Source organism: Acidobacteriota bacterium, assembly GCA_020845575.1.
Classification (GTDB): Bacteria; Acidobacteriota; Vicinamibacteria; order Vicinamibacterales; family Vicinamibacteraceae; genus Luteitalea.
Genome location: JADLFL010000029.1, coordinates 1 through 46,352 on the forward strand (window position 1 = coordinate 1; position 46,352 = coordinate 46,352).

Consider the following 46,352-nt stretch of genomic DNA (forward strand, 5'->3'; position numbering starts at 1 on the left):
AGTTTCCGTGATCAGATCGATCACGGCCCCATTGAAGCCGCTGTCCCACTCACGGCACGACCACGCGCACAGCGTTTCCGTGATCAGATCGATCACGGCCCCATTGAAGCAACCAGTACCGCACCACCACACTCGCGCAGCAGTTGTTTCCGTGATCAGATCGATCACGGCCCCATTGAAGCATCGCCGCCTCGTCCTTAAGGAGCACCGACTCCAGCCGGTTTCCGTGATCAGATCGATCACGGCCCCATTGAAGCGACCGCATCGACGCCGCGCTGAAGGGCGGCGCGTGATGTTTCCGTGATCAGATCGATCACGGCCCCATTGAAGCTTGTCACCGGCCTGCTTCGTGCTGTTGCCGCGAATCGTTTCCGTGATCAGATCGATCACGGCCCCATTGAAGCGTCGAGTGGATGCCCGAGTGGTGTCGAGCCAGTCACGAGGGTTTCCGTGATCAGATCGTTTGCGGGCGCCTTCACACCTGCGCGGTTGCACTCGGCGCCTTGTAGCTCCCTGGCACGGAGCGAAACGAGATCGCGAGCCTGTTCCAACCGTTGATCGCAATGATCGCGAGCGACAGGTTCACCATCTCGGCGTCGCTGAAATGGCGATGCACTCGCTCGTAGAGCTCGTCGGGGATGTCGCTATCGGCTATCAAAGTCAGCGCCTCGCTCCATTCGAGCGCAGCGCGCTCACGCTCGGACTAGAACGGAGTCTCGCGCCAGGCGCTGAGTCCGTAGAGCCGCTGCTCGGTCTCGCCGGCCGCGCGGGCGTCCTTGGTATGCATGTCGATGCAGTACGCGCAGCCGTTGATCTGCGACGCGCGCGTCTTGACGAGCTCCAGCAACGAGTGTTCGAGGCCGCAGCTGCGGACGTACTCTTCCATGCCGAGCATCGACTGGTACGCACCGCTGCCCGCGTGGCGATAATCGAGCCGTGGTGTCACGGTGAACCTCCTGACAGTCGTCATATTGCGCACGGGCACCGGCGCATCCGAGGAGCGCTACGCCGGCGTCGTTCGCGGCAAACCCTTCTTTGCGAAATCGAGGGCCAGCAGCCGTGCGGATTGGGTCTGGCTCGCGTTCCTGGATACCTCGTGAACACTCCCGGGAGGTTCGTGGAACATCTCGGCATGTCGAGCTGAGTGCCCTCCAGCTTGCCTGACGTGCCGTTGCCATACGCATCCCACTGCGACCGCGTCTCGCGATCGATCGACATCGTACCGGGTAAGGGCGGCAGATGTTGAGGACGGTTGCGCACGGTAGCCCCCCGCCAGGCAAGGTCTCCTACAATGGGGCGCGATGGCCATGTCTCGCTACGCTGCCCGCCGCGCCGCGTTCCGCACACTGCACGAAAGCGGGTGCTTCCTGATGCCGAATCCGTGGGATGCCGGGACCGCGCGGATGTTGGCGTCGCTCGGCTTCAAGGCGCGGGCCACGACCAGCTCCGGCTTCGCATGGTCGCAGGGCCAGCCCGACAACACGATGGGCGTGGACACGGTGCTGACGCACTGCCGCGCGATCGTAGAAGCGACCGAGCTTCCGGTCAACGCCGATTTCGAGGATGGTCACGCGCGCGATCTGGTTGATCTCGCCGACAACGTTCGACGATGCATCGACACCGGCGTGGCGGGTTTGTCAATCGAAGACTCTACCCGCGATCCAGTGCATCCGCTGTACGCCTTGGACGAAGCGGTGGCGCGCCTGCGCTCGGCGCGAGCGGCGATCGACGCGTCAGGCGAGGACGTGATGCTCGTCGGGCGCGCCGAATGCTTCCTTACCGGTCACCCCGACCCGCTGCAGGAGTCGCTGAGAAGACTGAAAGCCTACGCAGAGGCGGGCGCCGACTGTCTGTACGCGCCTGGTGTACGTTCGCTCAGCCAGATCGACGCGATCGTCAAAGCCGTCGCACCCAAACCCGTCAACGTGCTGATCGGATGGCCCGCGTCGTTCGCGGTGGATGAGTTGGCCGCGATCGGCGTGCGCCGCATCAGCGTCGGTGGTGCGCTCGCCGGAGCGGCGTGGGGCGGGGCCTTGCGCGCCGCCCGGGCACTGGCGCATGGGCGCTTCGACGGATTTGCCGACAACGCCACGCATCCCGAATTGAACGGGATGTTCAAGGCGTAGGAGAGCGGTACCCACCGCGCGAATCTGACAGCCGAGTTGGTCAACCTGAGCCGCGTATCGGACGAAACCAGCCTCCACGGCAGTCGACCAGTGCTGCGGCAGTCGTCGGCACCTCAACAGAGCGCCCACACTCGAGTAAACATCGTGTCCATATGGTCGACGTCGGTCTCCCAGGAGATTCTGGCCATCGCACGCCAGTACCAAGCGCTGCCAACACTCGACAACCGGGGCGCGGAAGACATTCTCGGGTGCAACGAGGACGGACTGCCACGATAGGCGCGAGGACGCCATCGCGTTCGACGGCGAACAAGCCGCGCTCGCTCGCCAGGGTTTCGCCACACTCGGCAAGGGTCGTCACCCAGCCGGACTCAATTTCGAGGATTGCGCCGTCCATGGCCTCGCCAAGGCCTCAGCAGAACGGATCTTGTTCAAGGGCGAGGATTTCTCAAAGGCGGACGCTCCCATCGTGAACCTCTCGTAAGCGTTCAACTACCTGCGACGCGTCGCTACAGCGCAGACCGCGTTGACGAGCACGGGATTCCTCGGCAGCGACGTCGACAACGAGCCTGCACGTGTCAGGTCGCGGACCGTCCCCACTCGTGGCAACTTCGCGCATCTTCGTGTGCAACCGAATTGCCGATGCCTACTTCAGGTACGTGTCGAACCAGTCCAGGTTGCTCTGCATCGTCACGACCTGGAGCTTCGGCTCTAGGATGCCATGAGGCTGGCGCGGGAGCACGAGCATGCGCGTCGGGACGCCCTGCCGCTTGAGCGCGGTGTAGAGCTCGTAGCCCTGGGCAATCGGCACGCGGATGTCGTTCTCGCCGTGCTGGACGAGCGTCGGCGTGCGCGCATGACTGATATTGAACATCGGCGAGTGCCTGGCGTAGACGGCCGGGTCGTTCCAGAACTCGGCCCCGAAGTAGTCGGGCACGAATGACGGGATGTCGGCGGTGCCGTTGAAGCTCATCAGGTTGGTGACCGGCGCACCGGACGACGCCGCCTTGAAGCGATTCGTCCTGGTGATGATCGTCGACGTCATGTAGCCACCGTAGCTCCATCCCATGACACCAAGGCGTGCGGGGTCGGCCACCCCCATCGCGATGACGCGATCGACGCCGGCCATCAGGTCGTCGTAGTCCTTCCCGCCCCAGTCCTTGATGTTGGCCTGCCGGAACTCGACGCCATAGCCCGATGACCCGCGCGGGTTCGGCCGCAGCACGGCATAGCCCCTGGCCATGAAGCTCGCCAGCGGATACGACCCGCGTCCGCCCACGAATGTGTGCTGGAACACACCTGCCGGTCCGCCGTGGACGTTCAGGATGAGCGGCACCTGCCGTCCCGCCTGGTAGCCGACCGGATAGTGCAGCAGCCCCTCGATCTTCCGGCCATCCGTGCTCGTCCACGTGACGACCTCGGTCCTGCCGATCGGCAGCGCCGCGTGCTCCGCATTGGCGGTCGACACCTGAACAGGCGTCGCTCCGGCACGACCTACGTAGACTTCAGGAGGACGATGGGACTGCTGGCGCACGAACGCGAAGGACGTCCCCGCCGTGTCGACGTGCAGTCCGCTGATGACCGCGTCGTCGGCCGCCTGCGTCTCACGGATCGTGCCTGTCGTGACGTCGGCTTCGTAGGAGGCCGTGCCGGTGCCTTTGGCTTCCGAGAAGTACACGCGAGTGCTGCCGGGTATCCAGCCGCCGATGTTCGGCTGGCCGTCTGGCGAGCGCGGCATGACGACCGGTGCTCCTCCGCCACTCGAGGGCCGGACGTGTATCCGGCTGCTCTGCGCCCAACGGGCCGGCAGGTCACTGACGGTCATCGCCACCCACGCGCCGTCTGGCGAGAAGAAGGGCGTATCCTCCGCGGCCTCGCTCGCCGCAAGCGGCGTCACGACTTTCGTGTCGAGATCGACGATCGACACATCGGACGTGGGCCAGAAGTCGGCGACGGGCGACTGCACGTGGGCAAAGGCGATGCGTCGGCCACTCGGTGCCCAGTCGAACGACGTGACGTGACGATCGATGGAGGTCACCTGCGTCACGACGCGCGTGCCATCGGTCCCCTTGTCGACGGGAGTCGTGTAGAGCCGCGCGAGCTTCACGTGCTCGTCGACCCACCGGAAGTCGTTGCGGCCCTTGTCGTTGGCTTCCTCGTCCTTGGACTTCGGATCGGTCATCGTGAACGCGATCGTGGCGCCGTCGGGCGACCACTCGAAGGCGTTGACCGCCGCTGTACCGTCGGTGAGCTGTTCCGCCTCGCCGCCGGCGAGCCTGATCACGTAGATCTGGTTGCGATTGTCCTTCCGGTTCGACGTGAAGGCGATCATCGACCCATCGGGCGACCATTTCGGATTGGTCGACGACGTGTCGCCGAAGGTCAACTGGCGGTTCTCGCGGCCGTCGGCCGTGGCCAGCCAGAGCTGCGTGACGAACTCGCTCCGGTCGGCGGTCATCACGGGCGCGTTGACCGCATAGACCACCCGCGCGCCGCCAGGCGACAGCCGCGGCGTGCTCACGACCTTGAGCGACACCTGCGTCTCAGGCGTCCACGTGGGCGTCGTGTCCGCGGCGAGCGCGGCGATCATCGCCACCGAGCAGCACGACGTCATCAGTACGGATCGGCGGACGGTCATACGGTCACTCCCTTTGGCGATTGCCGGACAACGCGTGCCGATTGCGGCATCGCGCCAATGGCAAGGGCGAAGCGCGCGCACACGAGCCTTGCCGGCGAAGATGCCGATGTACGCGACGCAGACACGCAGTCCGTGATCACGCGATGCGCAGGGACCGCCTGGCGATCAACGCCAGCAGCCCTCCGACGACAAGCATTGACGTCCCAGACTCAGGCACTGATGCCGGCGGAGGCGCCGGCGTGAAGTCATACGTGATCGTCATCCGGCCCCGTGCGGTGAGCGTGCCGTTGAACGTACCGGGCAGCAGCGCGCCTGCAAAGGACGGCGGCGAGGTCCGCAGAATCGGAACAACGATCAGCGGCACGCCGCCGACGGGCGCCACGAAGTCGTCCCGCTCGCCGGACGACAGCACCGGCGGCACGGCGGTCACGACGCCCAACGACGCGGACAGCGGCGAATGCGTGCTGGCGACGACAGCGAACCCGACGAGGTCGCTCGTGGCCGTGTACGAGAATTCATGCGTAATGCCGGCGGACGCCACGAGCGGCGTGTGTCCCGTTCCGCCGGGCGCCTCCCCCGTCACCATCACTTGCGGCACGGTCAGGAAGTCAGACGCCGGCCCATCGAAATCGAGCGACGTGCGGATGTTGTAGAGGTACGGGACAGGTATCGGCCCGCTGGGTGTCGGGATGAAGCTGGTCGGCAGGAACAGCTGCATCAAGAGCGAGGCATCGATGGTGACGTCCACCCGATCGAGCGTGCCGAGCGACGCGTCAAACCACTCGAAGAACAGCGCATCGGCCATACCGCTTCCGCTGACCGTCACCCTGGACGACAGCTCGAACGCGCGCACCTGCGTGATGATGTCGGCCGAGGCGATGGTCGGCATGCCGAGAACGGTGGCCAGGATCCACGCGCGCGCGGCGCGCAGCGACATTGTCCGCGGAGTCAGCTGGGGCATGACGCTGTATACGCCGATCGACGGCTGACTTCAAGGGACGGTTGCTGCCTCGCGATGGCATCAGGCCCGCACCACGACGAGCAGCGCGGCGGCGGATTCATCCCGCGGACTCTTCCGTCAACCAGTTGCGCCAGCATTCGGTCTGCTCGCCAAGTCCGCAGAGCAGATCGAACACCGGCGCGAATGGCTCCCCCGCACCGCCGTCACGGAGTGTCTCGGTGCCCCGCCACAACTCGTCCTGCAATACACCGAGCACCACATGCAGGTCCATCCTGATGCCGCGCTCCGCCTCCAGTCCCTTGTCGGGCGACGCCTGTTCGGGGGCGTCCCGGAGCAGGCGCTCGACGGCAACACGGCTGGCTGCGACGTGGCGCTCGACCGTCAGGATGCACGTCGAGAGCGCCGCCATGCTCGACCGCGCTCCACCGTCGTCGACGCACGTCGATGCGATGGCATCCAGTCGCTGACGTGCCAGGCGGAGGGGCGTCTCCATGCCGTCCATCCTGTCGAGTGTCGCTGCGACACGTGCCTCGACACGCGTCGATGCCATGAAGGGATTCATACCACGCGGGCCCACGTGTCTGCTGTTTCCGGGCCCACGCGGCCCTTTGACAACCTGACAGAAGGCCATGCGCGCCTCGCCGGGAGGAGACTGGGAGGTCACGCGCGACGGCTCGCGATTCCTGTTCGCCGCCGCGATCACCGGGCCGCTGCAGGCCGACCCGACGACGGCGGTACCGTGGGCCGACGTGCGGCGACGGCTTCTGAGCACCGGAATGACGCGAACCGTCGTGTTCCGATCACAGGCCGATGCGGAAGCGGAGTCGGCCCCTATTCGGGAGCCGACTCGTCAGGCCGACGAGACACTCAGGATACGACTCCGCTCCGCTCATGCATGGGCAGGGCTAGACTGGTCGGCATGAGCGGTTCGAACGCGACCACGCGAGGGCGACCGCGCCGGCATCTCGACGGACCGCCGCCCCGACCCACGCGTGACGAGCTGCTCGCCGCGGACGGGCTGCGCATCCCGGACCTCATTGCGCCGGGACTCGACGTGCTGTTTTGCGGTATCAATCCCGGACGCTACTCGGGCGCCACGGGGCTGCACTTCGCGCGACCCGGCAATCGCTTCTGGCGCGCGCTGCACGAAGGCGGCTTCACGCCGACGCTGTTACAGCCGTGGCACCAGCAGGCGATGCTCGACGCCGGCTTCGGGATCACCAACCTCGCAGGACGCACCACCGCCACGGCCGCCGACCTCGACGATGAGGAGCTGAGACGAGGGCGCATCGTCCTCGCACGCAAGGTGGCGCGCTACAAGCCGCGCGCCGTCGCGATCGTCGGCATCGGGGCGTACCGCGTGGCCTTCAATCGTCCACGCGCCGTCATCGGTCCACAGCCGGACCCCATCGGCACCGCCCTCGCGTGGCTCCTCCCGAGCCCCAGCGGTCTCAACGCCAATCACCAGGCCGCCGACCTCGCGGAGGCCTTTGCCGCACTGCGCTGCGCCATTCGCGGCCGCTCTGACTGGAGTCCGGCCGGCCCGGGAGACGCAGGGCCCTTCCTCACGTGACTGGCGGAAGGCGACTGGCCGTGTCACCAGTCGCGGCACCATCGCGAGACTCACATACACGGTCAAGGGACGGAGTGAGTGCGCGGGCACTCTTCTCGAAGGAGACGGCCGATGTCGACCGCTGCCGGACCACGTCCGCGGATGCGAATCCCCACGGTGCAAGGGCTCTGACCGACGGTCAGCGATGGTTGTGGGCCGCTGCTGGCGTGGTGTGCGTGGTGTGAGGGCGTTCGGGGCTGATCCCTCTTGCGATCAGCAGGACGCCGACGAGGGCGAGGGCGTAGGGGGCGGCGCGGCGGATGGAGTCCGGGACGCGCATCGCGATGGCCCCGCCGGCGATGCCGAGCGCGGCGAGGACGGGCGTGGTGCCGACAGCGAAGGCGGCCATGAACACGAGCGCGTCGCGCACGCTGCCCAGACCGGCCGCAGCAAGCAGCGCGGCGTACAGCAATCCGCACGGCAGGAGGCCGTTCAGCGCGCCGAAGAGGAGCGGTCCCTGCACGCGATGCGTACGCATCCACGCACCGATGCGGCCGAGCGCCACCGTCACCCGCGCCCCCACGCCGGCCGACCAGCCTCGCGACGACAGGATGCGCGCGGCCGCCAGCGCCTGCAGCACGAGCACCACGCCGGCGACGATCGCCATCGCGCGGCCGAGACCGAGGCGCGCCATGGCCCCACCGGCAAGGCCGGCGACGAGGCCCAGCGCGACATACGTCGACGCCCGCCCCGCGTGATAGAGCGCGACGTGGACAGCGAGCTGGCCCGCTGAGGGTTCCACGCCGTGGACCGGCGCGCGCCGCGGATTGGCGAGCCACACGAGCGGCCCGCACATCGCGCCGCAATGGCCGCTGCCGGCCAGACCCAACGCCAGGCCCGCCAGGACAATCGTCATGGAAGGCGCACGTGCCGCTCGACGTGATACTCGCGGTCGTCGACCGCCCACTGCATCTGCACGCGCCACGCCCCCGGCGCCAGGCCGTCGGTGGCGATCGCCTGGCTGCCGTCGGCCCCCGGCACCAGCGGGACATGGCGATCGGAAGCGGGGTTGTCGGCGCGATAGAGCGTGACGGTCCCGCGAACGAGCGTGGCCATCGACGCGGGGACGCGCACCACGATGTGTCCCTCCTCCACGCGCGCGCCTGCCTGCGCACCGAGCGCGTCGGCGTTGGCCACGGCCTGCATGTGCGCATCGTGCGACAGCGCACGCGCGTAGTAGTCCTCGCTCACGAGCGGCACGTCGCGCGAGACGGCATACGCCACGAACCCCACGGTGCTGAGCGCGAACGCGGTGTAGAAGATCGCGATCCCCACGCCCCAGTTGAATCGGAACGTCATGAGGTTCTCACTGCCCCGGTATCGACAGGAACGACGTGTCGACCGTGTCCACCAATTCGCCCCCCTGCGTCACTTCGATGCGCACGGGGGTGCTCGTGCCTGTCACGGCGCTGCCGGGCAGGCGCAGCAGGAAGCGGCTCTGCACGAGACCGAACGGCTGCACGTCGTGAATCGGGCCGAGCGGGGTGATGCTGCCGCCTTCGGGCGCCACCACGCGATACGTCAGCGTGAACGCACGGCTCGTCCTGTTGATCACCTGCACGTTGTAGAAGTTCGACACGTCGCCATGATCGAGCGTCGTCTGCAGCGTGCCAGGCTGGCGCAGGATCAACACGTCCATGTCAGGCCGACGGGCGATGAGCGTCACGGCGGCAACGAGCAGCACGAGCCACGCCGCCGCGTACGCCTTGACGCGCCACGTGAGCACCTGCCGCGTCCCCGTCCTGACCGCCTCCTCCGACGTGTAGCGGATCAGCCCTTCCGGCTTGCTCACGCGCCGCATCACATCGTCGCAGGCGTCGGCGCATGCCGTACACGCCACGCATTCGAGCTGGAGGCCGTTCCTGATGTCGATGCCCGTCGGACACACCGTGACGCACTGGCCGCAGTCGATGCAGTCGCCCGTCTCCGCCGCCTGCACGCCCTTGAGCAGGCGTCCGCGCGGCTCGCCGCGGCGCCTGTCGTACGTGATGGTGACGGTGTGCTCGTCCACGAGCGCCCCCATCACGCGGCCGTACGGGCAGGCCAGCGTACACGCCTGTTCGCGGAAACGCGCGAACACCGCGTAGAACACGAGGCTGAACACGAGGATCGTGAAGAGTCCGACGAGGTGCTCGCTCGGCGGGTCCGTCACGATCGTGTACAGCGTGTCTGCGCTGATGATGTAGGCGAGGAAGACGTTCGCGATGAGGAACGAGAGCGCGAAGAAGATCGCGTGCTTCAGTCCCTTGCGCCACCACGTGTCGAATGTGTACGGCGCCTTGTCGCGCCGTACCTGCTGCTGCGCCGACCCTTCGATCGCCCACTCGATCTTGCGGAACAGCATCTCGAGGAAGATCGTCTGCGGGCAGAGCCACCCGCACCACACGCGGCCGATCGCCGACGTCAGCAGCGCGATCGTCACGAACCCGGTGAGCACGCACAGCACGAGCAGGTAGAAATCCTGCGGCCAGAACACCACGCCGAAGACGATGAACTTCCGCTCGAGGATGTTGAGCAGCAGGAGCGGCTGCCCGTTCAGCTTCACGAGCGGCCCGAAGATCAGCAGCGCGAGCAGCAGGTAGCTGACGATCGTCCGGATCGAGTAGAACCGCCCCGACGGCTTGCGCGCGTAGATCCACTTCCGCCGCCCGTCGCGCTGGACGCTGGCCAGCTCGTTGCGGAACGTGTCGTGGTCCTCGTCGAACCCGTGCGCGTGCGACGTGCCGTGCTCGGTCGCCATCAGCTGGCCTGGTTGCAGGCCTTCTCGCGCTCGGGATTGGCGGCGCGCGGGTCTGCCGGATTGCTCCCCTGCTTCGACAGGATGTAGCTCACCACCTGCAACAGTTCCTCGTCGCTCATCTTGCTGCCGCTGCCGTAGGGCAGCATGCCGAGCGTGGGGAACCCTTCGGCGATGTTCTTCACGAGATCGGTCGGCGCGCAGCCATGAATCCACAGGTCGTCGGTGAGGTTCGGCCCGACCATCCCGCCCAGGTCCTTGCGATGGCACGCCTGGCACAGGTGATCGCCTTCGAAGATCGCCTGTCCCTTCGCGAGACTGTCGGCGTCGGTCAGGGGCACGAGATCGGCGCTCGGTCCGGCCGCCTTCGGGCGGGTCGCCGCGAGCGCCGCCGCCTCGTCGATCTCGGCCTGATACTCGGCGAGCATGCCAGGCTTGCCGACCAGCGGCGTGGGCAGCACGTGATAGTTGATGACATAGACGATCGAGAAGATGATGGTCAGGTAGAAACCATAGAGCCACCATCGCGGCAACGCGTTGTCGAACTCGCGGATGCCGTCGTATTCGTGCGCGAGCAGTTCGTCCTTGTGCTGACTCACAGCCGGGTTCCTCCGGGAGCATCGGTGTCGGTCGCGCCATCGGACGGCGCGTCGCTCTCCTCCAGCGGCAGACTCGCGTAGCGCGACAGGCGGCCGCGGTCGAGCCGCATCGTCCAGACCAGCATCACGGTGAAGATGGTCACGAAGATGACGAGCGACAGGATCGGGAACACCTCGATCCCCACGATCGTACGGAGCACTTCCTTGTACATCACCGGTCTCCTTCAGGTGCGGGGTCGAGACTGGCCTGCGCGGCTTCCGGCTTGCGCTTCGCGTCGGTCCCGAGGCGCTGGAGGTAGGCAATCATCGCCACGATCTCGCGATCGGCGGCCGTCTCCATGCCGGCACCAGCCAGGCGCGCCGCGATCTCCCCGGCCTGCGCCTGCATGTCGGCGCGGGCCTGTGTCTCGTACCCGTCGGGATACGGCACGCCGAGACGGCGCAGCGTGATGATCTTGCCCTCGATGTGCGAGTCGTCGAGACGCGTGTCGTACATCCACGGATAGCCCGGCATGATCGAACCCGGCGACGTCGAGCGCGGCTCCTTCATGTGCAGGAAGTGCCACGAGTCGGGATACTTGCCGCCCACGCGGTGCAGGTCCGGCCCCGTGCGCTTCGATCCCCACAGGAACGGGTGGTCGTAGACGAACTCGCCGGGCTTGCTGTAGTCGCCGTAGCGCTCCGTCTCGGCGCGCATCGGCCGGATCATCTGCGAGTGGCAGCCCACGCAGCCCTCGCGGATGTACAGGTCGCGGCCTTCGAGTTCGAGCGGCGTATACGGCGTGACGGCGGCAATCGTCGGCACGTTGGCGCGGATGAGCGCGGTCGGGATGTACTCCACCGCACCGCCGATGAACACGGCCAGGAAGGTGAGCACCGCGAACTGCGTGGGACGCCCTTCGAGCGCACGGTGCCATGCCGATCCTTCGGTGGGTCCGAGCGGGACGAGCGGCATCGCCTGCGTGGTCTCCTCCGGGATGAACGTACCCTGCCCGGCGGTCTTCCACAGGTTGTAGATGGCGATGAGCGCGCCGGTCAGGAAGATCGTGCCGCCGCCGATGCGGAGCCAGTACATCGGCAGGATCCGCACGACGGTCTCGAGGAAGTTGCCATACCGCAGCGAGCCGTCCGGCGTGAACTCCTGCCACATCAGCGACTGCGTGATACTGCCGATGTAGAGCGGAATCGCGTAGAACAGCATGCCGAGCGTCGCCAGCCAGAAGTGCGTGTTGGCGAGCTTCACCGAGTAGAGCCTGGTGCCGTAGATGCGCGGCACGATGTAGTACAGCATCGCGAACGTGAGGCCGCCGTTCCACCCGAGCGCACCCACGTGGACGTGCGCGATGACGTAGTCGGTGTAGTGCGTGATCGCGTTGACGTTCTTGAAGGACATCATCGGCCCCTCGAACGTCGCCATGCCGTAGGCGGTCACGCCGACGACGAGGAACTTGAGGACGGGATCCTCTCGCACGCGATCCCACGCGCCGCGCAGCGTCAGCAGGCCGTTGACCATGCCGCCCCACGACGGTGCGATGAGCATCACCGAGAAGACGGTGCCGAGCGTCTGCGCCCAGTCGGGCAACGCGGTGTACAGCAGGTGGTGCGGACCAGCCCAGATGTAGATGAAGATCAGCGCCCAGAAATGCACGATCGACAGCCGATACGAGAAGATCGGCCTGTTGGCGGCCTTCGGGATGAAGTAGTACATGATCCCGAGGAACGGCGTGGTGAGGAAGAACGCCACCGCGTTGTGGCCGTACCACCACTGCACGAGCGCGTCCTGCACGCCCGCGTAGAGCGAGTAGCTCTTGAGCAGACTCACCGGCAACCCGAGCGAGTTCACGACATGCAGCAGCGCCACGGTGATGAACGTGGCGAGGTAGAACCACACCGCCACGTACATGTGCCGCTCGCGGCGCTTGTACACCGTGCCGAGCATGTTCGCGCCGAAGGCCACCCACACGAGCGTGATGGCGATGTCGATCGGCCACTCCAGCTCCGCGTACTCCTTGCTCGTCGTGAACCCGAGCGGCAGGGTCACGGCCGCCGACACGATGATGAGCTGCCAGCCCCAGAAGTGGATCGCGCTCAACACGTCGCTGAACATGCGCGCCTTGCACAGCCGCTGCAGCGAGTAGTACACGCCGACGAAGATGGCGTTGCCCGCGAACGCGAAGATCACCGCGTTGGTGTGGAGCGGCCGGAGCCTGCCGAACGACAACTCCGGCAGGAAGTTCAGGAACTCCGGGCGCACCAGCTTGATCGCGACGATCAGGCCGACGAGGAACCCGACCACGCCCCACAGGGACGTGGCGACGATGAACTTGCGGACGATCGCGTTGTCATACGCGAAGGTCTCGGGCGACGGCCCGCTTCCGGGCGAGTGTTCGGCAGCATGCATGGAATCAGGACCCTTCACGGCTTCTGTCCAGAGGAACACCGGGCGGCTCGTCGAAAAGCACGCGGACGGCCGGTGACGTGGTGTCGTCGAACTGGCCGGTTCGCACGGCCCACACGAACGCAACCAGGAACCCGCCGGCCACGAGGACGCCGGCGGCGATGAGCAGGATGATCACGGACACGGCGTCGCCTCTCCGGGCACGCGCACCCGCATCAGGCCCACGCTGAGCCCGACGATGGTGAGCGAACTCACGGGCATGAGGATTGCCGTGGCCAGCGGCGTGAGATGTCCGGTGAGCGCGAACCCGATCCCGACGATGTTGTAGAGGATCGACACGGCGAAGCACAGGACGATCACCGCGCGCGCGCGGCGCGCGTACCGCAGCACCGCCGGCAGCAGCGTCAGCCGATCGCCGCGCATGACCACGTCGCACGCCGGCACGAGACACGCCGTCTCGTCAGACACCGCGACGCCGACATCGGCCGCGGCCAGCGCGCCGGCGTCGTTGAGGCCATCGCCCACCATCAGCACGCGACGCCCGTCGCGCTGACGCGCCTGCACGGACGCGAGCTTGTCCTCGGGGGACTGCCGGAACCGGACGCGCGCGCCGAAGACGTGCCGCCAGCGTGCAGCCTCCGCATCGGCATCGCCCGACAGCAGCCACGTCTCGTGCGCATCAGCCACGTCGCGCACCATCGTCGTCGCGCCGGGCCGTTCACGCGTGGCGAGCGTGAACCAGCCCACGTCTCCGCCCACGCTCACCCACGTGCGGTCGCGCTCAACAGGTAAGGATACGCCGACGAATCCACCGACGTAGTGCGCCGATCCGATCGCCACGCACGCATCGTCCACCGTGCCGCTGATGCCGGCGCCGGCCGATTCCACCACGTCGTGCACGACGCCCGTCGTCGGCTCGTCGCCCACGAGCGCGCGGCTCGCCGGATGGATGGACTCGGCGGCAAGCCTCCGGACACGCTCCCAGTCACCGGAGTCAAGGCCATGGCGCTGGACGACCGCCGCAGACTCCGCCGACGTGAGGGTGCCCGTCTTGTCGAAGACGACCGTGTCGATACGACTGAGGTCGAGGGCAACGGCCGGCTGCTTGAGGTAGACGCCCGCGATACCCAGACGCCCGAGCGCGGTGCCCAGCGTGATCGGCGCGGCGAGCGTCAGCGCACAGGGGCACGCGATGATGAGGACCGCCGTCGCCACCTGCGTGGCGGCGCCGACGTCGGGCAGCCAGGCCACGAATCCGATGGCCGCGAGCGCGACGGCGATCACCGTGAACCACCCGCCGAATCGGGCGGACACCTCGGTGAGCCAGTGCGGCTGCCTGTGGGCGAACACGGGGTTGTTCCACAACTCCGCGAGCCGGCTGTGCGACACGGGCCGCACCACTTCGACGCGAATGCCCTCCCCCACCACGCGCCCGCCCGCCGGCACCGCATCGCCCTTCGCGATGGCGACGGGCCGCTGCTCGCCCGTGACGAACGCGAGGTCGAGGCGTCCCGCCGCGTCGAGCATGCGCGCGTCGGCGGGTATCACCTCGCACGGACGCACCGCGATCACGTCGCCCGGCACCAGGGCCTCGATCCGCCGCATCACCGTCGTGGCCCCGGAGACGAGGCGGACAGACAACGGCAGGAAGGACCGGAGGGTGCGATCGAAGGCGATGCGGTCGAACGCGATCTGCTGGAACAGCCGGCCGATCAACAGGAAGAGCACCAGTCCGGCGAACGAGTCGAGGAAGCCCTCGCCCGTGCCCGTGGCGATGTCCCACACGCTGCGTCCCACCAGCGCCGAGAGACCGATCGCGATCGGCACGTCGAGCGTCACCGCGCGCATCCGGAGGGCGTGCCACGCAGACGTGAAGAAGTCCGACGCGCTGTAGACGAGCACCGGCACGGCCAGCAGCACGTTCAGCGCGTCGAAGAGCCGCTGGAAGACGGGCTCGAGCGGTGCGCCATTGGCGTACCGCGGGATGCTGAACAGCATCATGTTGCCGACGGCGAACGCGGCGATGCCGATCTTCAGGTACAGGGTTCGGCGCGCGGCAGGCATGCGGCCCGCCACGCGCTCGCCGTCCACGACGGGTTCGTAGCCGAGCGAGGCGAGGCGCTCCGCCACGGCACGAAGCGACGTCCGCTCCTGACGGAACGCGACGCGCACGGTGCGCCTGACGAGGTCGGCCTCGCTGCGGCCGATGCCCTCGTCGAAGCGCCAGAGCCGTTCGAGCAGCCACAGACAGGAGGCGCAGTGCAGCGCGGGCACCGAGAACGTCGCGTGCGCGAACGTCCCGTCGTGGGCATCGATGAAGCGTGCGGCGATGTCGGGATCGTCGAGCGGCGCGAATCGGTCGGCGGCGCGACGTGCAGTGGCGCGCTGCGAGAGGCCGGCGTCAGAGTCGCACGCGTAGAACTGCGTCAGGCCGTGCAGTTGCAGCAGGCTGTAGACGGACGCGCAGCCGTGGCAGCAGAAGTGGCCGTCAGCCGTGCTGACGGCGTCGTCCCCGCACGGGTCGCCACAATGGCGACACACCGCGGGCGCGGTGGCCGCGGCCGGGGTGCGATGCAGGGTCTGTGACGTCGCGCGAGACAATGCGAGAAGCTGTCGTTCGCCGTCGAACGATCATGTCGGACAAGGCAACTTCCGGGCCAGTCTTCACGGCACACGCCGGTCGGAGACGGGTCCCGCCGCTCCTCGACACACGCGCAACCGGACACGGAATATTCCCCGCCCGCGGGGGAATCTTCCTCCAACGACCGGCAATAGGCAACCCATGGCAGCGGCACCAGACGATGGAACGCAGGGGCACCCGCGGGAGGTGCCCCTGCGTGTTGCGGGAGGGCTACTGCAGCTTCGTGGCGAGCGCGTTGGTGCCGGCGGCCCATTTGACGCCGGCCGCGTCGGAGTACATCGCGCGCTCCACGACGATCTGTGCGGGTGCGCCGCCGAGGCTCTCGACGATCATCCCGAACTGCTTCCCACGCGTCTCGGGGAAGTGCGCCGATGGTGCGATGTTGAAGCGCGTGTTGGCGGCCACGTCGAAGTCGCGCGACAGCGGCGCCGTGCCGTCCTCGAAGAGGACCGTCGCGCGGATCACGCCCGCAAAGGGTGACGTGTTGGCGATGAGCACATAGGTCTCCGCCTTGCGCGGACCGCCCACTTCTCCTTCGGCCAGCGCCCAGCGTGTGCCCGTGGATGTCTCACCAGGGCTGTTGTGCGCCTCCTGCCAGGTGTTGGACGTGGGCCCCGGCCACCACATCGACCGCTCGACGATGATCGGCACGTCGTTGAGGGACGTGATGCGCGTGGACACCGCGGCGTCGGCCAGCGCCGCGTCCTCCCTGTCGACCCAGATGTTGAAGCGGCTGTTGCCGGCCACACGATAGGTCTTGGTGATCACCTGTCCGGTCTCGAGCAGGAAGTCGGCCTGGATGTCCGCGGCGTCGGCCTGCGGGTTCGCCACGAGGATGAACAGATCGAAATAGTTGCCGGTCGCGCCCTCGGCGAGGAACCACTGCGTCGACGGTGCCGTGACGCCCGCGCTCTCGTGACCGGCCCCGAGGGGCTTGCCCGGCTGATCGAGGTACATCGCGCGCTCGGCGATGATCGGGACGCCGTTGGTGGACTCGACGATGGCCGAGAGCTCCGCTTTCGCGAGCGTGGCCAGCGCCGGCTTGGTGCGGCCCTCGCTGTTCACCCAGATGTTGAAGCGGCTCTCCGCGTTCACCGTGTAGTACTCGACGAGCGGCGCGCCCGTCGGCAACAGATAGGTGACCTTGACCTGCGCGGGCTGCGCGTTGGGGTTCTGAATCAGGTAGAAGAGGTTGAACGTCCCGATCGTCGCCCCTTCCGCGAAGTACCAGCGCGTCGCCGTGCGCGTGAGGATGCCACGCTCGGCGTGACTGCCGTACGCACCGTCGCCCCACGTCATCGTGCGATCGGCCACCACCGGCACGTCGGCTTCGATGAGCGTGGAGAACTCCGCCGCTTCCAGGCCGGGCACCTGCGCGACGTCGATCGTCGTCCGGCTCAGCGCGGGGAGCACACGATAGTCACGAATCGTCACGCCATCGTTGCGCTGGAACCGCGTGAGGACGAGGGCGGGCTGCGCCGACGGATTGGCGATGGCCAGACGCGTGGTGAAGAACGCGCCCGTCGCGCCCTCGGCGAGATAGGTGATCACGAAGCCGCGCGGATGCGTGCCGTCCTGCATTTCCTGGACGTTCGTGCGTCCGTCCCCGTCGGGATCGTCGTTGGGTCCAGAGCCTGGTCCGCCGAAAGGATCCAGCCCGTATTTCATCTCGAAGTCGTTGGGCAGTCCATCGCCGTCGGCATCACCGGATGGCTCCAGCGTCGGCAGGCTCACGTTGGCCGACGCGGTGTTGTTGGCCGCCACGGGATCGAGCACGGCAGCGGCAACCGTCGCCGTGTTGGTGATCTGCTGGCCCGGCGTCGTGGCCAGCACCTTCGCCACGATCTGGATCGTGGCCGTGGCGCCGGGCGCGAGCTGCGCGAACGACACGGTGCGGTTGTTGCCGGTGCCTCCGCAGATGCCGCCGAGGTTCGACGTGCATCCGACGAACGCGAGACCGGCCGGCAGGTTGTCGGTGACGACCACGCCCGACGCCGGATCGGGACTCGGGTTGACCACCTGCAGCGTGAACGTGACGTTCTGGTTGGGCAAGCGGACCGCGGCATCGGCGTGCTTGGTGATCGACAGGTCGACGGCGTATCCGAGCTTCTGCAGTACCGCGTCACGGTCGCCGCCACCATACGTCGTCTGGAACGGGTTCACGCGGCGGAAGGCGTCGAGCCTCACCGGGTTGCTCTCCGAATACCAGGTCGCGTCGTTGGTGGTGCCGCCGAGATACGTCTCGCCCGCGGCGTTGACGGCGATCGCGTAGAGCGCCTGGCCGTTCGTGTTGGATCCGAGATAGCTCGAGAACACGAACGCCGTGCCTGCGGCGTTGAGGATCTGCACGTAGGGCGGCTGCTGCCTGATGGTGGTCTGCACGGCGCCGATCATCGGCAGGTCCGTCGAACGTGTGGAACCCGTCACGTGTACGCGACCCTGGGTGTCGACGGCGAGGTCCTGCACGTCGTCGTAGTTGTTGCCGCCCGTGAAGGTGGCATACACGCGCGAGTCCGCGCCTGTCCTGGTGAGATCGAGCTTGATCACGAAGCCGTCCCACGGCTCCTGCCCGAAACCCACGGGCGCGTTCACGGTGCGCGCCGCGCCGGCCGTCACGGGGAAGTCGGTGTACGAACGCGTCTCGCCACCCACGTATACGAACCCGGCGGCGTCGATGTCGAGGGCGTACACGTGATCCGTACTGGTGCCGGAGATGTAGGTCGAGTACAGCAGACCGGCGGTGCCGGCCACGTTGGTGTCGATCTGGCTCACGAAACCGTCGACGCTGTTGCCGAGCCGCGCCGCGAAGCCGTTCTTCACGGGGACGTCGCCAGTGACGGTGTCACTGCCGAACGTCACCTTGCCGTTGCCGTTGGCGACGATGTCGCCGCGGTTGGTCATGTCGCCCTGGCTGCCGCCGAAGTACGTGGAGTACAGCAGCGCGCCGGCCGGCGAGTACCGCTGCACGAACACGTCGTCGCTTCCCCAGCGCGTGGTGCGATACGCGTTGGCCGTCGTCACGAAGCCGTGCGTCGTGGTGTCCGACGCCGTCTTGCCGATCACGTAGATGTTGCCCTGCGCGTCGACGTCCACGCCCGTCGCCGCTTCGCGATGCGTGCCACCGATGAACGTCGCGTAGCCGAGCGACCCGTCGGCTTCGAGACGCGCGAGAAAGGCGTCAGGCTGCGGGCTGGTCGCGTCGTAGGCATATGTGCCGTCGGCGGCGTCGGGCGTCACCGGAAAGTCGGCGGACGCCGTGTCGCCGACGATGAAGACGCGGCCCTGTGCGTCGACCTCCAGCGCGCCAGGTGTGTAGGACCAGCTCGCCTCGTGGCCGCTGCCGCCGAGCAACGTCGAGTACACGAGAGCGGTGCCGGCGGGATTGAACTTCGAGACGAAGTAGTCGGTCGGATAGAGACCGCCATTGCTCGGCGTGCCCGCGCGCTGCGGCTGGTGGGCGCCGGGCGTGGTCGGGAAACCGGCCTTGTCGGCGCTGTAGCCGAGCACGTAGATGAAGCCGTTGGCGTCCACCTTCATCGCGAGGATGACTTCCTCGCTCGCACCGCCGAACCATGTCGAGTACACGAGCACGGGATCGATGACCAGAGGCAGCGACTCGTCATACGCGCCCACGGTGAAGCCGACACGACGTGAGGCGGCATCCCAGGTGAAGGCGCTCTCGACAGGTGTGCGAACGCCGGCGCGCTCCTGGTACGCGATTGGCGCGCGCTGGCGGAGTTCGCGATCGCCGACGTGCACGAGCAGGTCGCCCGTCCCTGCGTCGATGGTCACGCTGTCGGCACCGTCGACGATCATGCCGGCGTCGCCGGGATTGGCGCCCGGGGCGATGATGAAGTCGTACTCGAGCTGCTGCTGATTGCCGTAGTACACGACGTCGATGCCGGGCTTCACCTGCGACGCCACCACGCGGCCATACGTGCGGATGTCGCGCCGCCACGGCCCGCGCCCGCCAAGATAGCGATGCACGACGCCGGCCTGGACATCGTCACCGGCGAGCGACGCCGCGCCCGTGGCGCCGTCGACGGTGAACGTGACGTCTGCCGATCGGCCGTCGTGACCCGCCAGCGCGAGCGTGGCGCCTGCCGGTGTCACGGCGACGGTGTAGCCCTGACCGCGCGCCAGGAACGACGACGTGCCCGCGTCGGGGTGCGCTTCGAAGTGCATGGGTACGGCGCCGAATCCCGCCGCCGTGCGCGACGACACGGGCTCGGTGGCTGCCGGAGTGAGTGGACGATCGCCCGCCGCGAAGACGATGTGCGCCGAACGCACGGGCGTCAGTGCCGTGGCGGCCAGCAGCGACGCGACGAGCGCCGAGCCGGTACGGATGAAGGATGAATACGTGCTGTGCATGAATGCTCCCGAGATGCCGAGGGACGTACCCGCGGTGTTCGTCGGAGTCGCCACGCCAGTGGGTATGAGTCGAACGACTGGCGCGGTCCCGCGTATGAACCGGCCTCGTAGACGGACGCAAACAGCGCGAAGTTCAGAGGAAAATTTGCGATCCGACGTGTTCGGTCGACACGTGATCGACGTTGGTCGGCGCAGCGAGGCAGGGCGTGGTTCCCACCGCGCGAAACGTGACAGCCGGTATACTGCGCGACGTCCCATGCGCAGTGCACCGTCGCCCGTCTCCGGACTGCCCCCGATGGCCGGACTCTGCTCCGTCGAGCAGGCGACGGCGCCGGGCCTGAGCGTCGACGTCACCGTCGACCGCCTCAAGCGCATCCACGCCGTGGCGCGAACCGCGCACGGCGTGCTCGTGGCGCGCATCACCAGCGAGCCGCAGTACGAGCTGAAGATGCTCTACAGCCACCACGCGTGGCTGCTCGCCGAACTCGTGACGGCGATCCGCCGGCGCGTCGGCGAGATGCGCGAGCCGCCGCTCGGCCTCGAGGATCCGCCACCGTCGGCGCTGCAATTGGCGCTGGACGAACTGGCCGCGGCCCCCGACGCCACGCACCTCTGTGCTGCGCTCTACACCGTACTGCTGCCGGCCGTCGACGATGCCTGCGCGACGCTGCTGGCGAGCGCCCACCCGCTGGCCGATGCGCCGACGCGCCACCTGCTCCGCCATGCGCGACTGGATCTCGCGGACGTGCTGGCGTCCGGCATCAGGGCCGCCACGGCGCTCGCCGCGATCGAGGAACCCTCCTCGCCCTGGCTCGACGAACTCCGCGCGGCGCTCGAGGCATCCGGCGGGCTCGACGGCACGATCGCGCATCCACCCGAGTGTCCGTCGCCGCGGTTCTCGCAGACGCCACGTCCGTTCGATCCGCTGCCGCGGCGCGACGCGCGGTTCGCCGATCCGTACAACATGGGCGTGAACGCGGAAGCGTTCATCTACGAATCGTCGTTCCCTGCCGGACCCAAGCTGCTGATGCTCGCCTACAAGCGGCTCCGCGAAATCGACGTCCCCGAGATGATGGCCAGCATCATCGTCGAGACGACGGGCAAGCCGTGGGCGTACGTCCACGACATGACGCGGCAACTGTGGGACGAGGCGCGCCACGCGATGATGGGCGAGGCGCTGTTTGCGGAACTCGGCGTGGACTGGCCATCGCACGTGCGCGTGAACTTCACGTGGTCGCTCGGGTTGAACACGCAGCTCGACGCCCTCGATCGCCACGCGGTGCTGTACTTCATAGAGCAGGGCCTGATGCCGCGCCACGGCAAGCGCTACGAGTGGGAGGTCGCGCAGGCGGCGGGCTCGGCGCTGGCGATCACGTTCCAGGACTACGACTGGGCCGACGAAGTCCTCCACGCGCGCATCGGCAAGCAGTGGTACGTTTCGGCGATGCCGAGTCAGGCCAAGGCGCTCGAGGCCGGAGACCGCGCGTGGTCGCGCGTGCTCATGGACTGGACCGCGTGGCAGCGCGACGGGCTCACGCAGCACGAGAACTGGTGGCCGGCGCTCTACGAGGATGCCTGCCGCCGCCTTGGCTGGACGCACGATCCGCGCGTGGCCAGCTTCGCGACGTCGTACGCGGACCAACGCGCCGACCTCAGGTCGGTGAGCCAATCAGGATAGGAACAGCGATGCGTGAAGCCCTGGCCGAGTTCTTCGGCACGACCATCCTCCTCACCTTCGGCCTCGGCGTCGTCGCGCAGACGGTCCTCAGCAGCGGGGGCGCGGGCAGTCCGCTCTCGATCCATCTGTGCTGGGGCATCGCCGTCATCCTCGGCGTCTATGCGTCGGCGGGCGTGAGCGGGGGGCACCTCAATCCGGCCGTCACGCTGGCGCTGGCGCTGCGACGCGGGTTTCCGTGGAACCGCGTGGGTCCGTACGTGATCGCACAGGTGCTCGGCGCGTTCGCGGGCGCCACGATCGTGTACCTCACGTATCACGAGGCATTCGCGGCCTTCGACGGCGGCGTGCGCCAGATCGCCGGCGCACAGGGCACGGCCGGCATCTTCGCGACATACCCCGCCGCGTATCTCTCCACGTTCGGCGGCTTCATCGATCAGGTCGTCGGCACCGCACTGCTGGTGGCCGCCGTCTTCGCGCTCACCGACTCACAGAACGCGCCGCCGCAGGCAGGCCTCGTGCCCGTGCTCGTCGGCGTCACGGTGATGGGCATCGGCATGGCCTTCGGCGTCAACGCGGGCTACGCCATCAACCCCGCGCGCGATTTCGGCCCACGCCTGTTCACGGCCCTCGCCGGCTGGGGCCCCGGAGTCTTCACCGCCGCGAACAGCTACTTCTGGGTCCCCATCATCGCCCCCTGCGTCGGCGCGGTCCTCGGCGGCACCTTGTACGACCTGTGCATCACCCAGCGCCGTCAGGCATGACGCCGTCCCGAGCCGCAAGCCCTCAGCCCTGAGCCCCCACATGTCCGTCATCCTCGCTCTCGATCAAGGCACCACATCAAGTCGCGCGATCGTGTTCGGCCGCGATGGCCGCGTCATCGCGCAGGCACAGCAGGAGTTCCCGCAGATCTTCCCCGGACCCGCGCTCGTCGAGCACGACCCGGAGGCGATCTGGTCGTCGCAGATCGCCGTCGCCAGGGAGGCGATCGCGAAGGCCGGCCTCACCTCTTCCGACGTTGCCGCCATCGGCATCGCCAATCAGCGCGAGACGACGGTGCTGTGGGAGAAGGCGACGGGCAAGCCCGTGGCCAACGCCATCGTGTGGCAGAGCCGCGTGAGCGCGGGCATCTGCGACAGGCTCAAGGCGCAGGGACACGAAGCCACGATTCGCGCGAAGACGGGACTCGTGGTCGATGCCTACTTCTCGGGCACGAAAGTGAAGCACCTGCTCGACACGCACGAAGGACTGCGCGCGCGGGCGGGCCGCGGCGAGGTCCTGTTCGGCACGATCGAGACGTTCCTGCTGTGGCGCCTGTCGGGCGGTACGCTCCATGTGACGGATGTGAGCAACGCGTCGCGCACGCTGATGTTCAACATCCACACGCTCGACTGGGACGATGAGCTGCTGGCGCTGCTCGACGTGCCGCGCGAGATGCTGCCGGAGATCCGCAGCAACAGCGAGGTGTACGGCGAGACGACGGCGGACCTGTTCGGCACGTCGATTCCCCTGGCCGGTGCCGTGGGCGATCAGCAGGCGGCGCTGTTCGGCCAGGCCTGCTTCGAGCCGGGCAGCGCGAAGAACACGTACGGGACGGGCTGCTTCCTGCTGATGAACACCGGGTCGACACCAGCGCCGTCGCAGAACGGCCTGCTCACGACCGTCGGCTGGAAGCGCGGACGCGAGGTGACGTACGCGCTCGAAGGCGCGGTGTTCATCGCCGGCGCCGTCGTCCAGTGGTTGCGCGACGGCCTGAAGCTGATTCCGACGTCGGCCGACGTCGAGCGATTGATGCTGGAGTCGAAGGACTCCGACGGCGTGTTGCTCGTGCCCGCGTTCGTCGGGCTCGGAGCGCCGTATTGGGATCAATACGCACGCGGCCTCATCATCGGCCTCACGCGCAACACCACGGCATCGCACCTCGCGCGCGCCGCAGTGGAATCGATGGCGTATCAGACGCGCGACGTGCTCGACGCGATGCAGCAGGATTCAGGCATCACGCTCTCGAGCCTCAAGGTCGACGGCGGAGCCACGGCCAACGCGCACCTGCTGCACTTCCAGGCGGATCTGCTCGGCGTCCCCGTGCGCCGCCCCGCCGTCGGCGAGACGACGGCCCTCGGAGCCGCCTACCTCGCCGGCCTTGCCGTCGGCTACTGGAACGACCTCGAGGACGTCAGACAGAACTGGGCCCTCGACCGCGAGTTCGCGCCGAGCCTCGATCAGGCCGAACGCGATCGTCTGTACGCCCGCTGGAAGCGCGCCGTCGAGCGTTCGAGGGATTGGGAGAAGTAGGGAACGGCAACCGGCAACGGGCAACCGGCACCCGGTCGCCAACATTGAGGCGTATGGCCATCGCCCCAACCGAAGATCGGTCGCCGGTCGCCTGTTGCCGGGTTGCCGGGTTGCTGGTTGCCGGTTGCCGGTTGCCGGTTGCCGGTTGCCGGCTATGATGGTTCCCCATCATGACTGCGCTCCTGTGGCGGGCACGGAGGCGGGAGGCTGGTCGCCGGGTGGCGGTCGGGCTCGTGCTGCTGGCCGCCGCTGGCGTGGGCCTCGGCGACGATGTGCGCAGCGAGCCGGAGGCGCGACTCGGCGCCAGACAGGTGCGGCTCGATCTGCCGCATCTCGGGACCACGGCCGTCGAGATCCCGCGCACGACGCCAACGGGTGTCGTGCTGCTCATGCACAAGGGCGCCTCGACAGCCGAACGTGCCGCGCTGGGTCAGGCCATCCCCGGCCACGTCCTGCTCGTCGATGTCGATGTGGCGCGATTCGAAGGGTCGGGCACCGGGCACGGGGCATCGGGCACCGGGGGACCACCGGCAACCGGCACCCGGCAACCGGCAACCGGGGCGGACTGCGCGACGGCGGCGGATCGGCTCGAGGACATCTCGCGGCGGGCGCAGCGCGACGCAGGGCTCACCCGCTATCACCGCCCTGTCATCGTCGCCACCGCCAGCGCGTTGCCTGTCGCGGCGACGGCGATCGCGAGCACCGTCGAGACCGCGCTTCCCGCGGCGATCGCTATCGGGGCGTCGATCGGTGATCTCGACATGGCGTGCGCGAACGCGTCGTCTCGAACCACGCGCACACCGTCGCGATGGAGCCACGCCGCGTCGCCCCTCGCGTTGCGCGCGCCCCTCGAGCAGGCGCTGGCGCGTGCGGCAGCGGGTCCCGATCTCGATGGCTCTCCCGTGAGCCGCTGGCTCCAGCACTTCGAACTGCCGCTCACTGCCGCATGGTCGTCGCACCCACGGAGCATGCTGGTCCTGCTCTCGCCCGCGCGCGGGTGGCGTGAGCCCGAGGACGCCCTCGCGCAGCGGCTGGCCGCCGCGGGGATCCACGTCGTGGGTATCGACGCGTTGCAGTCGTTCTGGCAGCGCCGCTCCCCGAGCGACGTCGCGTTCGAATTGCGACGCCTGACCGATGCCGTTGCGGCGACGGGGTTGCCCGTGTATCTCGGCGGCCGCGAGTTCGGCGCCGAGACGATGGCGGTGGTCGGCGAGATGATGGCGCCCGATCGCCGCGTGGCCGGCATCGTGCTGGTCGACCCGGGACCGACGGCCTTCTTCGAAGTCGAGCCGCCGGCGCTGGCGCTTCGTCCCATGAGCCCGCGCGACTGGTCGACACGCGCAGCCGTCACGCGTCTCAATCGTCCGACGCTCTGCGTCACGCACCAGCCCACATCGTCTGCGGCGCTCCTGTGCGGATCGCTGTCGGGCCGTGGTCAGGCCACGCTCGCCCGCACCGCCAACACCACACCCGCTCTCGCCAAAGCCATCGCGCGCTTCGTCCTCGGCACGGGCTAGCGTTCACGATTGCGGGCGGTCAACCGCGCGCGCCGAGGAACGCGAGGGTGTCGGGACCTCGGGCTTCGGCGGGCAGCGCGAGCACGGGGACCGGCGATTCGCAGAGGACACGATAGGCCACACTGCCGACGCGCGTCGCGCCGATCAGCCCCGTGACGCCCCGCAGGCCCATCACGATCAGGTCGACATCCTCCCGCGTGGCAACGTCGGCGATGCGGTCCGCCACCGCTCCTTCGGCGAGTTCCAGCGTGGGCTCCGGCGTACCGCCGAGCGCCTCACCGAGCGCATCGAGGGCGGCACGTGCGGCGTCCATCGCCGTCGCGTGCGCGCCATCGGACTGGCTGGCGAGTCGATCGGCGATGGGCGCCCTGAGCACGCTCCACCGTCCGGCGTCGACGGCCGGCACCACGTGCAGCAGTCGCAGCCGCGCCTGACTGGCGCGCGCCACGCGATCCGCGAGCCGCGCATCGTCCAGCGCATGATCGTGGAAGTCGACGGGCGCGAGTACTTCGCGCAGCGCGCCGATCGTGCGCATCGGACCGCCTTCCACCGACGGCGGCACGACGAGCAGCGGACGCGTCGTGCTTCGCAGGATGCGCTCCGCCGTCGATCCGAACATGAACTTGCTGACGCCGCTGGCGCCGCGCGTCGACACGACGACCAGCGGCGCGTCGACGGCGTCAGCCGTCTCCAGCACGCCTCTGGCCGGATCGCCGACGAGCGCGCGCAGCTCGTGCCGCGCTCGGGTGCCGGCGCCGAGCGCTTCCTCGACGAAGGCCGCGAGCGCCTCGCGCAGCACGGCCACCGGTGGATTGCCCGACTGCACGTGTTCGGCGGCAGCCAGCAGCGGATCGCCGACGGTGACGACCGTCAGCGGTTGCCGGAACGTTGTCGCGATGCGGTCGGCCTGCACCAGTGCCAGGGCCGACGCGCGTGAGAAATCGACGGCGCAGAGAATCGCCATGACGGCCAGCGTCCTCGATCACGCGCGCATCGTCAAGCGTGAGCGAGGAGTTCCCGCAACTGCGACCACCGGCGCCGCATCCCGACGCCGCGTACGGCAATCGCCAGCGCGCGCATCTGGCCGACGAGCACGACCAGCCGCTTGCCCCTCGTGACGCCCGTGTAGAGCAGATGACGCTGCAGCATCGGGTAGTGCTGCGTCGTGACGGGAATGACAACGGCGGGATACTCGGAGCCCTGCGCCTTGTGCACGGTGGTGGCGTACGCGAGCACGAGCCTGTCGAGATCGCCGAAGTCGAACACCACGGCGCGCCCGTCGAACGCCACCGTCATGTGCTCCTCGTCGGCGTCGATCGCCTGCACTACGCCGAGGTCGCCGTTGTAGACGTCCTTGTCGTAGTCGTTCTCGATCTGCATCACCTTGTCGCCGACGGCAAGGCGTTGCCCATGGCGCTCGATGGCCGGCGCCCCATGCGGGTTGAGCAGGCGCTGCAGCGACTGGTTCAACGCCTGCGCGCCCACGCCGCCCCTGTTCATGGGGCACAGCACCTGCACGTCACGGACCGCGTCGAGATGGAATCGCTGCGGGATGCGCTCGGACACGACCTGCAGCAGCAACTGGAGCGCGCGCTCCGGATTGTCGGCGTCGACGAAGAAGCAGTCCCCGTCCACACCCGTGTCGAACACGGGCATCTCACCGGCGTTGATGGCGTGCGCGGCGACCACGATGCGGCTGCCGGCAGACTGCCTGTGGATCTCCGTGAGTCGTGCGACGGGAATGCGTCCCGACGCGATCACGTCGGCCAGGACCTGTCCCGGGCCGACCGACGGCAACTGATCCGCGTCGCCGACGAGCAGCAGGCCCATCGATGGCGGCATCGCCTGGAGGAGGTGCGCCATCAGCATCACGTCCACCATCGACGACTCGTCGACAACGAGGAGGTCGCCTTCGAGCGGATGTCCGGGACGTCGGCGGAACCTGCCGTCCTGCGGGTTGATCTCGAGCAGGCGATGGATCGTGCGCGCGTCGAGGCCCGTCGCCTCGGCCATGCGGCGCGCCGCGCGCCCCGTTGGCGCGGCGAGCAGCGGACGCACGCCCTTGGCCATCAGGATGCCGAGGATGGCGCGCAGCACCGTGGTCTTGCCCACGCCAGTGCCACCTGTCAGGACTAGCACGCCAGTGTCGAGAGCCTGCGTGACGGCCACGCGCTGGCTCGGCGACAACGACAGCGTGAGCCGCTCCTGGACCCATGGCAGCGCGCGCGCGACGTCGATCGCCGGCCAGGGGCGCGCGCTGTCGGCACGCGCGGCCAGTCGGGACGCCACCACGCGTTCGGCGGCGTCCAGCGTCACCAGCGCGTATACCGGCTCACCCTCGATCGCCGCCGCCACCATCGTCTTGCCGTCGATCTCTTCGGCGATCGCCTCGTCGATGAGCGAGGCGGACAACTCGACGAGCGCGGCGGTGCGCTCGCGCAGTTCGCGAGCGGGTAGCGCGCAATGCCCCTGTTCGACGGCCGCGGCGAGCACGTGCTGCAGCGCGCCGCGACGTCGCACCATCGCGTCGGCCGGCACGCCGATCTGGCGTGCGATGCGATCGGCGGTGAGGAAGCCCACGCCGCGAATGTCGCGTGCGAGACGATACGGATCCTCGGTGAGGACCTTCACGGCGTCGGCACCGTAGGTGCGATGGATCCGGACCGCACGGCTCGTGCTCACGCCATGCGTGTGCAGGAAGACCATGATCTCGCGCACCGCGCGCTGTCCCTGCCAGTTGTCGACGATCCGACGGGCACGCACGCGGCCGATGCCCGGGATGTCGAGCAGGCGGTCGGGGTCGCTGTCGATCACGTCGAAGACGCCGGTGCCGAACGCTTCGACGAGCTGCCGCGCGAGATGCGGGCCGATGCCCTTGATGAGGCCAGACCCGAGGTAACGCTCGATGCCTTCAGGGGAATCGGGAGGCGACACGCGGATCCACGTGGCCTTGAACTGCTGGCCGTGGACGCGGTCGAACACCCACGCACCCGTCGCGTGGATGTGCTCCCCTACCGCGACCTGCGCGACGTGCCCGACGAGGGCGACGGGTTCATGACGCCCGCGTGCCTCCACGCGCAGCACGCAGAAGCCGCGATCGGGGTCGTGGTACGTGACGCGGGCAACGTGTCCCGACAGGTACTCGGCACCACGTTCGTCGCCCGCGAGGGGCAACGCCGGAGGACCCGTCTTCACCCCTGCGGCACCGCCACGACGGTCCCGCGACGCGCGGCTTCAGCAAGCGCGACGAGCACGTCCGTGTTGTCGAGGCTGTCCTCCAGCGTCACGAGCGGAGCGCGACCGGTCCGCGCGGCCTCGCGCACATCGTCCACCTCGCCCTGATAGAGCACGGGGCCTTCGACGGTGATCGTGGACGTCCCCGCCGCCGTGATCACCTCGATGGTCTCCACAGCGTCAGGCTTGAACGGATGCCTGATCAACAGCCGCCCTTCGCTGCCGATGATCTCGACCTCCGTCCTGAACGGCGACTCGAAGCTGCTGTGGACCTGCGCGACGATGGCGTCCGGAAAGACGATCTGCCCGAAGAACGTGAGGTCGACGTTCGCAGGCGACCATCTGGCGGACGCCGACACCGACAGGGGACGCGCGCCGACGATGGTGCGCGCGAACGAGATGGGATAGCAGCCGACGTCCCACAGACTCCCGCCGCCGTGGTCGGGGTTCAGCCGCGTGTCGTGCTCGCGGTCCAGCACGTACGTGAACATGCCGCGCACGCCCTGCAGGCGTCCGATCGTGCCGTCGTGCGCGAGTTGGCACGCGCGTGCCACGAGCGGATGATGCCGATACATGTACGCCTCGGCAATCACCACGCCGTGCTCACGCGCGGCCGCCTGCAGCGTGCGCACGCCCGAGCTCTCGAGCGCGATCGGCTTCTCCACCAGCACGTGCTTGCCGGCCGCAGCGGCCTTCGCGGCCCATTCGACGTGGAACGCGTGTGGTACCGGAATGTAGACGGCGTCGATGTCGGGATCGGCGAGCAATGCCTCGTAGCTGCCGTACGCGCGTGGGATGCCCTTCTCGTCGGCGTACGTGCACGCGCGTTCGAGGGTGCGCGACGCAACGGCCAGCAGTTGGTGCCCGTTGGAGGCCAGCGGTCCCACGAGCGCACGGTTGATCCTGGCAACGCCGAGGATGCCCCAACGAAACGGCGAAGGAGAAGCTGTCACCGGGAGAGAGTGTCACGGGAATCTGGCAACCGGCAACCGGCAACCGGCACCGGGCACCGGGCACCGGGCACCGGGCACGAAACGCGCGTCAACGCGATCCATAATCGGGCGCGGACATGACTGCGGCTTCCGGGAGCAGGCCCACGCGCGTGCAGGTACTGGTCACCTGCCTCGTCGATCACTTCTCGCCCGACACGGCCGAGGCGATGGTGCGCGTGCTCGAAGGGCAGGGTCTCGAGGTCATCGTGCCGCTGGATCAGACGTGCTGCGGACAGCCCGCGTGCAACGCCGGGGCGCGAGACGATGCGGCGGCGATGGCGCGGTACACGATCGCGCTGCTCGAACGGGATCCGGCACCTGTCGTGGTGCCGTCGGGGTCGTGTACCGACATGCTCGTCCACCAGGCGCCGGCACTCCTCGCCGACGACCCCGTGTGGGTCGAGCGCGCGCTGGCACTCGCCGCACGCACGTTCGAGTTCACGCAGTTCCTCGTGGACGTGCTGGGCGTCGACGCCATCCCGTGCACCGCGCACGGTACGCTCGCGTATCACGCGTGCTGTCACGGACTGCGCGGTGTTGGCATCGACAGGCAGCCGCGGCAACTGCTCGCCGGCGTCGGCGGTGCGCGCGTCGTGCCACTGCCCGAAGCCGACACGTGCTGCGGATTCGGCGGCCTGTTCGCGGTGAAGCTGCCCGACATCTCGGGCGCGATGCTGGACAGGAAGTGCCGCCAGATTGCCGCGTCGGGCGCCGACACGATCGTGGTGACCGACGTCAGCTGCGCGATGCACATGCAGGGCGGGCTCGACAGGCGCCAACAGGCGGTACGCGTGCGCCACATCGCCGACGTGCTCGGAGGCCGGGAGTGATGAGTGACAGGGCCGGGCACCTGGCACCGGGCACCGGGCATCGGGACATCACTGTCGGCAACCGGCAACCGGCAACCGGCAACCGGAGCCTGGCGGCGGGCGTGGACGTTTCGCCGCTGCCGTTCCACAGACGAGCGACGCAGGCCATCGCCGACGCCAGCCTGCAGATCGCGCTCGACCGCGCGACGGGTCGCATGGTCGACGCGCGCCGCACGGCGTTCGGCGCGATGCCCGACGGCGACGTCACTCGCGATCACGTACGCCGGATTCGCGCGCACACCCTCGCGAATCTCGGTCGATACCTCGACCAGTTCGTCGGGGCAGCGACAGCCGCCGGCGCCCACGTCCACTTCGCCGCCGATGCCGCCGCGGCGACGCGTCTTGTCGTCGACCTGGCGCGCGCGCACGACGTGCAGCGCGTGGTGAAGGGCAAGTCGATGGTGTCCGAGGAGGTCCTGCTCAATCACGCACTCGAAGCCGAAGGCATGCGCGTGGTGGAGACCGATCTCGGCGAATACGTGGTGCAGCTCGATCGCGACGTGCCGTCGCACATCATCGCGCCCATCATCCACAAGACGCGCGAACAGGTGGCCGAGACGTTCAGACGCGAACTGCACGCAACCGACGCGGAGGTCGCAGACATCCCCGAGATGACGGCGTTCGCGCGACGCATGCTGCGCGCCGAGTTCCTCGCCGCGGACATGGGCGTCAGCGGTGTGAACTTCGCCGTGGCCGAGACGGGCTCGCTCTGCCTCATCGAGAACGAAGGCAACGGCCGGCTCTCGACGACGGCACCGCGGCTGCACGTGGCGCTGCTGGGGCTCGAACGCATCGTGCCAACGACGGCGGACCTCACGCAGGCCCTGCGGCTCCTCGCACGCAGCGCGACGGGACAGCCGCTGACGGTGTACACGAACGTCATCACGGGTCCGCGTCGTGCGGGCGATCCGGACGGGCCGTCGGATCTGCACGTCGTGATCGTGGACAACGGCCGCTCGCGCCTGCTGCGCACGGAGCTCGAGGAGATCCTGTACTGCATCAGGTGCGGGGCCTGTCTCAACGTGTGTCCCGTCTATCAGGAGATCGGCGGACACGCGTACGGCAGCGTCTACCAGGGGCCCGTCGGCGCCGTGTACACGCCGGGCGCCTTCGGACTCGATCCGTGGGCCGAACTGCCGCAGGCAAGCAGCCTGTGCGGCGCGTGCAAGGACGCCTGTCCGGTCCGCATCGACATCCCGCGCATGCTCCTCGCGCTGCGTGCCGACGCGGAGACCGGCGGCCACACGCCTCGATGGGTCGGCGATGGCTTACATGTGTTCCGGGTCCTCGCCACGCACCCGCGCCTGTTCAGGCTCGCATCGGCCGCCGCGCGACGCGTGTCGAACTGGCTGGGCCCGACCGGCTTCGACAGGCTCCCGGGGCCGCTTGCCGGCTGGACCCGCCATCGCCACTTCCCGCCCATGGCACGCGAGACGTTCACGGAGCGACACAGACGGGCACCGGGCACCGGGCACCGGGCACCGGACAGCGCGGAACGGCAACCGGCAACCGGCAACCGGCAACCGGACAGCGCGGAACGGCAACCGCCAACCGGCAACCGGCAACTGGACAGCGCGGAACGGCAACCGCCAACCGGCAACCGGCAATCGGACAGTGCGGAGCGGCAACCGCCAACCGGCAACCGGCAACCGGACAGCGCGGAGCGGGCAATGGAACAGAGCAGCCATCAGCCGCATCTCACGGCAGGACCGGCTCTCCGAGCCAGGCCGACACACGTCGTCGATCTGTTCCCTCGATCGCTCAGAGAGAAACTCGACACCCGCGGTGCCGAGGTGGCGCATCCGGGGGCGTTCGGTCAGGAGGCACCCACGCTCGACGTCGACGAGGCGATCGCCCGATTCACCACGGCGTGCGAAGCCGTGGGTGGGCGCGTGTCTCGCGTGGCGTCGACCGACGAGGCGGCCGCCGTGGTGCTCGACTACCTGACAGCGCCGGAGTGGCGCCGCGACGGATGCGAGGACGCCGCACCGTTCGTATCGTGGGACGCCGCGCATCTCCCGCTGCCAGACCTGCCGGCGCTGCTCGACGCGCGCGGCGCGCCGCGCCTCGACGCGTACGTCAACGCCGACCAGTCGACGCGCCTCACCGACTACGCGCGCCTCGACGCCGCCATCGTCGGCGTGACGGGCGCCGATGCGGCGCTCGTCGACACGGGCTCGGTGGTGTTGCTCCACGGCGAGGGACGCGGACGGCTCGTGTCGCTGCTGCCGCCCATCCACGTCGTGCTGGTACGCGTCGACCGCCTGCGTGCGACACTCGCCGAGATGATCGCCGCCGCGCCCCTGCTGCCGCGCGACAGCACCAACGTCGTGGTCGTGACGGGGCCCAGCCGCACCGCGGACATCGAGATGTCGCTCACGCGCGGTGTCCACGGCCCACGTCTCGTCCATGTGGTATTCGTGGGATGAACCGCCTGTCACCAGCAGCGCGTGAAACCGTCGTGCGGGGCGGCGGACTCGCCCTCGCGACGGCGGGTTGCGTCGCGCTGCTGTGGCTCTTCGTGCACCAGCCCACGAGCCTCGACGAACTGACGGGTAGCGTGGCCGCCACCGTCGGTGCGTACGCGATCAATCAGGCGGATTTCGATCAGGGACGCCAGTACTTCGACGCCGACAAGTTCGTCGAGGCCCGCGCCGCGTTCGCGCGCGCCGACCCGGCCGCACGCGACGCGCGCACGCAGTTCTTCGTCGCCTACAGCTACTACCGGCAGGGCTGGGGCCGCTTCTACAGTGACGATGCGTTGTTTGCCAAGGGGTTGGCGACGGTGAACCGCGCGATCGCACTGGCGCCGGACGGTCGCCTGCGGGTCGACGACGCCGGCCTCGGCATGCAGACGGGCGACGAGTTGAAGGCGGAGTTCGAACGCGGACTGACGCGCGACGTGACGGACCTGAACCCGTTCCGCGTGCTGCGGGAGCGGCGATGAACGGTCACGACGAGCATCCCGTACGCATGACGGCGGTCGCGTCGCGACCGCTGCCATGGTCGCATCTCGCCGTGCGTGAAGCGGTGGTGCTGCCCACGCTGCTGATCCTCGTCTCGGCGGGTGGCGGCTTCCGCTCCGGCGTGACCGACGGCGCGTGGCGATTCCTTCCGCCGACGCCCATGGCGCTCGTGCTCGGCATCCTGCTGCTCGGCGTGCTCGTCCGCACCGGTGTCGTGGCGCCGTGGGTGCTCGTCGGACCGCAGCGACAGGGACTGGCCAACGCCAACGGTGCCGTGCTGCTCGTCACGCTGCTCGTGGCGTCCGCACAGATCTTCACCGCACTGTCACCCGAGTCCGGACTCCTGTCGGTGCTCGCCGCCGTGTTCTTCCTGCTGCTGCTCGTCAACACGCTCGCGGCGCGCCCCACGCGCGCACGTGCGATGCAGAGCCTCGGCGTGGTCCTGCTGTCGGCGTTCGTCCTGAAGTACGTGGTACTCGACGCGCTCTACGCACCCGCCGGCAGCCTTGCGCGCAAGGTCGTGACGACGCTGCTCGAAGGCGTGTCGCTCGGCGCATTGGGCTACACGCCGCATGGACCGGCGACGGCGTACGTGACGTTCGTGGTGATCCTGGCGTACCTGTTCGCCCTCGTGCTGTTGCCGGGTGAGGACACGCGCGTCAGCGAGCGGCCCACCACTGACGCACGGCTCGTGCGGCCAGATCGGGACGATCGCTGATCAGTCCGCGCACGCCCCAGTCGAGCAGGCGCGTCATGTCGGCGGGGTCGTCCACGGTCCAGACGGCAACAGGCAGACCCGCCCGCGTGGCGGCGCGCACCAGTCGCGGCGAGACCACACGCAGGCGGCCCGCCTTCTCCGGTGCCTGGATCGCCTGAAACGCCGTGTGTCGCGGCGCACATGCGGCCCACGATCGATAGAGGAACCAGCGGATCTCTTCGCGCGCCGCGCTGGACACGATGTCGGCGCCCTCCGCACGCGCCGTGCGGACCACCGCGTCCTCGAACCCCGCGAAGCAGATGCGATCGATCGCTCCGGCAGCACGCGCGACGGCGACGGCCTGCCGGGCGACGTCGGGGTCGCGCCCCTTCAACTCCATGACGATCGGGATGTCCTGATAGCGCGCGAGCACCTCGTCGAGTCGCGGGATGGTGCAGCCCCTGCCGCGCCACGCCTGGCCGTCGATGTCCGTGAAGTGCCAGCCGGCGTCGAGTTGCGCCAGCGCGTCGGCGGTCTGTGCCGAGAGTGGTCCGCTGCCGTTGGTCGTGCGTTCGAGCGTCTCGTCGTGGTGCACCATCACCACGCCATCGCGTGACAACCGCACGTCGAACTCCAGCCCGTCGGCCCCGCACGCCAGCCCGTTGTCGAAGGCCGCGATGGTGTTCTCCGGCCGCAGTCGCGACCCGCCGCGATGGGCGAAGACCAGGGGATGGTCGTGGGAAAGGACAGCGTGGGTCATCCGGCCAGCTTCAGGAACTCCGCCCGCGTCCGGGCATCGCTGCGGAAGGTGCCGAGCATGGCGCTGGTGACGGTGGCTGAATTCTGCTTCTCCACGCCGCGCATCGCCATGCACAGGTGCGTGCCCTGCATGATCACGCCAACGCCCAGGGGATCGACAATCTCGCGGATGCACTCGGCGATCTCGTTCGTGAGGCGCTCCTGCACCTGGAGGCGGCGGCTGAAGACGTCCACCAGCCTGGGGATCTTGCTGAGCCCCACCACGCGCGTGCGCGGGATGTAGGCCACGTGGCACTTGCCGAAGAACGGCAGCATGTGGTGCTCACAGAGGCTGTAGAAGTCGATGTCCTTCACGATGACCATCTCGCTGTAGTCCACCGTGAAGAGCGCGCCGTTGATGATCTGGCTGACGTCAGCCGCATATCCGCCGGTCAGGAACCGCAGCGACTTCTCCACCCGCTCGGGCGTCCTGCGCAGCCCCTCCCTGTCAGGATCCTCGCCAAGTTGTTCCAGCAGGGTCCGGATGAGCGTCTGCATCAGGCCAGTCTACCGGATCGGACGTCGGTCTTCCCGGCCTGCCCGGCCCCACCCATCAGCGCGCGGCGAGCGACTGAATCCGGGCGGCGGTGGCAAACGCGTCAAAGTAGCGCTGCAGGGACGCAGCCGTCGAGGCGTACTCGTTGGGGCCGGCGAAGAAGTCCACTACCACTTCGCGCATCCTGGCGATTTCGCGCAATCGTGCCGGCGTTTGACGATGGCGAGGGTCCGCCATGGTCAGGTCGATCAACTCGAGCGCGCGATGGAACGCGTTGCGTGACAGGTCGGTGTTCCGACCGGACCACTTGTTGGCGCGGCTGATCTCGCTGCCGACGTTCCCCAACTGCTCGCAGAGCGTGAGTCCGTACCAGCGCCCCGCTGCCAGATCACGATGGCGAGGTTCGGTCACCGGCGCACCAACCGTTCCACCAGCCGCACGATGGCCTCCTGGGTAGCAGGGTCGTCCACGCTCCTGGACCGGTTCCCGAACGACGGCCGCAGATTGATCACCGAGTCGAACTCGAGCCAGTCGGCACCGGACATGTCCGGGTACAGGTTGATGCCCCACAGGTCGTGTTGTTGCGCTCCTTCCGCCAGGAGCGCGGCCTCCTGATCCGCGTGAAGTTCGGCATCGACCAGCATCACGTCCCGGCGCAGATCGACTACCGCCTTGACCAGATCCCCGAATCGCCCAGCGGCCATTGCGCGGAGGTCGTCCATCGTCGTGGGTGTGTCTGGCGTGACGCGTCGCATCTGGTGAACGCGATTGTAGCGGAGGCGGTCCGGGTTACGATCCGTCGCACGGTGGTCCAGCAGGGTTCGGATGCGCGTCTGCCTCAAGTCTGTCTCGGTCACGGCTGCGATGGTGCTCTGCGTGTCTCCGCACGCGGCGGGACAGACGCTTGCGGCGGCCGATGCGCTCTACGCGCGGCGTGACGATCCCGTTGCCGCACGACAGGCCGCCGAGCACTACCTGACGCACCACAGGACCGCTCCGCAGGACTTCGTGGGGAGCTGGAAGCTGGCGCGCATGAGCTACTTCCTCGGCACGCAGGGGCGTGACGCCGAGCGCCGCATGTGGCTCGAGACCGGCATGGCCGCGGCGGCCGACGCGATTGCGCTCAACGAGACGCGTCCCGAAGGCCATTTCTGGATGGCCGCCACCATGGGCGCGCTCGCCGAGTCGTACGGCCTGCGTCAGGGACTCAGGTACCGCACACGCATCAAGCAGGCGCTGGAGCGCGTCCTGATCATCGACCCGAGCTACATGGAGGGATCCGCGGACCGGGCCCTCGGCCGCTGGTACCACAAGGTGCCCGGCCTCTTCGGCGGCAGCGCCGCCAGGGCCGAACAGCACCTGCGCAAGGCGCTGACCTACGCCCCGCAATCCTCCGTCACGCTGTACTTCCTCGGCGAACTCTACGAGACCGAGGGCCGTCCGGCCGAGGCACGCCGCCTGTATCAGCAGGTGCTCGAAACGCCGGTTCACAAGGAGTACGGTCCGGAAGACCGCCTGTACAAGTCGCGCGCGCAGGCCAGGCTCCAGGCACTCGGCAGGGGACGCACGACGGGCCGGCGATGACGTGAGCCGTCGGCGCAGGCGACCGGACGCACGAAGGGCGGGACCATCTGGCCCCGCCCTTCGTGTCTCTACGGAGGTCCCGGCGCATGGCGCCGGCGTCTCGCCCTAGAAGCCGAGACGGACGCCCAGATACAGGCGGCGCGGCTGGACCCACACGAGCGGGTCGCCGAAGGCGATGGCGCCGCGGCCCGTCACGATGTCCTGATTACGCATGCTGCCCTGGTTGTCGGTGACGTTGAAGATGTCCAGGAAGAACTCTGGCTTGAAGGTGCTGTCGGTCTTCCGGTACGAGAGGCGCAGATCGAGCTGCCCCCACGACGGGTTGTCGAGCGAACCGACGGCGTTGGGTTCGAGCCACTGTTCGAGTGCGCCGCCCCACACGTAAGGCGTACTCACCTGTTCGGGCAGGTTACGGGCACCCCAGATCTCCGTGCGGCTCGAGATGGAGCCCGAGTTCCAGCGGTAACCACCGCCGACCTCGAGGTTGAACGGGAACGTGTAGGAACCCGCGATCTTCAGCAGGTGCGGGATGCTCCCGGGCTGACGCGCCCACTGGTGCGGCGCGCGCGGGTCGAGGAAGAGCACGTCGCCCTGGTAGTCGGCGTTCGAGTCCGAGTTCGTGTTGCCGTAGGCGTGGCTGTACGTGTAGCTGACCAGCGCCTGCCAGCGATCGGCGTAGCGCTTCCGGAAGTTCAGTTCCAGGCCCTTGTAGTCGCGCTTGCCGCCCGCGAGGGTGGCGATCACGAAGTTGGAGCCCGGGTTCCTGTCGTAGCCGAAGTAGTCGAGGCCGAGCCAGAGCGAGTCGGGCGCGTTGATGTCGCCGTACGCCTGGCTGCCGTCCGTCGCGTACGCGTAGAGCGACAGGTCGTAGTCCTCGAGGATGTCGCGCGTCGGGCGGTACACGAAGTTGGTGCCGAAGCTCATGTTCTTGCCGAGATCCACCTCGTAACCGACGAGGAAGTCGTCGGTGTACGGCGTCTTGGTGGTCGGGGCGAAGAACGCGTCCTGCTGCACCGGGCCGCCACGGATGCGGTAGGTGAGCCACTGGTCGTTGATGTAGACCTGCTCATGGCTGATGGCGCCGGTGAGCGTGCCGGCGAAGTTGGTCATGCCCATGCGGACCGGGTCGTAGTAGCGGCCGTAGTAGAACGACGCCTTGTGCCTGCCGTTGCCGAGCACGTCGTAGGTGGCGCTGAGGCGCGGCGCGATGTTCCAGTCGAACGTGTAGATGTTCTCACCGGTCGTCGCGAAGTGGCGCCACTGCTCGGCACGCACGCCGAGGTTGAGCGTCAGGCGGCCGAGCGAGACCTGATCCTGTACGAAGAGCGTGGCGCCCTTTGTCTGCGTGAGCTGCGGACCGTCCTGCACCTGCAGCGTGCGCGAGTAGTTGATCGCGCCGTTGGGGTTGCCGTTCGTGTCGTAGTAGCTGAGTGCCGAGTTGAGCTCTGCCACGGCGATCGTCCCGTCGCCGTTCAGGTCGTAGCGGTTGTAGAACGACTGACGGTTGGGCGCGGCGTTGATGTTCGCGATGAGGCCGGTGTAGTCGTTGGCCGCGCCGGTGTTGAACGCGCGCGCGGAGAACCCGCCGGCGGCCATCTGTCCGGCCGTCGTGCCGGCCAGGTGCGGCGCCAGCGATGCCGTATAGCCGACGTTGTTGATGCGCAGCGAGTTGCGGAAGTTCTCGGCGAGCTGGTACTCGAAACCGCCCTTGACGAGGTGCCGTCCGAAGAGCCACTGCAGCGATCCGCGGAAGGAGTTCGAGTTGCGCTCGGTGATCGAGTCGGTACCGGCCCCGCCAAGCTGTTCGTCGGCCAGCGTGCGGCTGTCGGTGCCGCGATAGACGATCGTGTTGAGCGACTCGCGGATCGTCGAGAGGGTGTTGAGGTCGGCCTGGTGCTTCTGCCACGTGAGGTCGGCCAGGACGTTCCCGAAGACGCGCGTGTAGCCGACGCTGTAGTTGTAGCCGCCCGACTCGCTGGAGGAGTTGCGCGCGTTGAGCGTGGTACGCGTCGTCGAACCCGAGATCGTCGTCGGGTCGCTCATGTAGATGCCGGTGATCGTGTCGTTCGACGTGGGCGCGTACGTGCCCTTGAGGTACCCCTGCTTGTCGGTGCGTTCGACGCTGCGCATGAACGCCTGCGTGTCCTGCGCCGTGACGTCGTCCTCGCGGTTCACCTGACGGTAGCTGCCGAAGAACCAGGCCTTGTTGGTGAGGATGGGTCCGCCGATGGTCACCGCCGTGTCGTACGACGAGAACTCGTCTGACGGCGCGTTCTTGTTCTCGCTCACCAGGCTCGCGTTCTGGAAGTAGTAGTTGACCGTGCCCTGGAACCTGTTGCTGCCCGACTTGGTCACCACGTTGGACAGCAGGCCGGCGTCCCCATGTACTCGGCCGGGATACCGCCCGTGAGCACCTTCTGCTCCTGGATGATCTCGGTGTTCAGGTTCGAGCCGAACGTGCCGCCCACCGGGTCGGTGATGTTGATGCCGTTGAAGTAGTAGAAGTTGTCGGTCGACGTGCCGATGGTGCCGCCGACGTCGCTGTAGTTGATGCCGCCGCGCGCCGCCGGGTTACCAGCGCCCGTGGGGTCGTTGGTCGGGAACACGCTCGGCACGAACTGCAGGTAGCTCTGGTACGAGCGGCCCGTCGGGAGCGACTCGGTGAGCTGCAGCGTGATGTCGGCGCCGGTGACGGCGCTCTTGACGTCGACGACGGGCGTCTCGCTCGTGACCTGCACCGTCTCGGTGAGGCCGCCCACCGCCAGCGACACGCGCAGCGTCGTCGTCTGGCCCGACCGGACCAGGACGTTCTCGTTACGCGTCGGCGTGAACCCCGCGAGTTCGGAGGTCACGGTGTAGCGCGCCGACGGCTCGAGACTCACCACGAGCGCACGGCCCTGCGCGTCGGTGACCGCCACGCGCTGCGACGTCACGTCAGCGCCAGACGCCGTGACGGTGACGCCCGGCATCGCCAGGCCGTCGGTATCGGTGACGAGCACCTCGATGGTGCCCACGCTCACGGCCTGTGCGCCCGCATGGGGCAGCACCGGCGAGGCGAGCAGTGCCAGCACCGCCGCACACAATCCAACAATATTCTTCATCGTCCATCCCTTCGAGAAGTGCGTATTCGAGACCCGCCAGAGGGGTTGTCGTCCCTTCGCCGAGCCCACAATTGCCCGCATGAGTGCAATATCGATGCCCCTTCGCGCCGGAGCGCCAGGCCGGTGCGGGTGCCGCGCGACCAGCGCTTTCGGACGCGATCGCTTCCGCGGGCGGATGCGGGTCAGGTCAGACTCATCCAATGTGACGAATGGGTGATCTGAACATTTGGATCGGCAGCGTACAGGTGTGAACCGTCCATGCCGCTACTTCAGAAGCCCTGTAAATATACATTCAAATTATCAGATCATTGTCATTCGAAATAATGGATCTTCGACGAATTCCTTGTGGAAACTCGCGAATAGTCACGGTTTCGTCACACCAGCGATCCGGTACACACCATGCAAGCACCGCTTCGTCCACTGGAACGGACGAGCGGTCCCAAGGCTGCCCTGTCCATCCAGAGGACCTCGATCCCGCATTCAGCGAGGTCCCGTATTTTCAGGAGGGTAGGACATGATTCGTCGCGCAATGTGGGTGCTGCTGGCAGCGGTGCTCTGCGCAACCCCGGCACTCGCCCAGGAGACCACGGGGGCGGTGGCTGGTACGGTCACCGACAGTTCGAAGGCGGCCATTCCGGGGGCCACGGTGAAGCTCGAGGGCGGCGCCGTCAATCAGATTCAGGTCAGCGACGGGCAGGGCCGCTACCGGTTCGCGGCGATCCCGCCGGGGACGTACCGGATGACGACCCAACTCGATGGGTTCGCGACCGGCCTGGCCGAGAGCGTGTCGGTGGCCGTCGGCCGCACGACGACCGTCGACTTCGCGCTGAGCGTCGGTGGCGTGGCCGAACAGATCACGGTGCAGGCCGACGCCGCGCGCGTGGACACGGCCCAGACCACCATCCAGACCAACGTCACGGCGGCCACCATCGAGAACCTGCCGAAGGGCACGACGATGAGCAGCCTCTTCAAGCTGTCGCCGGCGGCACGTGCCGAGCCACTCAGCGGCCAGTTCCAGATCGACGGCGCGAGCGGCTCGGAGAACTCGTTCATGCTCGACGGCCTCGAGACGTCGAACTACCGCACGGGGGTCCTCAACTCCAACAACAACCTGCCTTTCGAGTTCGTGCAGGAGATGTCGATCAAGACGTCGGGGTTCAACGCCGAGTTCGGCGGCGCGACGGGCGGCGTGATCAGCGTCGTGACCCGGAGCGGGACCAACAGCTTCCGCGGCAACGCGGGGATCGAGTTCGAGCCGTCGAGTCTGGCTGGCGATCCGCGCGGCCGCCTGAATCGCTTCCGCACCGGCACGGGTGCGGCGTTCGTGCAGGTGAACGAGTACCTGAACGACAAGAAGGACGACTATTCGTACTACTACCCCATGCTGAGCCTGGGCGGTCCGATCATGCGCGACAAGTTGTGGTTCTTCGCGGGCTACGCGCCCCAGATCCACAAGGAAGAGCGCACGACGGAGTACTTCACGTCGGACCCGCGCACGCGCACGAAGACCGCCGAAGAAACCTACACGCGCACGCGCAAGGGCGAGTTCTTCATGGGCCGCCTGGACCTCCAGGCGACCAACTCGCTGCGCCTGAACGGCAGCTACACGTACAACCCGTACATCGAGGACGGTGTCTTCCCGCACAGCCAGATCTCGCTCGGCAACTTGCCGCCGACTGTCAACTTCGGCGGATCGACGGGCATCCTGACGGGTCACAACCTCACGGAGCGCCAGGGCGGCAAGCGCGACGGCGTCAACTTCAATCTCGGCGGCGACTGGACCATCGGCGGTCGAGCGCTGTTCACGTCGCGCGTGGCGCGAGGGTATCTCAACGAACTCCTCGGCTCGAAGAGCATCCCGAACGAGACCCGATACCGCTGCGTCGGCCTGGCGCCGCCGCCCGGCGCGGGGTGCTCGCTCGGCTTCGACAATCTGCCGTCGGGCAACTCCCAGATCATGGAAGACAGTTCGGAGCGCTGGACGGTCGACAACGCCATCGCGTTCGACGTGGACAATCTCGGCGGCCGCCACCAGTTCAAGGTCGGGCACCAGTTCTCGCGCGTCACCAACGCCGTGGAGTCCGGCTACACCAAGACGGGGCGCCTGGACCTGTACTACGGCTACACGATCAACGACCTGACCGGCCGCGACGACGCCGTGTCTGCCAACGCGATCGGCGCTGGGTTGTATCTCCGCTTCGGCACGGTGGGTGCCGCCTCCAACACGGCCCACTCGATCTACTTCCAGGACCGGTGGCAGCCGACCAACCGCCTGACGATCAACGCGGGCGTCCGCCTGGAGAAGGAAGACCTCCCGTCGTACAACGGCTATGCGCCGCCGATCAACTTCGGCTGGGGCGACAAGGTCGTGCCGCGTCTCGGCGTGGCGTACGACGTGACGGGCGATGGCCGCACGAAGGCGTTCGCGAGCTTCAACAGGTTCCAGGACCGCCTCAAGTTCGAGTTGCCGCGCGGTTCGTTCGGCGGCGACTTCTACCGGGTGGACTACTTCGAGATCTTCCCGCAGAACCTCGCGTACACCTCCTTCACGCCGAGCGTCGTCCTCGGGAGCAACGCCGACGTGATGGGCGGGCAGTGCCCGATCGCGAACTCGACGGGCCTCTCGCGGTGCCAGTACGACTACCGCATCGCGTCCAACGACCCGGCCGCCGACATCTACACGGGCAAGGTGGACCCGGATCTGAAGCCGTTCACGCAGACCGAGTGGACGGTGGGTATGGAGCGCGAGCTGATGCGCTCGACGGTCCTCAGCGTGCGCTTCAGCCGCAAGTCGGTGGACCACGCCATCGAGGACGCCGGCTTCCCGACGCCCGAGGGATCCGAGGCCTACATCATCGGCAACCCCGGCGAGGGCCTGCACCTGGCCACCTCCAAGCAGTTCGGCTACGCGAAGACAGCCAAGCCGGAGCGCGTGTTCCGCACGCTCGAGACGCGCCTGGAGCGCCGCTTCGCCAACAACTTCCAGTACCAGCTGGCGTACATCTTCAGCCGCCTGGAAGGCAACTACTCGGGTCTGGCCAGTTCGGACGAGAACGGCCGCACCTCGCCCGCGGTGAACCGCTTCTTCGACCTGCCGCACCTGGGATTCACGCTCGACGGCACGCCCGACAACGGCCCGCTCGCCACGGACCGTCCGCACGTGTTCAACGCGAGCGGCGTCTACCAGTTCAACTGGGGTGATCGTCAGTCGACCAACGTGGCCGCGTTCACGACGTTCCAGTCGGGCACGCCGATGACGACGTTCTACACGTTCTACGCAACCGCCATGGCCTACGGCCGCGGCGACATGGGCCGCACGCCCATGTTCATGGCGACCGACCTCATGCTCTCGCACCGCGTGCGTCTGGGTGGCGCGAGGACACTGGCGCTCGAGTTCAACGTCCTCAACCTGTTCGACTCGAAGCGGACGCTGGGTCTCCACAACGTCAACGCCGGCGTGAACCCGAGCATCTCGACGCTCGGTCTCAACGTGGCCGACGAGCCTGAAGCGCTGAACTACATCCTCACCAACGGGATCCGTTCGAACTACGAAGCGTATCTGGCCAACGCCGCCAGTCCGCAGCGCAGGGACAGTGCCTACGGGATGGCCAATTCGTTCCAGGGCCCCCGCACGGTCCGTGTCGGCGTGAAGTTCAACTTCTAGACCGACGCGTCGCTCTCCGACAGAACGGGTCCGGTGGGGACTGCCCCGCCGGACCCGTTCGTTTTCGGCACGGGTAAAGGACGAGGGGATTCGTGCCGATTACGGTACCGACGGTCCGCTTGTCCCTCCGATGTCGATGAATCAACGTCAGCGTCCGCGCACCCCGCTTCCGAACGGCCTCAGTGGCGAGGTCACCGTCTACCGGCCGCTCCAGGTGAGCGATCTCTCGCCGCGCGGCGCGCGAGTGGAGACGCCGGAACCGCTGCGCGTCAATTCGATCAGGGCCTTCCGCTTCAACCTCGGCGACCAGACGGTGGTCCTCAAGGGTCGCGTCTGCCATTCCAGCGTCCGCACCCTGGACGATGACCTGGTGGTCTACACGTCCGGAGTGGAGTTCCTCGACGTCCCCACCGTCGCCCGTCAGGCCATCGAGCGCTTCCTCGATCGCGCCGTCATGTCCCCGTTCGCCGCGGAACACGGCGAGATTCACTGAGTGAGACGGCTGGGCCGCGGCGTAGCGCTACCGGCGCGAAGGCGGGCCGGCCCTGCCCGTGCTCCGAAGCCCCGGGGTCATCTGATTCTGACGTGTTGCAGGTAGTCGCCTGAGTCGATGCGGAGGGCGCCGCCGAGGGGGGCGTTGTAGAAGTACACCCACGCATCGAGGGTCTCGCCCGTATCGAGTTGCACGGGATAGAGATGGCGGGTGTAGAGGCTCTGATCGACGTGGTCCTCGCGGTAGCCTTCGATCTCGTCGAGGGCGGCGAGCACCGTGACGGGGTCGTCCATCTCGTAGACTTCGCCCCACACACAGCCGTCGGGATCGGGAATCGCGGCCGGATAGATGCCGAGGTCGTACAACGTGGCGCGAATCGAGCCGCGGCGCCGATGACGGAGCTTGCCTTCGATGCCCGCGCGGCGGCGCCGGTCGAAGCCCGTCATCAAGGTGCCGTAGAAGAAGGCCGCGGTACGCACGTCCCCGCCGTTGTGTCCTGCCGTGTTCAAACGTCGAAGTGTATCAGAAGTACCAGCGACGCGGACGGCCCGGACACGTCACATGGCTGGAGAGGGCTGTCGCCCCTCCAGCCCGTGAGTCCATCCGCGGAAGACGCGCGTGCGTGTGTCAGTCGTCGGCGCGGGGCTCGAGCACGCGGCGGGCGTGGTCGTCGTGCGTGGCGCGCGCGTGCGTGACGATCGTGTCGAGCAGTTCGGCAGGCAACGTGACGTGCAGCGCGACGCCGTTACCGACGCTCTCCACCTGCACCGTGTTGAGCAGCGGCGCGAACTCGGGCTTGCTGTCGATCTGGAGCCTCGCCAGCGCGAGCACGCCCTGCACCACGTCGCGCATGTTCTTGCCGGCGGCCTCGTCCTTGCCCTCGGCGCGGATGGTGGCCTGGAGCCCGCCGTTCAGGTGGCCCGACGCCGCGAACCACTTCACCTCGGGCATCTGCTGCATCACCTGGGCCGGAATCTCACCGCGGCCCTGCAGCACGTTCGGGCGTCCGATGGCCCACACCGTGGAGTTCTGGTCCACGCTCTCCAGCATGCGGAGGAACTCGCCGTCGCTCAGGATGCTGGCCGTGCCTTCGCCATAGGAGCGGTCGATGGCGGCCTTCACCGCCGGCTCGGCGCCGACGATGACGAGGTTGGTGTTGACGAGCGCGATGATGGGCCGCACGTGGCGGGGCACCGTGGGCACGCTCTCCTCGTCAGCAGGCGCGCCGTGATCCTTCCCCACGAGCAGGCGCGCGCCCTTGTATTCGTCGAGGCGGCCGCCCTTGTTGGCCACCAGCGACTCGATGCGCCCCGTGTCGAAGCGGCCACGCAGCGCGACGAAGCCCGTCTCGTGCATCGCGCCAGGCGTCGACGCAGGCGACAGGGCGGCGATCACGGCGTCGATGTCGCGCTCCACATCGATGCCCGTCTCCTCCTGGAACTCCTCCCTCCCCTTCCCCGCATCGTCAAGGAGGGTGGTGAGGCGTTGGCGGAACTCGGACGTCATCACGCCCTGCACGTTGGCGTAGGCGACGACGGCGGCGCCGGCGGGTACGAGGGAGAGTTCGTCAGGGCCGGCGTTGCTGGCCAGCGCCCGCGGCATCCCGCCCATATAAGCGACCGTGCCAACGGCCAGTCCGGTGACGAGAATGGCGGCCGAACCGAGAAGCGTGTAGCGAGTCCTGGCTGTGCTCATGGGCATTCACTCCTGCGCAATAGCCACTGTAACGTAAACGGCGGGAAGGAGGTTCCCGACGGGAAGAACACTGCAGGGACCGGCAACGGGCAACCCGGCAACCGGCAACCGGGGCCTCACGGCGGGCAACCGGCATCCGGCAACCCGGCAACCGGAGCTCCCGGCCGGAGCACCCCGTTGCCGGGGTGCCGGTTGCCGG

General features: G+C 68.0%; 37 protein-coding genes, 1 pseudogene and 1 CRISPR repeat array. Of the genes and pseudogenes, 14 read left to right on the forward strand and 24 right to left on the reverse strand.

Annotated features, from left to right (window positions below; genetic code table 11):
- Position 1 precedes the first annotated feature (1 nt).
- A CRISPR array of direct repeats spans positions 2-481; the repeat unit is 37 nt; unit sequence GTTTCCGTGATCAGATCGATCACGGCCCCATTGAAGC.
- Between the two features lie 12 nt (positions 482-493).
- Positions 494-970 (reverse strand): annotated as a pseudogene (locus tag IT182_08265) (carboxymuconolactone decarboxylase family protein).
- Between IT182_08265 and IT182_08270 the strand changes: the two are divergent.
- Together IT182_08270 and IT182_08275 are read left to right on the forward strand one after the other, a co-directional pair.
- Positions 948-1,100, forward strand: coding sequence for a hypothetical protein (locus tag IT182_08270; protein MCC6163328.1), 153 nt, complete (start codon positions 948-950; stop codon positions 1,098-1,100). The pseudogene IT182_08265 and the gene IT182_08270 sit on opposite strands and share 23 nt — an antisense overlap.
- 207 nt (positions 1,101-1,307) lie before the next feature.
- A complete protein-coding gene (locus tag IT182_08275) occupies positions 1,308-2,126 on the forward strand; it encodes an isocitrate lyase/phosphoenolpyruvate mutase family protein (GenBank protein MCC6163329.1) in 819 nt (272 codons plus the stop codon).
- A 643-nt stretch (positions 2,127-2,769) separates the two neighbouring features.
- On the opposite strand, the gene IT182_08280 is transcribed toward IT182_08275, so the two are convergent.
- From IT182_08280 to IT182_08290, 3 genes are all read right to left on the reverse strand, one after another.
- Positions 2,770-4,761: a S9 family peptidase gene (locus IT182_08280; GenBank protein MCC6163330.1), complete on the reverse strand. Its 1,992-nt coding sequence runs from the start codon at positions 4,759-4,761 to the stop codon at positions 2,770-2,772.
- A 136-nt stretch (positions 4,762-4,897) separates the two neighbouring features.
- Positions 4,898-5,722, reverse strand: a complete 825-nt coding sequence (locus IT182_08285; protein ID MCC6163331.1) for a hypothetical protein — start codon at positions 5,720-5,722, stop codon at positions 4,898-4,900.
- 97 nt (positions 5,723-5,819) lie between these two features.
- Positions 5,820-6,272: a hypothetical protein gene (locus tag IT182_08290; GenBank protein ID MCC6163332.1), complete on the reverse strand. Its 453-nt coding sequence runs from the start codon at positions 6,270-6,272 to the stop codon at positions 5,820-5,822.
- A gap of 369 nt (positions 6,273-6,641) precedes the next feature.
- On the opposite strand from IT182_08290, the gene mug reads away from it, so the two are divergent.
- The gene (gene mug, locus IT182_08295; protein ID MCC6163333.1) at positions 6,642-7,295 is read left to right on the forward strand and encodes a G/U mismatch-specific DNA glycosylase; all 654 of its coding nucleotides are present in this window, start codon (positions 6,642-6,644) and stop codon (positions 7,293-7,295) included.
- A gap of 178 nt (positions 7,296-7,473) precedes the next feature.
- On the opposite strand, the gene IT182_08300 is transcribed toward mug, so the two are convergent.
- From IT182_08300 to IT182_08340, 9 genes are all read right to left on the reverse strand, one after another.
- Positions 7,474-8,190 carry a sulfite exporter TauE/SafE family protein gene (locus IT182_08300; GenBank protein ID MCC6163334.1) on the reverse strand — a complete coding sequence of 239 codons (717 nt, stop codon included), beginning with the start codon at positions 8,188-8,190 and terminating at the stop codon, positions 7,474-7,476.
- Positions 8,187-8,633: a FixH family protein gene (locus IT182_08305; protein MCC6163335.1), complete on the reverse strand. Its 447-nt coding sequence runs from the start codon at positions 8,631-8,633 to the stop codon at positions 8,187-8,189. Before IT182_08305 ends, IT182_08300 begins: the two co-directional genes overlap by 4 nt.
- Before the next feature lie 7 nt (positions 8,634-8,640).
- Positions 8,641-10,074, reverse strand: coding sequence for a cytochrome c oxidase accessory protein CcoG (ccoG, locus tag IT182_08310; GenBank protein MCC6163336.1), 1,434 nt, complete (start codon positions 10,072-10,074; stop codon positions 8,641-8,643).
- Positions 10,074-10,670, reverse strand: coding sequence for a c-type cytochrome (locus tag IT182_08315; GenBank protein MCC6163337.1), 597 nt, complete (start codon positions 10,668-10,670; stop codon positions 10,074-10,076). The genes ccoG and IT182_08315 overlap by 1 nt, the downstream gene beginning before the upstream one ends.
- The gene (locus IT182_08320; protein MCC6163338.1) at positions 10,667-10,882 is read right to left on the reverse strand and encodes a cbb3-type cytochrome c oxidase subunit 3; all 216 of its coding nucleotides are present in this window, start codon (positions 10,880-10,882) and stop codon (positions 10,667-10,669) included. Before IT182_08320 ends, IT182_08315 begins: the two co-directional genes overlap by 4 nt.
- The gene (gene ccoN / locus IT182_08325) at positions 10,882-13,071 is read right to left on the reverse strand and encodes a cytochrome-c oxidase, cbb3-type subunit I (protein MCC6163339.1); all 2,190 of its coding nucleotides are present in this window, start codon (positions 13,069-13,071) and stop codon (positions 10,882-10,884) included. The genes IT182_08320 and ccoN overlap by 1 nt, the downstream gene beginning before the upstream one ends.
- 4 nt (positions 13,072-13,075) lie before the next feature.
- Positions 13,076-13,252, reverse strand: a complete 177-nt coding sequence (gene ccoS, locus IT182_08330) for a cbb3-type cytochrome oxidase assembly protein CcoS (GenBank protein MCC6163340.1) — start codon at positions 13,250-13,252, stop codon at positions 13,076-13,078.
- Positions 13,243-15,609 carry a heavy metal translocating P-type ATPase metal-binding domain-containing protein gene (locus IT182_08335; GenBank protein ID MCC6163341.1) on the reverse strand — a complete coding sequence of 789 codons (2,367 nt, stop codon included), beginning with the start codon at positions 15,607-15,609 and terminating at the stop codon, positions 13,243-13,245. The genes ccoS and IT182_08335 overlap by 10 nt, the downstream gene beginning before the upstream one ends.
- A 310-nt stretch (positions 15,610-15,919) precedes the next feature.
- A complete protein-coding gene (locus IT182_08340) occupies positions 15,920-20,134 on the reverse strand; it encodes a DUF11 domain-containing protein (protein MCC6163342.1) in 4,215 nt (1,404 codons plus the stop codon).
- Between the two features lie 202 nt (positions 20,135-20,336).
- Between IT182_08340 and IT182_08345 the strand changes: the two genes are divergently transcribed.
- The 4 genes from IT182_08345 to IT182_08360 all read left to right on the forward strand — a co-directional run bounded on the left by IT182_08345 (position 20,337) and on the right by IT182_08360 (position 25,564).
- Positions 20,337-21,758 carry a hypothetical protein gene (locus tag IT182_08345; GenBank protein ID MCC6163343.1) on the forward strand — a complete coding sequence of 474 codons (1,422 nt, stop codon included), beginning with the start codon at positions 20,337-20,339 and terminating at the stop codon, positions 21,756-21,758.
- A gap of 8 nt (positions 21,759-21,766) precedes the next feature.
- Positions 21,767-22,519, forward strand: a complete 753-nt coding sequence (locus tag IT182_08350; protein ID MCC6163344.1) for an MIP family channel protein — start codon at positions 21,767-21,769, stop codon at positions 22,517-22,519.
- Positions 22,520-22,559: 40 nt separating this feature from the next.
- Positions 22,560-24,047 (forward strand): glycerol kinase GlpK, encoded by a 1,488-nt coding sequence (gene glpK, locus IT182_08355; protein ID MCC6163345.1) that lies wholly within the window; start codon positions 22,560-22,562, stop codon positions 24,045-24,047.
- Positions 24,048-24,217: 170 nt separating this feature from the next.
- Entirely contained in the window at positions 24,218-25,564 is a 1,347-nt protein-coding gene (locus tag IT182_08360; GenBank protein ID MCC6163346.1) for a hypothetical protein, read from the forward strand.
- A 19-nt stretch (positions 25,565-25,583) separates the two neighbouring features.
- On the opposite strand, the gene IT182_08365 is transcribed toward IT182_08360, so the two are convergent.
- The 3 genes from IT182_08365 to IT182_08375 are packed head-to-tail and all read right to left on the reverse strand — an operon-like array spanning position 25,584 to position 29,751.
- A complete protein-coding gene (locus IT182_08365) occupies positions 25,584-26,528 on the reverse strand; it encodes a universal stress protein (protein MCC6163347.1) in 945 nt (314 codons plus the stop codon).
- 32 nt (positions 26,529-26,560) lie between these two features.
- Positions 26,561-28,738 (reverse strand): ATP-dependent RecD-like DNA helicase, encoded by a 2,178-nt coding sequence (locus IT182_08370; GenBank protein MCC6163348.1) that lies wholly within the window; start codon positions 28,736-28,738, stop codon positions 26,561-26,563.
- 17 nt (positions 28,739-28,755) lie between these two features.
- Positions 28,756-29,751, reverse strand: a complete 996-nt coding sequence (locus IT182_08375) for a Gfo/Idh/MocA family oxidoreductase (protein MCC6163349.1) — start codon at positions 29,749-29,751, stop codon at positions 28,756-28,758.
- A gap of 116 nt (positions 29,752-29,867) precedes the next feature.
- Between IT182_08375 and IT182_08380 the strand changes: the two genes are divergently transcribed.
- The 4 genes from IT182_08380 to IT182_08395 are packed head-to-tail and all read left to right on the forward strand — an operon-like array spanning position 29,868 to position 34,343.
- Positions 29,868-30,620, forward strand: a complete 753-nt coding sequence (locus IT182_08380; GenBank protein MCC6163350.1) for a (Fe-S)-binding protein — start codon at positions 29,868-29,870, stop codon at positions 30,618-30,620.
- On the forward strand, positions 30,620-33,088 hold the full coding sequence (locus IT182_08385) for an iron-sulfur cluster-binding protein (GenBank protein ID MCC6163351.1): 2,469 nt from the start codon (positions 30,620-30,622) through the stop codon (positions 33,086-33,088). The genes IT182_08380 and IT182_08385 overlap by 1 nt, the downstream gene beginning before the upstream one ends.
- Positions 33,085-33,606 (forward strand): hypothetical protein, encoded by a 522-nt coding sequence (locus tag IT182_08390; protein ID MCC6163352.1) that lies wholly within the window; start codon positions 33,085-33,087, stop codon positions 33,604-33,606. Before IT182_08385 ends, IT182_08390 begins: the two co-directional genes overlap by 4 nt.
- A complete protein-coding gene (locus tag IT182_08395; GenBank protein MCC6163353.1) occupies positions 33,603-34,343 on the forward strand; it encodes a hypothetical protein in 741 nt (246 codons plus the stop codon). Before IT182_08390 ends, IT182_08395 begins: the two co-directional genes overlap by 4 nt.
- On the opposite strand, the gene IT182_08400 is transcribed toward IT182_08395, so the two are convergent.
- Genes IT182_08400 through IT182_08415 form a run of 4 tightly spaced genes read right to left on the reverse strand, consistent with a single transcriptional unit; the run spans position 34,285 to position 36,338 of the window.
- Entirely contained in the window at positions 34,285-35,082 is a 798-nt protein-coding gene (locus IT182_08400) for a glycerophosphodiester phosphodiesterase (protein ID MCC6163354.1), read from the reverse strand. The two genes, IT182_08395 and IT182_08400, sit on opposite strands and share 59 nt — an antisense overlap.
- The gene (gene folE / locus IT182_08405; GenBank protein ID MCC6163355.1) at positions 35,079-35,618 is read right to left on the reverse strand and encodes a GTP cyclohydrolase I FolE; all 540 of its coding nucleotides are present in this window, start codon (positions 35,616-35,618) and stop codon (positions 35,079-35,081) included. Before folE ends, IT182_08400 begins: the two co-directional genes overlap by 4 nt.
- Before the next feature lie 55 nt (positions 35,619-35,673).
- Positions 35,674-36,027, reverse strand: coding sequence for a hypothetical protein (locus IT182_08410; protein MCC6163356.1), 354 nt, complete (start codon positions 36,025-36,027; stop codon positions 35,674-35,676).
- A complete protein-coding gene (locus IT182_08415; GenBank protein ID MCC6163357.1) occupies positions 36,024-36,338 on the reverse strand; it encodes a hypothetical protein in 315 nt (104 codons plus the stop codon). The genes IT182_08410 and IT182_08415 overlap by 4 nt, the downstream gene beginning before the upstream one ends.
- A gap of 103 nt (positions 36,339-36,441) precedes the next feature.
- Between IT182_08415 and IT182_08420 the strand changes: the two genes are divergently transcribed.
- Positions 36,442-37,200, forward strand: a complete 759-nt coding sequence (locus IT182_08420; GenBank protein MCC6163358.1) for a tetratricopeptide repeat protein — start codon at positions 36,442-36,444, stop codon at positions 37,198-37,200.
- Positions 37,201-37,305: 105 nt separating this feature from the next.
- On the opposite strand, the gene IT182_08425 is transcribed toward IT182_08420, so the two are convergent.
- Both IT182_08425 and IT182_08430 read right to left on the reverse strand, forming a co-directional pair.
- A complete protein-coding gene (locus tag IT182_08425; protein MCC6163359.1) occupies positions 37,306-39,558 on the reverse strand; it encodes a TonB-dependent receptor in 2,253 nt (750 codons plus the stop codon).
- A complete protein-coding gene (locus IT182_08430) occupies positions 39,552-40,301 on the reverse strand; it encodes a carboxypeptidase regulatory-like domain-containing protein (protein ID MCC6163360.1) in 750 nt (249 codons plus the stop codon). Before IT182_08430 ends, IT182_08425 begins: the two co-directional genes overlap by 7 nt.
- 514 nt (positions 40,302-40,815) lie before the next feature.
- Here IT182_08430 and IT182_08435 point away from each other — a divergent pair.
- Together IT182_08435 and IT182_08440 are read left to right on the forward strand one after the other, a co-directional pair.
- Complete coding sequence (locus IT182_08435; protein MCC6163361.1) at positions 40,816-43,965, forward strand: TonB-dependent receptor; 3,150 nt, start codon at positions 40,816-40,818, stop codon at positions 43,963-43,965.
- 136 nt (positions 43,966-44,101) lie between these two features.
- Complete coding sequence (locus IT182_08440; GenBank protein MCC6163362.1) at positions 44,102-44,458, forward strand: PilZ domain-containing protein; 357 nt, start codon at positions 44,102-44,104, stop codon at positions 44,456-44,458.
- Between the two features lie 77 nt (positions 44,459-44,535).
- Here the strand turns inward: IT182_08440 and IT182_08445 are convergent, their stop codons facing one another.
- A complete protein-coding gene (locus IT182_08445) occupies positions 44,536-44,904 on the reverse strand; it encodes a gamma-glutamylcyclotransferase (protein MCC6163363.1) in 369 nt (122 codons plus the stop codon).
- Positions 44,905-45,085: 181 nt separating this feature from the next.
- Positions 45,086-46,153, reverse strand: coding sequence for a hypothetical protein (locus IT182_08450; protein MCC6163364.1), 1,068 nt, complete (start codon positions 46,151-46,153; stop codon positions 45,086-45,088).
- Between the last annotated feature and the right edge of the window lie 199 nt (positions 46,154-46,352).

What these genes read in the sequence shown, in the direction of transcription:
- IT182_08305 (MCC6163335.1), bottom strand. Translation starts at nt 8,633, where the DNA reads ATGACGTTCCGATTCAACTGGGGCGTGGGGATCGCGATCTTCTACACC.
- IT182_08290 (MCC6163332.1), bottom strand. Translation starts at nt 6,272, where the DNA reads ATGGCATCGACGCGTGTCGAGGCACGTGTCGCAGCGACACTCGACAGG.
- IT182_08440 (MCC6163362.1), top strand. Translation starts at nt 44,102, where the DNA reads ATGAATCAACGTCAGCGTCCGCGCACCCCGCTTCCGAACGGCCTCAGT.
- IT182_08320 (MCC6163338.1), bottom strand. Translation starts at nt 10,882, where the DNA reads ATGTACAAGGAAGTGCTCCGTACGATCGTGGGGATCGAGGTGTTCCCG.
- IT182_08390 (MCC6163352.1), top strand. Translation starts at nt 33,085, where the DNA reads ATGAACCGCCTGTCACCAGCAGCGCGTGAAACCGTCGTGCGGGGCGGC.
- IT182_08280 (MCC6163330.1), bottom strand. Translation starts at nt 4,761, where the DNA reads ATGACCGTCCGCCGATCCGTACTGATGACGTCGTGCTGCTCGGTGGCG.
- IT182_08300 (MCC6163334.1), bottom strand. Translation starts at nt 8,190, where the DNA reads ATGACGATTGTCCTGGCGGGCCTGGCGTTGGGTCTGGCCGGCAGCGGC.
- glpK (MCC6163345.1), top strand. Translation starts at nt 22,560, where the DNA reads ATGTCCGTCATCCTCGCTCTCGATCAAGGCACCACATCAAGTCGCGCG.
- IT182_08285 (MCC6163331.1), bottom strand. Translation starts at nt 5,722, where the DNA reads ATGCCCCAGCTGACTCCGCGGACAATGTCGCTGCGCGCCGCGCGCGCG.
- IT182_08400 (MCC6163354.1), bottom strand. Translation starts at nt 35,082, where the DNA reads ATGACCCACGCTGTCCTTTCCCACGACCATCCCCTGGTCTTCGCCCAT.
- IT182_08345 (MCC6163343.1), top strand. Translation starts at nt 20,337, where the DNA reads ATGCGCAGTGCACCGTCGCCCGTCTCCGGACTGCCCCCGATGGCCGGA.
- IT182_08415 (MCC6163357.1), bottom strand. Translation starts at nt 36,338, where the DNA reads ATGGACGACCTCCGCGCAATGGCCGCTGGGCGATTCGGGGATCTGGTC.
- IT182_08365 (MCC6163347.1), bottom strand. Translation starts at nt 26,528, where the DNA reads ATGGCGATTCTCTGCGCCGTCGATTTCTCACGCGCGTCGGCCCTGGCA.
- mug (MCC6163333.1), top strand. Translation starts at nt 6,642, where the DNA reads ATGAGCGGTTCGAACGCGACCACGCGAGGGCGACCGCGCCGGCATCTC.
- IT182_08395 (MCC6163353.1), top strand. Translation starts at nt 33,603, where the DNA reads ATGAACGGTCACGACGAGCATCCCGTACGCATGACGGCGGTCGCGTCG.
- IT182_08435 (MCC6163361.1), top strand. Translation starts at nt 40,816, where the DNA reads ATGATTCGTCGCGCAATGTGGGTGCTGCTGGCAGCGGTGCTCTGCGCA.
- IT182_08275 (MCC6163329.1), top strand. Translation starts at nt 1,308, where the DNA reads ATGTCTCGCTACGCTGCCCGCCGCGCCGCGTTCCGCACACTGCACGAA.
- ccoN (MCC6163339.1), bottom strand. Translation starts at nt 13,071, where the DNA reads ATGCATGCTGCCGAACACTCGCCCGGAAGCGGGCCGTCGCCCGAGACC.
- ccoG (MCC6163336.1), bottom strand. Translation starts at nt 10,074, where the DNA reads ATGGCGACCGAGCACGGCACGTCGCACGCGCACGGGTTCGACGAGGAC.
- IT182_08445 (MCC6163363.1), bottom strand. Translation starts at nt 44,904, where the DNA reads ATGACGGGCTTCGACCGGCGCCGCCGCGCGGGCATCGAAGGCAAGCTC.
- IT182_08350 (MCC6163344.1), top strand. Translation starts at nt 21,767, where the DNA reads ATGCGTGAAGCCCTGGCCGAGTTCTTCGGCACGACCATCCTCCTCACC.
- folE (MCC6163355.1), bottom strand. Translation starts at nt 35,618, where the DNA reads ATGCAGACGCTCATCCGGACCCTGCTGGAACAACTTGGCGAGGATCCT.
- IT182_08360 (MCC6163346.1), top strand. Translation starts at nt 24,218, where the DNA reads ATGACTGCGCTCCTGTGGCGGGCACGGAGGCGGGAGGCTGGTCGCCGG.
- IT182_08420 (MCC6163358.1), top strand. Translation starts at nt 36,442, where the DNA reads ATGCGCGTCTGCCTCAAGTCTGTCTCGGTCACGGCTGCGATGGTGCTC.
- IT182_08450 (MCC6163364.1), bottom strand. Translation starts at nt 46,153, where the DNA reads ATGAGCACAGCCAGGACTCGCTACACGCTTCTCGGTTCGGCCGCCATT.
- IT182_08380 (MCC6163350.1), top strand. Translation starts at nt 29,868, where the DNA reads ATGACTGCGGCTTCCGGGAGCAGGCCCACGCGCGTGCAGGTACTGGTC.
- IT182_08430 (MCC6163360.1), bottom strand. Translation starts at nt 40,301, where the DNA reads ATGAAGAATATTGTTGGATTGTGTGCGGCGGTGCTGGCACTGCTCGCC.
- IT182_08385 (MCC6163351.1), top strand. Translation starts at nt 30,620, where the DNA reads ATGAGTGACAGGGCCGGGCACCTGGCACCGGGCACCGGGCATCGGGAC.